This window comes from Zhenpiania hominis (assembly GCF_014333425.1).
GTDB classification, from domain to species: domain Bacteria; phylum Bacillota; class Clostridia; order Peptostreptococcales; family Anaerovoracaceae; genus Hominibacterium; species Hominibacterium hominis.
Window position 1 is genome coordinate 1 of record NZ_JACRYT010000003.1, and the last position, 57,671, is coordinate 57,671.

The following is a 57,671-nucleotide window of genomic DNA, read 5'->3' on the forward strand; positions in this document are numbered from 1 at the left end:
CATCGATATCGGAAATCCCTCCGGAATATGCTTTCTCCAATATTTTGTTGATGAGTTTTTTTGCGATTTGTTGTATAATTGTTTCCATAAGAGACCAGTTCCTTTCGTGAGTTTTTGTGGTGAAAACTATTTTATCATTTTGGAACTGTCTCTTTTTATTTCTCTCTCAAAAATTCCACAATTATTTTACACTATCCTAGAAACTATGCAAAATTTATTGCTCCAAATGAGATGGAAACCGCTCTGGATTTTGAGATAATATATATAAGAGACTGGAACGATGACGATGCTTTTGAAAAAAGCAAAAGAAAAGACATTAGTTAATACAGTTAATTGTGTGGGTGTAATGGGGAAAGGTATCGCAAAAGAGTTCAAAGAACGATATCCAGATATGTTCAAAGAATATGCCGAACTCTGTGAACAAGGCAACCTACAGCCTGGTAAACCTTATTACTATCAGGATTTACTGGGAAATTCTATAATCAATTTCCCAACAAAAAAACACTGGCGCTCACCTTCGAAGCTTTCCTATATTGTCCAGGGATTAAAATGGTTTGTTGATAATTATAAAGAATTAAATATATCATCCGTTGCCTTTCCACCCCTTGGATGTGGTAATGGTGGTTTAAATTGGGAACTTGTTGGCCCAATCATGTATCATTGGCTTAAAGATTTACCGATTGAGGTTGAAATTTATGCTCCGTTTGGTACAAAAACAAACCAACTAACACGCGATTTCCTGGAGTCGAATTTAGTCCATTCACCAAGCGAGGTTTTAGGCACAAAAAGTTTATATTTTAATCCGAAATGGATGCTTATTTTAGAAACTATTAACCGTATAAACCAGCGAAAATATAGTTTCCATGTTGGTAGAGTGATGATGCAGAAAATCTGTTACATCCTGACAGATTGTGGGATTGATACCGGTTTTAAATTTAACAAAGGATTATATGGTCCATATTGCAGAGAAGTAGATAGTGCTATCACAGTTTTTTCAAATGCGAATCTTATTATTGAAAAAAATATCGGTCAAATGGTTGAGATGCAGGTAACGAAAAACTTTAAATTTATTGAAACAGATTTTGATGTTCAAGAAAAGAATGCGGTTGAAAAAACGGTAGACCTTTTTTCTCGTATAAAACGAACAAGTCAGGCAGAAATGGTTTCAACAGTAATTTTTTCTTACAGAGACTTAGTTTCTCATAGTGATGCCGTGTCAGAAAAAGATATCTTTGATTATGTAATAAATTGGAAACCCAGGTGGAAAAATAAAAGAGATATTGAACTTGCAGATTCAATTCGAAACCTCGCTATACTTAAATGGATTTCCCCTATGTATAGTGAGGAACTACCTGTCCCTGATGATATTATATAGTAAAGATACAAATAGGTGAACGGAAACAGATTAACCAAGAGCAAAGAAAGTCGCTAGACAAAATCAGTACAAAGAAAAGGGGAAACAGTGATATAGTAATAGAGTAAGCTGGAAACGGGATAAGAAAGCGACCGGCTATCAGATTACATACGCCCAGAACAAAAAGTTCAAAAAGGCAAAAAGAACATCACCATCAGCAAAAACAAGACGGTGAAACGGACTATCAAAAAGCTGAAAGTGAGAAAAACATACTATGTGAAAGTCCGTGCATACAAGAAAGTCGGTAAGACAAAGATTTACGGTGCTTACAGTAAAGTTAAAAAAGTCAAAGTGAGATAATTAATAGCCACTCAACACTTTTTTATAGGCAGTCTCTTAGGAAGCAAAATGTTTTCTGAGGGGCTGTTCTTTTTTTGGAAAGAGCAGAGAAGCAGGAGAGCAACCTATAAACGAGAAAATCCATGGCATTATAGCGCCGAAAAGTGTGGCATGAATATGAAATTTGCTCAGTATATCATGGGGCACTCGAATATCAGTATTACGATGGATAGATATACACACATTGTAAATGAAGATATGGTTAGAGAAGAAATAGGAAAACTGAAGCAGGTGACATAAGAGCTCACAAATGGCGTAAAAATGGTGTAAAATCAATTTTGTAAAGGAAAAACAGAAACTGGAAACAACAAATTCAGAGTGAAAAAACATTGATTCCGATCGAATTTTATCAGCCAAAAAATAAAAACAGATGGGATTTGTTAAAAATACTACAAAACGGCTCCCAAAAAGCAAATTAGTACAAATAATAGAGAAAGAAAAAACAAGCATGTGTCAATTTTATGTCTTGTCGGTGTTTTTTAGAAGCAGGAATATTCTTGTATACAACAGAAAAGTCTGAAAACGGGAAAAGGGCTAAATAATTTTGAGAAAAGGGCAAAAAACCACTTGCAATAATTGATACAATATGGTCTAATAGGAGTGTATGGTCGTTACTTTTGTAACAAAGTGACTATTAAAACGCGGACAATTTTAATAGACCGACCACGTACCGTTATTAATAATTTAAGGAGGCATTTACATGAACTTTCAACTCACGAAGGAACAAGAATTCGTAAGAAAAATGGTAAGAGAGTTTGCTACGAACGAAGTTGAGCCAATCGCAGCAGACATCGACCAGGAACACAGATTTCCAGTTGAAACCGTAGAAAAAATGGCTAAGTATGGTTTGCTGGGCGTACCGTTCCCAACAGAATATGAAGGCGCCGGCGGAGACTACATCTCCTATGCCATCACAGTAGAAGAACTGTCCAGAGTATGCGCTTCAACAGGCGTTATCTGCTCCGCGCACACTTCCCTGTGCAGCTGGCCGATCTTCAACTGGGGAAATGAAGAACAGAAGAAAAAATATCTTCCGGATCTGCTCTCAGGAAGAAAACTGGGTGCTTTCGGTCTGACAGAGCCGGGCGCTGGTACAGACGCTGCCGGACAGCAGACAAGAGCGGTCCTGGAAGGTGACGAATGGGTTCTGAATGGGTCCAAAGTATTTATTACAAACGGCGGATACGCTGATACCTTTGTAGTAATGGCTATGACAGATAAATCAAAGGGAACTAGAGGCATTTCCTCTTTCATCGTGGAAAAAGGCGATCCTGGATTCTCCATCGGTAAGACAGAGGACAAGATGGGTATCTGCGCTTCCTCCACAACAGAACTGATTTTCCAGAACTGCAGAATCCCGAAAGACAGACTGCTGGGTGAAGAAGGACAGGGCTTCAAAGTAGCGCTTTCCACTCTGGACGGCGGACGTATCGGTATCGCTTCTCAGGCTCTGGGTATTGCGCAGGGCGCGTTCGACGTAACGGTTGAATACATGAAGGCGAGAAAACAGTTCGGAATGAAGCTGTCCCAGATGGAAGCTCTGAGATTTGAAGTTGCGGAAATGGCGACAAGAATTGAAGCTGCAAGACTGCTGGTTTACCAGGCTGCGGATATGAAAGAAAAGCATCTTCCTTATGGAAAGCAGTCCGCTATGGCAAAACTGTTTGCTGCTGAGACTGCGATGTATGTAACAACCAAGTGCGTACAGCTCCACGGCGGATACGGATACACGAAGGATTATCCGGTAGAAAGAATGATGAGAGACGCGAAGATCACTGAGATCTACGAAGGAACTTCTGAAGTTCAGAAGATTGTTATCGCTGCATCCGTGCTTGGAAAATAAGGAAGAAGGAGGAAATAGAAATGGCATTTAAAATTATTGTATGCGCAAAACAGGTTCCAGATACAAACGAAATCAGAATCAATCCGGAAACCGGTACTCTGATCAGAGATGGTGTTCCAAGTATCTTAAACCATGACGACGCAAATGCTTTAGAAGAAGCGCTGAAAATTAAAGATAAATTCGATGATGTTCATGTAACAGTTATTACAATGGGACCTCCGCAGGCGGAAGATCTGCTGATCGAAGCTCTGGCTATGGGAGCTGACGAAGGTATCCTTGTAAGTGACAGAGCAGTAGGCGGATCCGATACATGGGCGACTTCCAATGTACTGGCTGCCGCTGTACATAAAGTTGGCGACTACGATCTGCTGTTCGCAGGACGTCAGGCGATCGACGGAGATACTGCTCAGGTTGGTCCGCAGCTGGCTGAAAAGCTGGATGTGCCGCAGGTTACATACGTACAGAAGTTTGAAATCGCGGACAATCTGAAGGATATCACAGTTGAAAGACAGCTGGAAGACGGATATGAAGTAATCAACATTCAGACTCCGTGCATGCTGACTGCGATTAAAGAATTAAACACTCCGAGATACATGTCCCTGAAGGGAATCTTTGATAAAGAAAAAGATATCAAGGTATGGAACGCGAAGGATATCGAAGTAGACCTGAACACGGTAGGTCTGGACGCTTCTCCGACAAACGTATTCCGTTCCTTCACACCGAAGCCAAAGGGCAAAGGCGTTCTGGTTGAAGGCGACACAGAAAAAGATATTGCTAAGAACCTGCTGATTGGTCTTAAAGGCAAACATGTAATCTAAGAAGGAGGAGGAGAATAATACTATGGCTATTCAAGTTATAAAAGATAAATGTAAAGGCTGCAAATTATGTCTGAAAGCATGTCCGTTCGATGCGATTGACATGGACGGCAAAGTAGCTGTTATCAATGAAAAATGTACAGCTTGTAACCAGTGTATCGCAGCATGTCCGTTCGATGCGATCGAAAAGACTGGTGATGATGCAGCGGTTGATCTGAGCGCGTACAAAGATGTATGGGTATTTGCGGAACAGAGAAACGGCAAACTGATGAATGTTGCTCTGGAACTGATCGGCGAAGGCCGCAGACTGGCGAAAGAAATCAGTGAAGATACAAAAGTTTGTGCTCTGCTGGTTGGTGACGGAATCGATCATCTGGAACAGGAATGCTATGAATACGGTGCGGAAAGAGTTGTCATGATTCAGGATCCGCTCCTTAAGAACTACACAACAGACGGTTATACAAAAGTAATCGTTGACGCGGTAGAAGAATACAAACCGGAACTGGTTATCTACGGTGCGACTCACATCGGAAGAGACCTGGCTCCGAGAGTAGCGGCGAGACTGAACACCGGTCTGACTGCGGACTGCACAAGACTGGACATCAAAGTTTCCAGCTACATTGAATACGCGAAGAACAACACAACTCTGGACACTTCCACTCTGGATCCGAACGATCCGAGCACTGGAATCAAGCAGACTCGTCCGGCATTCGGCGGTAACCTGATGGCGACTATCATCTGCCCGAAGACAAGACCGCAGATGTCCACAGTAAGACCTGGCGTAATGCAGAAGAGAGACAGAGTTGCAGGCGCAACTGGCGAAAGAGTTGACTACAAGCCGCAGATTTCGGAAAGCGACATCAGAATCCAGATCAAAGACATCGTTAAGTCCGCTAAGGAATTAGTTTCCCTGACAGACGCAGACATCATCTGCTCCGGCGGAAGAGGTCTGGGTGATCCGTCCGGATTCGAACTGATTAAAGAATTCGCTGATAAAGTTGGCGGAGTTGTTGGTTCCTCCCGTGCGGCAGTAGACGCTGGCTGGATCGATCATTCTCATCAGGTTGGACAGACTGGTACGACTGTTAAACCGAAAATCTACTTTGCATGCGGTATCTCCGGTGCTATCCAGCATCTGGCAGGTATGCAGACTTCCGATATCATCGTTGCAATCAACAAAGACCCGGATGCTCCGATCTTTGAAGTTGCGGACTTCGGTATCGTAGGCGACCTGTACAAAGTAATTCCGGAAATCATTGCGGAATGGGATAACGCAGAAGAATTATACGATGCTTCCACAAAATAAATAAAGGTACGAATATACAATGCAAAAGGGCGTGGTTCTTAAATGGGCTGCGTCTTTTTGCATATTGGCGCAGATGCGGGCCGGGGATTGGGAATGAGGGTGAGAGTGAGGGTGAGAGTGAGGGGCTGACTAGCTTAGGCGCTCAATATGCAAGGAAATAAAATGTATTTATTTGCTGTATGAACATAAAATGTTAAAACTATCTTGCAGATTTTGTGTTGTCATGATATAATGATTATAAATTGTTAAAGAAAAAACAATCTGTGGATTTAAAAAATGAGTAAAAGGTGGTAAACATGAGAATTTTTGATACAAATGTACAGGAACTGAAATACAAAGTTTTGATGGAGGTTGCTTATCAGACCTGGTTGGGGAACGATTCTTTTGCGGTGTTTAATGAGATCGCCAATGAAATCGTAAAAAAGGGCGAACCGCCTATGAGCTGCTGTATTTATAAAGACAGGGCCATTGTAGCGGAACGGATTCGCATTGCTCTTGGCGGAAATAAAGATAATCCGAATGTAATTCAGGTTATTGATATTGCCTGTGACGAATGTCCGGAGGCGGGGCATACGGTTACGGATCTTTGCCGTGGTTGCGTAGCGCACCGATGCGCTGACGCCTGCAAGCTGGGCGCGATTTATTTCGATGATGAGCAGATGGCGCACATTGATAAGAGCAAATGTGTGGAATGCGGAAAATGCGCGGACGTCTGCCCTTACAGCGCCATCGCGAACTTTAAACGACCATGTGAGCGTGCATGCAAGTTTGACGCTATCAGTATGGCAGAGGAAGGGGAGGCACAGATTGATAATGACAAGTGTGTCGCCTGCGGCGCGTGTGTCTACCAGTGCCCCTTTGGAGCGACCGTGGATGTCTCCAGCATTGTGGATGTCATTCATACGATTAAAGAGAGTGAAGATAATAAAAAATACAAAGTATACGCTATGGTGGCGCCGGCGATCGCCAGTCAGTTTACTTACGCGAAGCTGGAACAGGTGGTTACCGCTATTAAGGAGCTGGGATTCTATATGGTGACGGAGGCCGCTCTGGGCGCCGATATGGTTGCTTATGATGAAGCGCAGGAATTGATTGAAAAGGATTTTCTGACGAGTTCCTGCTGTCCGGCTTTTGTAAGGTACATAAAGACGAGATTCCCGGAACTGACGGATCATATTTCCCACAACCTTTCGCCTATGGCAACTTTGGGGAAATTTATTAAGGAACACGATCCGGACGCGAAAATTGTGTTCATCGGGCCATGCACTGCGAAAAAAGCAGAAATTAAGCAGGATCATGTAAAGGATTATATTGACTATGTTCTGACTTTTGAAGAACTGCAGGCTCTGATTGACAGTAAGGATATTATCGTTGAAGAACTGCCGGAGACATCGCTGGATGAGGCGTCCTATTTCGGACGGATTTTCGCAAGAAGCGGCGGTGTGACAGCAGCTGTGGAGGAAGCAGTCAAAGAACTGAATCCGGAAGGATTTGTCTTCAATCCGATTGTCTGCGACGGCGTGGATAAATGCAAACCGGCTCTCATGCGGGCCAGCAAGGGGCTGATGAAGGATTACAATTTTATTGAAGGGATGATTTGTTCCGGCGGGTGCATCGGCGGCGCCGGCTGTCTGACCCATGGTCCGGCTAACAAGAAAGAAGTGGAGGAATACGGAAAAGAATCTTCTGCAGAGACCATCAAGAGCGCTATTGACAGGGCGGAAGAACAAGGTCTGTAAAAGGAGGGAACATGAGAAAACGGGAGGCGGTAACAAAGCTTCTGGAAGAGCATTTTGACGCGATTTTTAATGCGATTCATGACGACCTTCTGATTTCCGACGGAGAAGGCGTGGTGCTGCGGGTGAGCCCGGCTTTTGAAGAACGGTACGGCGTCGATCAGGAGCGCGTAGTAGGAAAAAGTGTGTATGAACTGGAAGCGGAAGGGATTTTTAAACCTTCGGTGATCGCGAAAGTGTTGGAGAAAAAAGAAAAAATCACCATGCAGCAGAAAAACAGCAGGAAACGAAACATCGTAGTAACCGCAACGCCTGTCTTTGATGAAAAAGGCCGGATTCGGCTAGTAGTGAGTTATTCGCGGGATATAACGGAAATGATGGAACTGCAGGAACAGTATTCTCAGCTGGAAAACAAGATCGGGCAGTATACAGAAGAGATTAACCAGCTTCGTCAGAAAGCAGCCCTGGAAAACGGCGTGATCGGACATTCGAAAGAAATGGAGCATATTTTGGAGACGATCCGGAGAATCGCGGACTTTGACGCGAATATCCTCATTCTGGGACCTTCGGGAGTCGGAAAAACAATGCTGGCGAAAATTGCGCATCAGCAGAGCAAACGGAGAAAGGGCCCGTTTATCGATATTAACTGCGCGGCAATTCCAGAGCACCTTCTGGAATCCGAATTGTTCGGATACGAAAAAGGGTCCTTTACCGGCGCAGGACCGAATGGGAAAGTTGGTTTGATCGAACTGGCCAACGAAGGTACACTGCTGTTAGATGAGATTTCAGAGATGCCGCTCGGTCTGCAGGCAAAGCTGCTGAAAACGATTCAGGATAAAGTGCTTACACGCATCGGAGGTACGAAAGAAATTAAAGTTGATTTTCGGCTGATTACTGCATCGAATCGGAACTTGGAGGAGGCTGCGAAGAAGGGACTGTTTCGTAAAGATTTGTATTACCGGCTGAATGTCATTCAGATCCAAATCCCTTCTCTGCGTGAGAGAAGAGATGACATTCTTCCGCTGATCGATTACTTTACAGAAAAAAATAACGAGAAATACGGACTGCACAAATCCTTTCAGCCGCATGCGCTGGAAGCGCTTGTGAACTACAGCTGGCCGGGAAACGTGCGGGAACTTTCCAATATCGTAGAACGGGCGCTGATGACCAGCGAGGGAGATCAGATCCAAAGGGAGGTCCTGCCGGCCGAGGTGCTGAAGGAAGAAGAAAAACAGACAAGAGACGTAAATGATTTAAACAAGGCGATTGAGGAATTTGAAGGAGAGCTGATCCGAGATGCTTATCGAAAATACGGAAGCAGCATCGGAGTTGGAAAAGCCTTGGGAATCAGCCAGCCAACCGCTTACCGGAAAATACAAAAGTATATTGGCAAATAAAAAAGAGCAAGTTAAAAAATTGCTCTTTTTTATTTGCCAGAAGCCGGGGACCGCATAGAAGGAGAAAATATTCAAAAATGAATGACATATTCGAAATTGAATATGGAGAAAAAGGCTGATTTTACAAAGCGTTTGCGGAACATAATTCGGATGTGAATAATCAGTGGTTTTGCAATGGATAAAAAGGTTGAAATTTTCAGCTTTTTGTTTTGGCATGGGATTTGCGTTAATTATAGGCGGCATGCCGATAATTCATTCTGTTATTTCTTAAAACACTAGGAGGTTGTTTATGGAGAAGCAAAATAGCAAGATAAAAGACAAAGCAATTATTGATAAACCTATTTCCATTGTCTGTATTATTCTTGTTGCCATCTTTGTATTTTTTATGTGCCTGAAACCAGAGGCGACCCTCAATGCAGTAAACGCGGTATTTAATGCAGTTACATCGGTAATGGGAGTACCGATTTTATGGTTTGTATTTATTGGTTTGTTTTTATGTTTGTATCTGGCGCTGAGCAAGCATGGAAATGTTAAACTGGGAGAAGGAGAACCTGAATACTCCCTGTTCAGTTATATTGCAATGATGATGTGCGCGGCTCTGGCTGCGACCGCATCCTACTATTCGTTTGTAGAGTGGTCCTTTTACTATGCGGACCCGGCCTTCGGTATTGAGCCTTATTCGCAGGAAGCGGCGGAGATGTCCCTTTCTTATGCGTTTTTCCATTGGGGGTTCAGTGTGCAGGTTATCTTTGTGCTGACTGCAGTTTCTCTGGCTTATGCGTATCATGTGAAAAAAGTTCCGGTTCTGAGAGTCAGCGCAGTATGCGAAGCGATGCTTGGAAATTTCAAGTATAAGAAACAGCTTGGAAAGCTAATTGACGCCCTCACAATCTTGAGTATTGTAGGAGGAATGGGAGTTTCCCTGGGAGTAGGTGTTCCGCTGATCAGCGCAGGGATTGGAAAGATTTTCGGCATTGAAGTAACCTTTACGACAAATGTAATTGTACTGATTCTGGTAGCCGTCGTATTTTCGATTACTTCCATTGTTGGAATTGAGCGGGGAATGAAAAAACTGAGCGACTGGACACTGTATGCCGCTATTTTCTTAATCGCCTTTATCTTCATTACAGGACCGACACAGTTTATATGGAAAAACTTCACACAAAGTGTCGGCACCATGATTAGCAACTATGTGGATATGAGTTTGTTTACCGATCCGATTCGGGAGTCGGGATTCCCGGAACTGAACACCATTTTCCTGTTTACTCTGGCCCTGAATTACGCGGCTTTAATGGGAATCTTTATTACAAAGATCTCAAAGGGCAGAACGATTCGGGAGATGATTCTGACCTGTCTTGGCGGAATCAGCATCGGAACCTGGATTATGTTTGGAGTAAACGGAAGCTTTGGCATGGAAGCGGAATTGAGCGGAACATATGAGCTTTCAAAGGCAGCCGATACACAGGCAGGTCTCTTTGAACTGTTTGAGCAGCTTCCTGGGGGCACCATGATTATTCCGATTATTTTTACACTGGTGACGCTGGGATTCCTGGCGACATCACTGGATTCCGCATCCTTTACCCTGGCGGCTTCCGCTACAAAGAAACTGGATAAAAACGGGAATCCGAATTCCAAATTCCGTCTTGTATGGTGCGTTGTTCTGGCTTTGGTGCCGCTTTCCATCATGTTTGCCGGAGCGCCGTTTGATACGATTAAAACCATCTGTATTGTGCTGTCCGTGCCATTCCTGTTTGTCATTATCGGCATGTTGATCGGCCTGTTCAAATGGTTTAAAGAAGATAATAATTAAATGAAATGTGAAAAGAGAGGAGAAAAGGAAAATGAAATACGAAGTACAAGAACATCTGCATTACGCTGGAATTCCGAGCTGGAACCACTGCCCGATTACACAGGATGTAGAAGGCGCGGACATTGTTGTTATGGGAGTGCCCTTTGACAGCGGCGTGACCTTCCGGCCGGGAGCGCGCTTTGCCCCGAGAGCGGTCAGAGAACAGAGCCTCATCGCCTGCTGCTTCAAATATCCATGGGAGTACAAACTGGCGGATGAAGCGAAAGTGGTGGACTATGGCGATGTCGGTTACTGGGTTGGAGCGAAAGCAACGGAATTCATGGTGGAAGATTCCTACAAACATGCGAAAAAAATTCTGGATGCCGGATGCAGCCTGATGACCATTGGAGGCGATCATACGATTCCGTACGGACCGGTGAGAGCGGCAAGCGAGAAGTTTGGAAAACTGGCGTTAATCCATTTTGACTCTCATCAGGACAGCACAAAGAGTGAGACAAAGGCAGATGGAACGAGGAATCTGTCCCACGCCAACTTCGCTTATGATCTGCAGGAAGAAGGATGCATCGATCCGGCTCATTCGGCTCAGGTATTCATCCGGACCGAAATGACGGAATGCGGGTACAATGTGATTCATTCCATGGACGCGCTGGACATGAAGCCGGAAGAACTGGCGGAAAAAATCAAGGGGATCGTAGGAGATATGCCGGTTTATCTGACCTTTGACATTGACGCTCTGGATCCGGCGGCGGCTCCGGGAACAGGAACCCCGGTTATCGGCGGACCGAGCTCTGACTTTGTGCGGAAGGTCCTGAGAGGGCTGAGAGGAATCAAAGTCGTTGCTGCGGATATGGTAGAAGTATTGCCGGATAAAGATCCGAGCAACATTACCGCCATTGCGGGAGCCGCGATTACACAGGATATCATGTACCTGATGTATGAAGCCAGAAAATAAACAGGAAAACAGACAGAACGCGCAGCATCAAAAACGGCTGCGCGTTTGCTGTTTAGCGCTGAAAATACTAGAATTTCAATAATTTTGTCGATAAGAACTTTACAAGTGATCGCCATATTGATAGAATAGATGATGTATGCCAATACATCATTTTTTATTTGTTAGGAGGTTTTACTTATGGAATGGGAAGCTGTCAGTGTAGGGCTTCTTTCAGTACTGCCCCCTGTTGTGGCGATTGTACTCGCGCTCATCACAAAGGAGGTCGTATTTTCTCTGGTATTGGGGATCCTGTCCGGAACCGTTATTTATTCTTTCGCGCATGGTGACGGATTTGTAGGAATCTTTGATAACACAGTAAATTTAATGGGAGGCAAGCTGGCGGAAAACACCAGTATGATTTTGTTTTTATGCCTGCTGGGAATTCTGGTCGCGCTTGTCAATAAAGCGGGTGGATCAAAGGCGTATGGAGAATGGGCAGTGAAAAAATTGAAGAGCAAACGCAGCGCGTCTGTCGCGACTTGTGTGCTCGGAGTGCTTATTTTCATTGACGACTATTTTAATTGTCTGACCGTTGGTACAGTTATGCGTCCGGTAACGGATCGGTTTCAGATGTCGAGAGAAAAGCTGTCGTATCTGATCGATGCGACGGCAGCGCCGGTCTGCATTATCGCGCCGATTTCATCCTGGGCCGCGTCGATCATGTCTTACTATCCGGAGTCTGCGGGAATGAACGGAATGACAGCGTTCTTAAAATCGATTCCGATGAATTTATATGCGATTCTGACTCTTGTTATGATTTTCTATATTGCAATCAAAAAGAATGCGGATTACGGTCCGATGTACAAGGCAGAAGCCCTTTCGGCAAAGGGTATCAATGAGGGCAGAGAAGAAATCGAGGATATGGAAGAGGAGTTCCTGAGGCAGATAAAAGGAAGCAAAGGAAAAATCATCGACCTGATTATTCCGATCTGCGCGCTGATCGTTCTTTGCGTTCTGACGATGCTTTATGTAGGCGGATACTGGTCGGGAGAAGGAATGTCTCTCTTTGACGCGTTCGGAAATACAGACGCGGGATCGGCTCTTGCGTTAGGAGCTTTCTGCGCTCTCATTTTCGCCTTTATTTATTTTATGCTTCGGAGAGTATTAACTTTCAAAGAATTTTTCGACTGCATCGGTCCTGGAGTGAAATCTATGGTTCCGGCCTGCATCATTCTGACTCTGGCATGGACCATCAGCGGAGTATGCCGCGATCTTTTGGGAACCGGGCCGTATGTGGCGCATCTTGTAGAAGTTTCCGGCGTACCGGTCTGGATTCTTCCGGCGCTGATCTTCATTGTTGCGTGCCTCTTATCCTTCTCGACAGGTACTGCGTGGGGAACCTTCGGAATCCTGATCCCGATTATTATTTCGATCTGTGAAATCGCTGCGCCAGAACTGCTGATTACGACCCTGTCTGCGACTCTGGCGGGATCTGTATTCGGCGACCACAGTTCTCCGATTTCCGATACGACAATTCTGGCCTCTACCGGCGCGCAGTGCAATCATCTGCAGCATGTAGGAACACAGGTGCCCTATGCGGCGACGGTTGCGGTATGCTGTCTGATCGGTTATATTATCGCAGGCCTTACTGGAAAACTCGGTTTTGGAATCAGCACCGTCATTACGCTGGCTGTGTCACTGGTACTGCTGTTTATCGCACTAAACATCCTGCCAAAAAAATATGGCGAAAGCCGGTATCATATCAATGAAACGGTTAGGGAACAAAACAGCGGCGCCGTATAGCGGATGATGATTTGAGATGACTTTTTGAAGTGAACCCCTATGCGGATGGAGAGTAAGCTGCATAGGGGTTTGTTATAAAGGGGAGGTGCTTTTATTGTCAGAACAGGAACGGATTAGAGCGTGCTTTTGTGCTTTTATTGAGGGAAGCCTGATTACTCACAACATTGATGAAGTCATTCAGCTTTTTACAGAAGATGTGATGGGAATCGGAATGGGAGCGCAGGGAATCGTGCGCTGCAGAGAAGATCTGCGGCCGATTCTGCTGAATACCAGAAACGATGTGGATGATACAAAGACGGTAATTCAGTACAGCAATATGCAGATCCGCTATTATGGGGAGGATTACGCGGGAATCAGCGCGACCGTTTCCATTACAACAATCACGCGGGGCAGACAGCGGAAAAGCCATATCGGACAATGCGCCGGCATGCGGAGAATCAATGGGGAGTGGAAGATCAATATGGTGCAGGCTACGCCACTGTCTGTCGATATTCAGGAAATCGATGCCTATCCTCTTTCTTTTGCAGAGGATGAGATTGAAACCTACCGGAAACAGGAACAGTTCTCCAATATCATGCAGAAGAATATCATTGCGACATATAAAGTAGATCTTGAGAAAGGGGAATTTGAGGACTATCTCTCAACTGATCGATATTCTGTGCCGGTGGAGGCGGGCGAATGCGCGTAAAAAGATTGAACTGGCAATCGAACTTTATTCTATGCCAATGAACGGCGCGTTTTTTATGATCGACCTGGATCGGTTCAAACAGATTAACGAGACCGCGGAAATCTTAAAATTCGTGTTCTGCGAAGACGATATTATTGGACGAATGGGCGGCAATGAATTCTGCGTGTTCTATACTGGAAGGAACCGCGATGAAATTCTGGAAGCAAAAGCCGCGAAGATCTGTGAGGAAGCCCGAAAGATCCTGCCTGTCCGGGAAGGGAAGGCAGGAACCTCCGAGAGCATCGGAATTGCAAAGGGGTATGGAAACGAAGAATTCAGCGAACTCTACCGCCGGGCGGACAGGGCCTTGTATGTGCAGAAATTTCAGTACGGAAAAGACGGATACACGATCTATGAGCAGCTGGATGAGGAGAACGAGTAGAGAAGCGTTGCGGTTCTATTTCTGCTCGGATAATTTCAGATTCATTTTCTCCGGAAGAAACAGAATTCTGTTCATAAGTTTCAGATCCGGGGAAATCGCGGGTCGGAATTCCATTTTCCCCAGAATATCCCGATCCAGATCTGCGCCGGGAGCAATTTCGGTAAGGGTGAGGCCCTGGTCGGTCAGGCGGAAAACCGCGCGCTCTGTTATATAGAACACCTTCTGTACGCCCTTTTCCCGCGAGTAATGACCGGAAAAGGTGATATGCTCCACATCGTTTTTTAATTTGATATACGGACCATCTTTGATAATCCGAAGTTGGCCGTCTTCAATTCGGATATCGCTTTTTCCGGCTGTAAAAGTACCGAGGAAGCAGACGGTTTTCGCTCCCTGGGAAATGTTGATGAAACCGCCAGGTCCTGTCACTTTTCCGGCAAACTTGGAGACATTGACATTTCCATGCCGATCGATTTCCGCCGCGCCGAGTCCTGCGAAGTCGATACCGCCGCCGTCGTAAAAATCAAAGATATCCGGCTGCTTTAAAATCGCTTCCGGATTATAGGCGGCGCCCGTAGCGATACCGGGTGCCGGGACGCCTCCGGTTACGCCGGATTCGATACTGGATGAAATTTGTTCAATAAGCCCTTCTTCATTGAGGACTTCAGAGATGCCCATGGGGATTCCAATCCCCAGATTAATAAAGTCTCCGGCATGAAGCTCGAGAATACCACGGCGGCAGATGACTTTATGAATATCAAAGGGAAGGTTCTCGATATTGTCGAAGGGGATTTTTTCATCGCCGCACCAGGAAGGAACCGGTTTCCTGTTCCCGATGAAGTGCTGGCCTGAGTTTTCCGGATCGCCCAGGATCACATAATCAACAAGAGCGGAAGGAACCGTTACCATCTGGGGATGGAGCTGCCCGTGCTCTACGATTTCATCCACCTGAACCATAACGATGCCGCCTGAATTCTTCGCGGCAGCGGCCATTTCAAATTGTTCAATGTGGAGCGCTTCTTTTTCCACGGAGATATTTCCCTTTGTATCCGCTTTGCTTCCTTTAATAATCGCCACGTCCAGGGGGAAAGCCGGGTAAAAGAGATACTCTTCCCCATTCAGGTTCAGCAGCTGTACAATCTCCTCTTCGGAAGCTTTCGCCGCGTCGTTGATTTTTCCGCCGTCAATGCGGGGATCGACAAAAGTTTTCATTCCAACCTGGCTGATGATGCCGGGGCGGTGGGCGGCGATGGCACGCATCATATGGGAGAGAACCCCCTGGGGCATCATGAAAGTCGGGAACACATTATCCATGATAAGGGGGTACAGCTTTGGCGCCAGACTCAGATTACTGCAGAGAAAACGGCGCATCAGGCCTCTGTGGGCAAAATGGTTGATTCCTCTTTGCTGACCGTCACCGCCAAGCCCGGCGACATTTACGACCGACAAATCCCGCGGATGGTCCTCTCGGATATAGCGCTTTTCAATGGCAGTAAGAATATCATCCGCCAGACAAAAACCGATAAATCCGTCGATAGCGACAGTTGAACGATCTTGAATTAAGTCAGCGGCTTCGGCTGCGTTAATAAATGTAACAGACATGATAGATCCTTTCTTTTTTATTTGTTCCTAAATACGACATTTTTTTCTTTTCGAATAAAAGCGCCCATACCGGTTTTCTGATCCTCCGTTTCAAATAAAACGCGAAACGCTTCCCGCTCAAAAAGGCATCCTTCTTCGATACTTGCGTCCCTTCCGAAGCGGATCGCTTCTTTCGCGCTGCGGACAGCGATGGGCGCGTTCTTTCCGATGGATTCGGCAAGGCGCAAGGCTTCTTCCATCAGAGATTCCGCGGAAACAACGCGGCTTACAAGTCCCAGCCTCAGCGCTTCCTGCGCGTCGATTCTTCTCGCGGTGTAAATCAGCTCCTTGGCGGCGGATTCTCCAATCACCCGGGGAAGACGCTGTGTTCCGCCTGCCCCGCAGATGACACCCAGGCTGGTTTCCGGCAGGCCCATTTTGGCGTTTTCCGAAGCAATGCGAATGTCGCAGGCAAGAGCAAGCTCCAGACCTCCGCCGAGAGCGTAGCCATTGATAGCAGCGATGACTGGAAGTTTCATGGTCTCTATTTTCATATTCAGTTCACTGCCAAGGGCGGACCACGCAAAAATGGAATCCGCGTCTTTGGCATACATCTCTTTGATATCCGCTCCCGCGATGAATGACTTTCCGCATCCGGTAAGAATCAGGGCGCGAAGCTCCGGGTCCTTTTCCGCTTTTTCAAGCGCGTCCCGGATTTCCTTCATGAAACTCTCGCACAGAGCGTTCAGGGAAGATGGGCGATTAAAGGTAAGAATTCCGGTATGGTTTCTTTTTTCATATAAAACATCGGACATTGGAAAGCCTCCTTTTTCAGCCAAAGATAATACACAGCGGCAGGGCTACAAGGAAGGTAGCGGCGATGGGTATTACCAGGCATGTAACAAAATTGTATTTATAGGATAATTTATGAGTCGTATTGCAGATGGCGAACACAGAGACAATCGATCCGTTCCAGGGCAGCGAATCCAGACCTCCGGAACCATCGGCGCAGAGCCTGTGTATAAACTCCAGATTGTAACCCTGCGCTCCGTAATGGAGGAAGGTGTCTCCCAGAGTTTCGTACATAAGGGCGATTCCGCCGGAAGCCGATCCCAGGATACCCGCGGAAACATTGGCGCCGACAGCGGCGACCACATACGGATTCGCGTCGGAATGAAGCAGCATCTGGGTCGCGAACTCATAAAATGCGGTTTCCTTTACGACAGAGCCAAAGCCTACAATGACGGCAGTATTGAGGATAACTGTAATCGAGGACAGGGCTGCCGAGTTGAACATTTCCAGCATCTCCGACTTGGGAAGATAAGGGAAAAACAAAATCAGGGCGAGAACAATGCCCATCAGAAGGCAGATGACGATATCCAGCTTGGTCACGTTAAAGACAATCAGAACAAAGGCGATGGGAATGATGGAAACGATTCCGTTAGGGGCGTTTTCCTCTTCCTCGATCCGTTTCACACTTTCCGGCCATTGGAAATGCTCGCCCCGCAGTTTTGCTTTTTTCCCCTGGTGATTCATGAATAACACGATCGATACGGCCATAACCAGAGCGCCGGAAAGTCCGGGAAGCAGTCCCGCGTAGGAAGGCGTTCCCAAATACTGCATGGAAACAATGTTGGGAATCTGCGGTGTAAACGGTCCGGTCATGGCGAAGGTCCACATACCGCCGCAGACGATTCCGGGCAGCAGATAAGTAGGGTAGTCCGCGTCCTCAAAGAGCTTGAGCGCGATAGGATATACGGAGAAAATGATAACGAAACTGTTAATCCCCCCGTAACTTAGAATCGCGGCGGAAAGCATACATGCCAGCATACAGTTTTTCGCGCCGAATTTTCGGGAAATAATCGATCCGATCTTGGAGGCGGCTCCGGAGTTCTGATACAGGTTTCCAAAGATATTTCCCAGAAGAAAGATAAAGAAATAAGATAGAAAAAAGTCTGTGACACCGGACATGTAAGTCTCGGTTACACCTTTAAATACTGGGATTTGACTGGTGAGGCAAACCAGAATGGCTGCCATAGGGCCAATCAGAATCGGGGAAACCCGCTTGAAGATAAGAATTGCCATGCCCGCCATGGCAGCAAACACTCCCAAGGCGGAAATAAAGGTTGTTGTGTCCATTTTTTTAAGTCCTTTTCTAAAAATTGTTTCTTGAATCATTATACCACTTTTTGGCCGATCTTGGTAGGGGGACATGGAATCTGTAAGGAAGCTGTATCGCTTTAATTGACGAAATTATCAATTGTTGATATAATTATAAAAACAAAAAAGATATTGCAAGGAGAGTATCAGGGGAGATGAAGATGAAGAAAATTACAGCGTTGGCGATTGCCTTTTGTCTGGCAGCGGTTACGATTGTGCCGGGAATGCAGACAGGCGTCGCGTATGCGGGTGAGCAGCAGGAAGCTTCGCTGGAAGGTGATTACGCGAAGGACGAAATTCTTGTAGTTTTTGAGGAGGATGTGAATAAAAAGGAAGCCCAGGAAGTGGTGGATCAGCAGGATGGAAAAGAGCTGACCGTTTTGAACACTCCCCAGGAGGAAGTGACCGGATTGGTGGAACTTCCGAAGAAACAGGATGTGGAAGAGGCGGTGGCCGAGTACCAAAAGGATCCGGACGTGGCCTATGCGCAGCCGAATTATAAGTATAAGCTGGCGGAGAGCTCCGCGAAGACAACTTCCACCACCGCGAGCCTGAATGATTCTTACCGGGGATCCCTCTGGCACCTGAATACAATTCAGGCAAAAGAAGCCTGGGATGTGTTGGAAACAAAACCTGCGAAAAAAGCGAGAGTGGCGGTGTTGGATACCGGCGTGGATCTGGGACATCCGGATCTGCAGGCAAACCTTTTAAAAAATTTATGCAGAGATACATCAGATGGTAATATTCGTTCCCTGACTGGTGATGAAAATGGACACGGAACTCATGTCACAGGAATCATCGGAGCGACTGCCAATAACGGTGCGGGAGTTGCGGGTGTCGCCAGTGGAGCTTCCAATGAATTCGTGGAAATGTTTGTAGTGGATATCTTTCGAGGTGAGTATGCGTATACAACAGATATAATCGCTGGGATCGAGTACGCAGTGGAAAGCGGGGCAAAAGTTATTAATATTAGTGCCGGCTATGCGAGTCCTTACGCGACCATTGATGATGTGTTTTTAGAAAACGCGGTAAACAATGCGGTAAACCAGGGTACGACCGTTGTATGCGCGGCGGGAAATGACAATAATACAGTGACCAACTATCCTGCGGATTTTGATGCGTGCATCAGTGTGATTTCGACAACGTCAGGCAATAGAAGAGCTAATACTTCAAATTATGGATCCGCAAAAGATATTTCCGCTCCGGGAGAAGCGATTTTCAGCACTTATAGAAATGGAAGATATATAGAGGCTTCCGGAACGTCTATGGCATCCCCGGTGGTGGCAGGGACTGCGGCGCTATTGTATGCGGCAGAACCGGGGATTTCCGTCAACAAAGTAAAATATATTCTCTATCATTCAGCTACGGACATTTACGGAAGAGGATGGGATTCCAATTCAGGATATGGAATAGTTAATGCGTACCGGGCCGTTTCTATGCAAGGGGGCGTATATACAGTCGCTTATCGGCTTAACGGAGGGAAAAACAGCTCGCTGAATTCCACCTATTACTATGGCAGACTGACACTGAAGAATCCAACGCGGAGGAATTACACTTTTTCAGGGTGGTACCGGAACAGTAACTTTACATCCAGGGTCTATACATTGGGTGGAGGTAATTGCACTTTATACGCCAAATGGAAGAAGGTGAAGGTCAGCAGAGCCTCCATTAAATCTCTGAAGCGGCGCTCCGCGAGAAAAGCGAAAGTATACTATAAAAAGGTAAGCGGAGCCAAAGGCTATCAGATCGCGTATTCCACAAGCAGGAAATTTAAAAAGAAGCAGACAAAATATAAAACCACCACATCTAGATCGAAAACCCTGACTCGCCTGAAAAAGAACCGGACCTATTATGTAAAGGTGCGGGCCTATAAAAAAGATTCTACGGGGAAAAAGGTTTACGGAAAATACAGCAAAGTAAAAAAGGTAAGACTAAAACGATAATTTGCAGACGATAGGAAATGATAAAAAAGAACTGGACATTAAAAGCGTTCCAGTTCTTTTTCTATGCGGCTCCAGGGAAAGCCGATGACATTTTCATAATCTCCTTCAATATGATCCACATACTGGCCGAATGTACCCTGAATGGCATATCCGCCTGCCTTATCATAGGGTTCTGCTGTTTTCACATAGGAGGACAGCTCGGCCTCGGTGTAGTCGCGGAAATATACTTTCGTCCTTTCATAAAAAAGCCGCCGCAGAGGCTGTCCAGCCTGCAGCAGGCAGACTCCGGTGATGACATAATGCCAGTTGTTTCGGAGGAGGGATAAGGTTTCAAAGGCCTCTTTCTCATCTGCGGGTTTTCCGATGATCCGGTCTTTGTAAACGATGGTATCAGCGGCGATAATGACAGGAGCGGATTCTTTTTGCGCGTCTGTCAGCGCGGACTCTGTCCAAAGAGCCTTTCTGCAGGCCAGATACATAACAGAGGTTTCTCCATTCATGGGAAAGGGAAGCGTTTCCTCGATTTCGGCAGGAAGAATAGCCGGATGATATCCTTTTTGCTTCATCATTTCAATTCTTCGCGGCGAACCGGAAGCCAGAATTAAATTTGCTGTTTTCATAAAAAATCCTCGTTACTTTTCTTTTTTGATATTATGACATATTTTTTTTGAATTGGGAATAATAAAAAGGAAACTGGAGGGAAAGAATTCATGGACGAAAAAGAAAAGAGCAATAAGAAACAAAAGAAAAAAGTGGCCAAAGCCTATGAGCAGTATGCCAGCGAGTTCACGCCGAAGCCGAAATATGTTCAGAACTGTCTGAAGGCGTTTGTTGTAGGAGGCTTGATTTGTGTTGGAGCGCTGCTTTTGGAAAAGTGGTTTATTCGAAATGGATTTGATGAGATTTCCGCGAGTACTTATGTAACGATTCTGCTGGTAATGACCGCTCAGTTGCTTACAGGAATTGGCGTATTCGATACGATTGGAAAGTTTGCAGGAGCAGGGGTTATTGTTCCAATTACAGGATTTGCCAATTCTATGGTAGCGCCCGCGCTGGAATATAAAAAAGAAGGGGTTGTTCTTGGCGTAGGCGCCAAGCTGTTTAGCCTGGCAGGACCAGTTCTGGTCTGCGGCATTTCTGTATCCGCGGTCATTGGTGTTATCTATTGGTTGATAGAAAAATTCTAGGAGGCAGCATGGTTAAAAATAAAAAGGGAAATCAGACACTTGTATTTGCGAACCGACCCAGGATACTCAGCGCGGCCGCGGTTGTGGGAACAAAAGAGGGCGGAGGACCGCTGGGAAGCTGGTTTGATACAATTCTGGAAGATGATACTTTCGGAGAGAAGACGTGGGAGAAATCCGAGAGCAAAATGCTGAAAACCGCCATGATGGAAGCGATGCAGAAAGCAGGAAAGAATAAGGAGGATATCGGGGCGATTCTGAGCGGGGATCTTCTTAATCAGTTGATGTCTTCATCTTTTATGGCAAGAGATCTGCATATTCCATTCCTGGGACTTTATGGCGCGTGTTCTACTATGACAGAATCGCTGATGTTGGGAGCAGTACTGACAGATGGAAAATACAGCGATAACGTTATCATCGGGGCTTCCAGCCATTACTGCACGGCGGAGCGGCAGTTCCGTATGCCTCTGGAACATGGAAATCAGAGGCCCCCGTCTGCTCAATGGACAGCTACAGCGGCGGGGGCGATGGTATTATCCTGCGGCAGTGAAAAGGAGGCTTCTTTGATTGCTGATGAAGAGGGAAACACCCGGCAGGCAAAAGAAGTACAGGTCACTTTTGGAACGATCGGAAAGGTGATCGACGCCGGCATTAAAGACGCGAACCAGATGGGAGCGGCTATGGCTCCCGCGGCAGTGGATACACTTTTGAATCACCTTCAGGATACAGGAAGAAGTCTGCGGGATTATGATCTGATCTTAACAGGGGATCTGGGATATATTGGAAAGGACATTGCAAAGGATCTTTTGCAGGATGCCGGAATCCCCAAAAAGGAAATTGAAGACCGTTACGATGACTGTGGCGCGATGATCTTTGAGAAAGAGCAGGATGTTCATGGCGGAGGCAGCGGCTGCGGTTGTTCAGCCAGCGTGTTTGCCGGATATCTATATAAAAGAATGCAGCAGGGGGAGTTAAATCGTGTTCTGATTATGTCCACGGGAGCTTTGCTATCGACGATCAGCCCCTTTCAGGGAGAATCCATTCCGGGAATTGCCCATGGGATTTCTTTGGAAATCGGGGAGGTGCATCAATAATGGAGTATGTATATACATTTTTAATAGGCGGCGCTATCTGCGTTATAGGCCAGATTCTTATGGATGTGACGAAGCTGACAGCGCCGCGGGTTTTAGTTCTTCTTGTTGTTTCCGGGGCTGTGCTGCAGGGTTTGCAGCTTTATGATCCGCTGGTTCAGCTGGCGCAAAGTGGCGCAAAAGTACCGCTCCCCGGATTTGGATATACGCTCGCGAAAGGAGCGATGGAAGGGGCAAAGCAGGGTCTTTTAGAAGCGATTACCGGCGGTATTAAGGCTGCAGCCGGGGGAATTACCGCGGCTATTGCCTGGGGATATGTGGTGGCGCTGGTGTTTAATCCAAAGTCAATCCGATGAAAATAAAGATAAGAATAAATAAGACGGAACAGAAAAAGGGACAATGCATAGATTCGCATTATCCCTTTTTTTTGTGTTATTAATCCTCTCCGTCACCGCCGCTGTCCGTTGGAGGAGGCGATGTAGTTGGAGCTTGTGTCGTCGGCTGCTGTGTTGTCGGCTGTGTCTGCCGCTCCGTTGTCTGCCGTTCCGTTGTCTGCCGTTCAGTCTGCTGACGGGTAGACGGTCTTTCCACTTCACGTGTAGTCTCTCGTTCTGTAGCTTCCTCATCAGAATCGCTAGAGTCGGAAGAGGATGGCCTTGATACTCCGGAGTAAGTTCCATCGGTGTAATATTCCCCATTGATACGGCTTACATTGTCAGGCTGCTCCGGATATTCTCCGTAATCCATACCTTCACATACCTGACTCATGATGGTTCTCCACAAACGGGCTGCGGAAGCAGAACCCTCCGTCAGCTCGATATTCACGTCATTCCCGATCCAGAGGGCTGCGGAATACTGCGGCGTAAAACCTACAAACCAAGCGTCAAAGTTGTCCGTTGTCGTACCGGTTTTACCTGCTACAGGCTGGCCGCTGAAGGAAGCCGTGCTTCCGAGACCATTTGTAACAACGCTGCGCAGGATATCCGTCATAATAAAGGCAACTCCTTCATTCAGAACTTCCTCCGTGGCAGGCGTTTTGTCGAAGAGCACTTCGTCGTTGCTGTTTGTAATCTTCGTGTAAGCTACCGGTTCTGTATACGTACCTTCATTCGGGAAGATTCCATATGCCGCGGACATTTCCAGAGGAGAAATTCCGTGGGTCATACCGCCCAGCGCCAGTGCCGCGGGGTTCAGGTCGTTGGTATTGCCGTCTTCTACAACAGTGGTAATCCCCATCTTCTTCAGCTGGGAAACCGGGAATTCCGGACCCATCTGCTGGTAGGTCTTTACCGCGCAGGTATTAGCGGACTGCTGTACAGCGGTACGAAGGGTCATGCGTCCGCGGTAACCCGTATACCAGTTTTTCGGCCAAGTCTGACCGTTTACTGTCATCGGCGCATCGTTAATCACGCTGCCTGCGGTAATGTATTCGCCCCAAGAACTTCCATCAGAGGAGGAAAGATTCATGGATTCTCCGCTGGCCTCCGCATTGTAAGAGCTCTGAAGCGCGGAGGAATATACCGCAAGCGGTTTGATAGAGGATCCCGGCTGACGCGGAGATGTGGCTCTGTTGGTAAGCATTCTTCCGGTAACTTCTCTTCCTCCGATCATGGCCTTGATGCCGCCGGTCTTATAGTCGGTAATAACCATCGCGGACTGGGGCTGTACAACCCTTTGCTTTAATGAATAGTTTTGCTCGTCCACGATCAGACGGCCGCCTTTCTTGGTAAAGAAATCCGGATAATCTTCAAAGAACTTCGCGGAGATGATGCAGTTTCCTTTTGCGTCTTTATTCTTATATCCCTGCGGAATAGAGAGAGCGCCGTTTTCAATTGTATAGAATCTGCCATCCTCTTCCTGGTACATACCTTTAAACTCTACGCTTACATCTGCTTTTCCATTTACAGTTGTATCATAAAAGTTAAGGCGCTTTCCTTCGTACAGGGTAACGCTGCCGTCACTGTTCTCCTTGTATTCATTTTTGGAAAGGACAAATTGATTCTTTCCGTTAAAGTAATTATCATAATCATAAAGCAGGATGTTGCCGGTTTCTCTGTTGAGGAGGTTTCCGTCGCTGTCCTTTCTGGTTCCTGTAACACTTGGGAAGTTAGAGCTTTCGTCATATTCTTTTTCTACAATTCTCTGGGCCTTGCGGTTCATAGTAGTGTAGATTTTCAGACCGCCGTTGTAAATCATGTAATCGGCTTCTTCTTCCGACCAGCCGTATTCTTCCATGATATCTTCCCGGATCTGGTCGACCGCGAAATCCATGAAATAAGAAGAGAAGTCATTACCGCTATCTACGCTGATGTCCATCTTCTTCTTCAGATTCTGATCCAGAGCCTTATCCGCTTCAGACTGAGAGATATATCCCTGATCTACCATGTTGGAAAGGGTAAGCTCACGTCTGTCTGCTGATGCCTCACCATTATAAACGTATGTCATGCTGTCGGTGCTGTCAAGAACATCTTTTTTGGATACGTCAGCTGTACCTGCGGAATAGGATTTTACCAGCGCGTACGCATCCGGTGACTGAGGAAGTGAAGCTAAAGCTACACATTCCAGAAGATCCAGATCTTTGACACTTTTGTTAAAATAGGCTTGTGAAGCCGCTTCCACACCATAGCAGTTGTACCCAAGATAAACGGTGTTCAGATAAGCTTCCAGGATCTGCTCTTTGGTAAGATTTTTTTCAATTAGAACCGCGTAGTAAGCTTCCAGAACTTTTCGGCTGATAGAACGCGTACTCTTTTGCTCTGCCAGATAGACATTACGGGCAAGCTGTTGGGTCAGAGTACTGGTACCGCTGATCTGTCCGCCTCCGGTAATGCTGTCTTTGATCGCTCCCATAATACGGACAAAGTTAAAACCGTGGTGATCCCAGAATGTCCGGTCTTCAATGGAAACAATGGCATTTATCAGATCTTCGGGAAGATCCTCATAACTCACATTGGAACGGTTTCCTCCTTCTGAGTAAATACTTTCAACTTCTTTTCCCCGATCATCATAGATGGTGGAGCGCTGGGCAAGCTTTGTATAAATGTTGTCCGCGTCAATATTGTGGGTATCTGCAGTCAGAATCAGAACTCCTACATATACCACAACAGCCAGAATCAGAGCAAGGATTACAAAGCCTATAATTTTTAAAACCTTTTTCTTTTTGCTGACCGGTTTTTTCCGTTTCTTTTTGCCGCGCTTTCCGGCATTCTTCCCCTGGGCTGTGCCAACAGGCGGGCGGGCTCCATTCCCTCTGGACTGCGTTTTCTGCCCGGAACGGGATGAGCGCGAAGGCGCGCTGCCGGAGCTTCGTGAAGAATTCGGGGCAGAAGAAGCTGTTGAATCAATTTTGTCAAATTCGGCGAAAAAATCATTAATATCATCAGAATTTGAATTTTTTTTGAATTTATCTGCCAAAATGTTTTCCTCCTGTAACCTGTAATTCCTTTTCTTATGTTCAGCAGAGGCACTGCATGGTTTCCTCTATCTGAAAGGCGGAATTATTATACCACAGAAAAACAGAAAAGTTAAAGGGTTTCTGGGATTCTTTAAGATTTCCATAAGCTTTTTTAAGAAAAAAGATTGAAAATTCCTGACAAATGTAATAAAATGTAAATAATGTAAAAAAAAGAAAGGAGACCTATGCATATTTCTTTAAGACGCCCTGCGCTTGTGGCTGCCATTTCCTTTGGAGGCGGAATCGGCACAGCCTACATACTGGAAACCACCATACTAATATGGTGCCTTGTACTTACGGTATCTGCGACTTTGCAAATGGTTGCCGCGCTAAAGGGAAAGGGCAGGCAGACTGCGGCTGTATTGTTTACCGCCATGTGCATCTGGTCAGGAGGAGGTATGTATATGCAGTGCTGTATCGAAGCTCCGGATCCGCTTTGCGGTCAGGAAGGGAAGAAGGTCAGGATATCTGGTTATGCGGATAAAATTGAAAAGCGGGAAAGCTCCGTCCGCATCACGATTGAGAATGAGGATAGAAGGATTTTAGCCAATTATTATGGGGGATGGGAGGAAGAGACTTTAGAGGAAGGGCAATGGGCGGATTTTCAGGGGAAAATTTCATTGCCGCAGACGCGGAGGAATCCGGGCTGTTTTGATTACCGGCTGTACCTTCGATCCTGCGGCATTCAGATGATGATGAACATAGAAGAGATACAGCCACAGGAAGGAGAGACAAGTCTTTATAGAACGGTGGTGTCCGATATTAGGAACACGTTTTCGGATAAATTGAAAGCCAGCCTTGAGCCTGAGCTGAGCGGAATCGGAATCGCTATGGTCTTTGGCGATAAATCCACCCTGGATGAAGAGCTTTATGAGGATTTTCAAAGAAACGGAACAGCCCATATCCTGGCGGTCAGCGGTCTGCATGTAGGGATCCTTTACAGCTTCTTTTCCTTCTTGTGGAGAGGGAAAAAAGGGGTGGCGTTTTATTTCAGCGTTTCCGGGGTACTGCTGCTTTATACAGCTTTAGCGGATTTTTCTCCTTCCGTTGTCAGAGCTGCGGTTATGATCGCTTTGCATCTTGGAGCGGGGATTTTACACAGGCGCTACGATCTGCTTTCCGCCGCGGCTGCGACGTTTATTCTGATGCTGGCCAGCAACCCATTTCAGCTTTTTCATGCGGGCTTTCAGCTGTCATTTCTGGCTATCGCCTCTCTTGGTGTGATTCTTCCTTTCGCGAAAACGTTGTATCAGGGAGTATTTTTATCGTCAATCGTGATTCAGGCAGGGATGCTCCCTTATACAGCGTATCTTTTTAACTATATTTCCTTTGGAGCCTTTATCGCCAATGTGCCGGTTATTTTTCTGTCCGGCCTGCTGCTGCCGATGGGGATTGTTCTGATTCCCCTTGCCTACTGTTCCGATAGTTTGTTTTCGGCAGGCGCTGAGCTGCTGGGGGCCGGATGCAGAATTCTGATCGGAGTCAATGGCTTTTTTTATGGTGATGGAATTACTGCGATGGATGTAGTAAGTCCGTCTGTTCCCTTTCTCATAGGTTATTATGGGATTCTGTTTTTTTACGTGTCCGAGAAGGGAAGGATTTTATTTCTGAGGAAGCAGTACAGACAGATTGTCGTTTGTACCGCTCTTGTGGGGTTACTGGCTTTCACTCTGGCGCCCCTGACGAATACGGGATTCGAGAAATCGGACATTGTATTTGTTGATGTAGGGCAAGGGGACTGTATCCATGTGCGAACACCAGACGGAAAAAACTATCTTCTGGACGGTGGCGGGAGCGCCAAATATAATGTAGGAAAAAATACGCTGAAACCGTATCTTCTAAAAAATGGGGTGAGAAAGGTAGAAGCCGCTTTTGTGACACATTTGCATGAGGACCATTATGGAGGAATCCGAGAGTTGGCAAAGGAGGGGATGGTAAAGCAGATCGGAGTTTATGAAGCGAACAAAGTTCTGGAACCAGAGCTTTGCCGGGAAACAGGGGGAAAGACGGAACTGATTTATTTATACGGGGGACAGAGCGTAAAGTTGGGGGATAAAGTATTCTTGGACATTCTAGCGCCTGAACGCAGGACAGTGGAAGAATATCAGGAGCTGATAAAAAAACAGGAAGAGGAAAATGAGTCCAGTATGATTATGCGACTGCGGTATAAGGGAGTTTCGGTTTTGATTACAGGTGATATCGATCAGGAGGGAGAAACCCGTCTGGCAGCGGATCCGGCCTTAAAGGAACAGATTTCTTGTGATATTCTGAAAGTCGCCCATCACGGCAGCAAATACAGTACATCCGATGCTTTTTTAGATGCGGTTTCACCGGAACTAGCGGTTTTTCAGGTGGGAAAAAATAATTTTGGACATCCTTCGGAGACAGTTATTGAAAAATGCCGGCAAAGAGGTATAATGATATACAGAAACGATAGATCCGGCGCTGTGGGAATTTTTGTGGAAAAAGATGGTCGAGGGATTCGTATCTATAAATTGATTGAATAGAGGAGTATATGGCGGCTTATCAGAGTGGAAAAAAGAAGGAACATGCATTTCAGACGATCGGGAAGGATTTGAAGGTGAAAGCCATTCCAAACGTGGTGATGCTTTGTGGAGAAGAACAGTACTTAGTGGAATGGGCCGCAAAACAGCTAATTGATACCTTTATCAATAAGGCCTGCGAGAGTTTGGACTTTACAAAGCTGGACAGCGCGGGATTAACGGTGGATAAAATTAAAGAAAGCTGTGAGACGCTCAGTATGCTTTCGGAGCGGAGGGTTGTACTGCTGCCGGAGTTCCCGCCGGCGCTTGGACAGAAGCTGAAAGGATTTTCCGAAAACGACGAGAAGGAGTTCTTAGATTATATTTCTCAGCTGCCCGAAACCTGCCTTTTGATTATCACGGCGCAGGCGCCGGATGGGAAGAATAAAAAGAGGAGTAAAATACAGACTGCTGTAGGAAAATACGGGAAGGTTTATGACTTTGGGCCTTTAAGCGGCGCGCAGCTTCGGTCATTTATCGCGAAACGGTTTAAAGGGGCGGGGAAGCTTTGCCGGAATTCCGTTATTGATTTGCTGATTCAGGACAGCGGTTATGGAAATAAAGATATTGAATATAATTTATATAATCTGGAAAATGATATAAAAAAAATTATCGCGCACAGCAATGGGGATGAGATTTTATCTTCAGACGTAGCTCTTACGATTTCTACAAATCTTGAGACAAATGTATTCGCCATGTTGGACGCGGTCAGCAGAAATAGGAAAGATGAGGCGTATCGCCTGTTGCATAATCTTATGGTAAGCGGAGAGGGAGTATTTCGGTTGCTGGCCTTGATTTCTTCTCAGTTGGAGCTGATTTTGGAAGTGAAAGAAATGAGAGAGGCGGGTATGGGACTTTCCCAGATGCAAAAGCAGCTTGGTATTCATGAGTTTCGGATAAAAAAGGCTATGAGTGTTACAGAAAAATACTCGACTGATCGGCTTAAACATGTTTTATCTGGAGCCTATGCGATTGATGGAAATATTAAATCCGGGCTCTTGGAGCCGGGTCTTGCGTTGGAACTTTTTATCGCGGAAATCTGACGCCAGAACGGAAAAAACTTAATCTCGGAGTGTATGAATGACAAAACAAGTAAAAGCGGATATTATGCTGGTTCTGGTAACTCTCTGCTGGGGTGTCTCCTATTATCTGACGGATCTCAGCCTTACATCTCTGGAACCATTTACATTAAACGCGATTCGGTTTTTAGGGGCATTTTTGGTTGCCTGTTTATTCACATTTCCAAAGCTTAAAACCGTAAATCGGACTACGCTAAAATATAGTTTTCTTGTGGGGATCGCTTTGACGTTTGTTTATATAGGATCTACTTTCGGAGTCATGTACACCAGTCTTTCCAATTCCGGATTTTTATGCGCTTTGACAGTCGTGTTTACCCCGATCCTCGCGTTCCTTTTTAAAAAGCAGATTCCGGACAAAAAACTTGCAATTGTACTTTTTTTATGCCTTGTGGGGATCGGTCTGTTGACTCTGAACGAACAGCTTAAGCCAGCTTTAGGAGATCTTTTCTGTATTTTATGTGCTCTGGCCTATGCGGTAGATTTATTGATAACAGAGAGCGCGGTTCAAAAAGAGCAGGTAAACGCCTTTCAAATGGGTGTTTTTCAATTGGGGTTTACGGGCTTATTCAATCTGGCTATGGCCTTTGTGTGTGAAACGCCGCGGTTACCGGGAAGCGGGCCTATCTGGGGAGCGGTGGCGTTTCTTGCAGTTTTCTGTACCGGACTTGCTTTTATTGTGCAGACACTGGCACAGCAGTATACCAGCGCGTCTCATGTAGGTGTTATTTTTACGCTTGAGCCCGTTTTCGCGGGAATTGTGGCATTTCTTTTCGCGGGAGAAGTGTTGACTCCTAGAGCCTATGTAGGGGCGGCGCTTCTGATATCATCTCTTTTTGTGATGGAAATCGATTTAAAGAAATGGAAAGGCAATAGGAAAGTGGGTGTGTGTGAAGATGAAGGAGGAAAGGCCGGGCGCGAGCAGCTATGAAAAATTTTTGTACTGGGAAAAGGTTCTTTGAAGCGTGGAAATTGTTTTACAAAGAAATCAAAAAAAATCACTGGACAAAGGTCGATTTTCCGGCAAAATGGGCGATATGGGCGGTAGCCTCCATTCTGCTTACCATATGGATCGCTGCGGGGAGTGGGCTTGGAATAATTGGAATTCTCTATATCTACGGGACAATTGTAGTCTTTGATTTGTATCTTGTTTGCCGGGACGATCGCAACTCATTTTCTGTATTTTGCAAAACCTTTTCAAAAAGGATACAGGTAAAGTATGTTTACGCGATCCTGATCAGTTATATCTTGATTCTGGCGGGGATTACTTCTTTTGTACTTTTAGTGGTTCAGTTTAATAGGGCGGAAAGAGGATGGTTCTTGATTTTTTCCAGCCTCTATGTTTTTATGATGATTATCATGATGCTTTTTTCTTTTGTGCCCTTGATTTTTATACGTTCGAAGAGAACGTGGAAGCTATGGTGCGGGGGCAGTCTGGGGATTTGCGCAGGGATTCATCTGGCAGTATGGCAGAAGATAAAGGCTCCGGATTCCTGGATGTTTCGTGGGAACTTTACGACGGAAGAAAACAGTGTTCTATGGCTTTTGATCCCCGCCGCAGCTCTGATTTTATCTCTTCTGCTCAGTTATCGGCAGGCATGCCTTTTTTATGAAAAACAAGTCTGAATGATCATAAAAACCGTTCTCTGGTATCTAAAAAATTCATATATATCGAAAAAATTCAACAATTTTGTATATTTTGAGGTTTCGATTGACCTTTTGTCTCAACTTTGATACAATACAAATGATTCGTGCTTTATAAAGGCGGCTGAATAAGTGCGGATCTTCGTAGATGAAACGGGCAGAAATCTGCATTACCTGTTTCGTTTTCATCAACATGAAACATTTTTAGGAGGATTTACAACATGAGTGAAAAAGGTTGTTGCTGTGGTCACGGGCATATAGATCAACAGTTTACAGAATTGGCTCCGGTACTGGACAAGTATGCGAAGGTTCCCGGAAGTCTGATCACAATTCTTCAGAAAGCCCAGGATATTTACGGGTATCTTTCCATGGATGCTATTCATTACATATCTCAGGCTACAGGTATCAAGCCGGCTAAAATTTATGGCGTTGCCACTTTCTATTCACAATTCAGATTAAAACCGATTGGAAAATATCTGATTATGTTATGCAAGGGTACAGCCTGTCACGTAAACGGCGCGGATACCATTGAAGAGTCTATTTGCGAATATCTGGATATCCAGGATGGAGAGACGACAGAAGATGGTCTCTTTACGCTGAACAATGTAGCCTGTCTTGGTTGCTGCTCCCTGGCTCCGGTTATGATGATAAAGAGCGCCGAGGGTGATGAAACGTATGGAAATCTGACAAAAGACTCTGTCAAGGATGTACTGGCAGAGATCCGGAAGAGAGCGTAGGAAGGGGAGAAAAGCATGAAGGTAATAATAGGAGAAGGAAGCTGCGGTATTGCCACCGGCGCGAAGAAAACAGCGGCGGAATTTGAAAAGCAGATTGCGGAAAAAAATCTGGATGTAGCTGTCGATATCACAGGCTGTGTCGGAACCTGTTATTTGGAACCGATCGTTGATATATATGAGGACAATGGGGAAATGACCCGGTATGTCCAAATCCAACCTGAACGTGTAGCGGAAATCGTGGAAAACCATCTGGAAAAGGGCCAGGCGGTAGAAAGCCTCGCGATTTCCAAAGAAGATCAGCAGTTTATTGAAAAGCAGCAGCGCGTTGTACTGCGCAACTGCGGATTGATTAATCCGGAAAAAATAGAGGAATATATTGCGGCGGACGGATATAAGGCCATTGAAAAAGTGGTGACATCCATGACGCCGGAAGAAGTCATTGAGGAAATTAAAATTTCAGGCCTCAGAGGAAGAGGCGGAGCGGGATTCCCGACTTGGTTCAAGTGGGACGCGGCGAAAAAAAGCCCTGGAAATGAGAAATACCTGGTCTGCAACGCGGACGAAGGAGATCCGGGCGCTTTCATGGACCGTTCCGTGCTGGAGGGAGACCCTCACTCTCTGCTGGAAGGCATGATCATCGCGGGTTATGCCATGGGTGCCAACGAAGGTATTATTTATTGCCGGGCCGAGTATCCTCTGGCGATCCACAGACTGGAGATCGCGATGGATCAGGCGAGAGAAAAGGGCTTCCTGGGAAAGAACCTGTTTGGAAGCAGATTTGACTTTGACATCCGTATCAAGGCAGGAGCCGGCGCCTTCGTGTGCGGGGAAGAAACTGCTCTGATCGCTTCCCTGGAGGGAGAACGGGGAATGCCGAGGTTAAAGCCTCCGTTCCCGGCGGCCAAAGGCTACTGGCAGAAGCCGACGGATATTAATAATGTAGAAACCCTGGCCAATGTACCGTGGATTTTATATAACGGCGGCGCGGCATTCGGCGCCATGGGTACCGAAAAATCCAAGGGAACGAAAGTATTCGCCCTGGCGGGAAAGATTAAAAAAGGCGGTCTGGTAGAGGTTCCTATGGGACTCCCTCTGCGGGATGTTATCTATGGCATCGGCGGCGGAATTAAAAACGATAAGGAATTTAAGGCGGTTCAGATGGGTGGCCCTTCCGGCGGCTGTATTCCGGCAAGCCTTATTGATACGCCGGTTGACTATGAAAATATTACGAAGACCGGCGCGATCGTAGGCTCCGGCGGTATGATCGTCATGGACGAGACAACCTGTATGGTAGACATGGCCAGATACTTCCTGGACTTCACCCGTAAGGAATCCTGCGGTAAGTGCAATTACTGCCGGATCGGGACCAAGCGGATGCTGGAAATACTGGAACGGATTACAGAAGGAAAAGGCCGTGACGGTGATATTGAACTGCTGGAAGAGCTGGCGGTTAAAATTAAAGACGGCTCTCTTTGCGGACTGGGACAGACTGCGCCGAATCCGGTGCTGACGACCCTCAAATATTTTAGAAACGAATACGAAGATCATATTTACAAGAAAAAGTGTACTGCAAAATCCTGTAAGGCTCTGATTACTTATGAGATTACAGACGCCTGCAAGGGATGTACTCTCTGCTCGAAAAAATGTCCGGTCGGTGCGATCTCCGGCGAAGTCAAGGGACAGCACGTTATTGACCAGGATAAGTGCGTGAAATGCGGCAGATGTCTGGAAAGCTGCAAGTTTGACGCCATTACAGTAGAGTAAGAGGGGAGGAGTTTTAGGCTATGAATAAATTTAGATTAAATATTGATGGAAAAGAGGTCCTGGGCCTTCCGGGTCAGACGATTTTAGAAGTCGCCAGAGAAAATGATATCTTTATCCCAACTCTCTGTTTTGACGAGCGCACGAAGATTTACGGCTCCTGCGGGCTGTGTATGTGCGAAGCGGAAGGAAACCCAAAGCTTCTGAAAGCGTGCGCTACGGAGATAGCGCCGAATATGGTGATCCGCACGAATACAAAGAGGGTAATCGAATCCAGAAAGACGAATCTGGAATTGCTGCTTTCCAATCATGTGGGAGATTGTCGTCCTCCTTGCGTGCTGGCGTGTCCGGCTCAGACCGACTGCCAGGGATACGTGGGGCTGATCGCAAACGGCGAATACGGAGCGGCCCTGGAACTTGTTAAGGATAAGATTCCGCTTCCGGCTTCTCTGGGAAGGGTCTGCCCGCATCCTTGTGAGGATGAGTGCCGCAGAGGCCTGATCGATGAGCCGATTTCCATTCAGATGCTCAAACGCTTTGCCGCGGATCAGGATCTGATGGAGGATGAGGTGTTCCTGCCGGAATGTGAACCGGACACCGGAAAGAACGTGGCGGTTATCGGCGGCGGCCCAATGGGACTTTCCGCGGCTTATTTCTTAAGACAGATGGGTCATGGAGTTACGATTTTCGAGGCCATGCCGAAAGCGGGGGGCATGCTCCGCTACGGGATTCCGGAGTACCGTCTGCCAAAAGAGGTTCTGGATATGGAAATCGCCACCATTGAAAAAATGGGCGTAGAGATTATCGCCAATACAAAAGTCGGCGTGGATATCCCGTTTGATACTATTCGCGGTGATTTTGACGCAGTACTTCTGGGAATCGGAGCATGGGTGTCCACCGGCGTGGGCTGCAAGGGCGAAGATTCCGAAGGCGTAATCGGAGGAATTGACTTCCTGAGAAAAGTAGTAAGAAATGAAGAAATTGAGCTTGGCGAAAAGGTTGCTATCGTCGGCGGCGGAAACACGGCTATGGACGCCTGCCGCACCGCGGTAAGACTGGGAGCCAAAGAAGTCTATAATATTTACCGACGTACCAAGGATGAGATGCCTGCGGATATGCTGGAAATCGAAGAGGCGGAGGAAGAAGGCGTAATCTTCAAAAATCTGACGAACCCGCTGGAAGTGATTGCCGATGAAAACGGCCATGTAAAACAGGTTGTGCTGCAGATCATGGAGCTGGGCGAGCCGGACGCTTCCGGAAGAAGAAGACCGATTCCGGTAGAAGGAAAGACAGAAACCATAGACATCGACACTATGATCCTCGCTATCGGCCAGGCGGTAGACGCCAGCATGTTTGACGTGGATAAAACAAGAAAGAACGCTATTGCTTATGATCCGGATACGTTTATGACCAGTATGCCGGGCGTGTTCGCGGGCGGTGACTGCGGAAATGATAAAATTTCCATCGCCGTGGAAGCCATCGCGGACGCGAAGAAAGCTTCCGGCGTAATCGACGCTTATCTCAACGGGGAAGCTGTTAAGTACGAAAAACCGTATGTGGTAACCAGAGATGATATTACGGAAAAAACCTTCGAGGATAGAGAACGCCAGTGCCGTCCGAAGTATGACATTCTTTCTCCGGAAGAGAGAAAAGACAACTTTACAGAGGTCGTAATCACAGGATTTAACGAGGAGCAGGCGGAAGAAGAGGCAAACCGCTGTCTGGAATGCGGATGCCACGATTATTTTGAGTGTAAACTGATCGACCTTGCCAACCAGTACGATGTAAAACCGGATCGTCTGGCAGGGGATAAAAATACCATCGAATTTGAAGACGATCACCCGTTCATCGTCCGTGATCCGAATAAATGTATTCTTTGCGGGCTGTGTGTAAGAGTCTGCGATGAAGTGATGGGTATCGGCGCGCTGGGCCTTGTAAACAGAGGATTTGATACGGTTGTGAAACCATCTCTTGAAAAGCCGCTGGTAGAGTCCGGATGCGTGTCCTGCGGACAGTGCGTCAGCGTCTGCCCGACCGGCGCTCTGCAGGAGAGAACTACGATGGTCAAAGAAGTTCCGTTGGAAAACGACGTGACGGAAACCACCTGTTCCTATTGTTCGGTAGGCTGCAGCCTGCTGCTGGAAAGCTACGGCGACATGCTGATTAAAGCCAATCCGGATAAGGAAGGCCCGGTTAATAAAGGGCTTGCCTGCGGAAAAGGAAAGTGGGGCTTCGACTGTGCCCTGCTGGAAGATAAACTGGTAGACCCGCTGATTAAAGACGCGGACGGATTCCGCGAGACGGACTATCACGAAGCCTTTGTGCTGATCGCGAAGAAATGCCAGTCCATCGCGGCAAAATACGGAAAAGACGCGGTAGCGGTGGCGATTTCCGATCGCTATACCAATGAAGAAGCTTACGCCATGAAGAAGATGGCGAATGTTATGGGCGCGAAGACCCTTTGCTTTAACAACCGGGCCAGCGGCCTTGCGCCAGTACTGGGATTTGACGCTTCTCCGAATACCATTGACGAGCTGCTTTCTACGGATGTGATTTTAGCGGCCGGATTTGACACGGTTTCCAATCCGGTGATGCAGCTCAAGCTGAGACAGGCGGCCGCAAACGGCGCCAAGGTAATCCTGGTAAATCCGGAAGGCTACGAACAGCATTTTGAATTCGCGGAAAGAGTGATTTACACGAAAAATGAACTGACCTTCTTCCGCGGTGTTGCCAAAGCGCTTTTGGAGGCAGGAAAGACTTCGGATGTCGCAGGATTTGAAGCCTTTAAGGAAAGTCTTGCGGACGCCTCGACCTGTGATGACTGCAGAGGCGTGGCGGAACTTTACGGAAACGCGAAGAAAGCGATGATCGTGTTCACGCAGAACTTTGTTACGACAGAGGCGGCTTCTCTCCTTGCGGATATTGCCCTTCTGTCCGGACATATTGGTTCCCCGCGTGACGGTATCGTTCAGGTGAAGGCCAAGAACAATTCTCAGGGTATTGTGGATCTGGGAATTCACGCGGGCGCGGAAGCGCTGGAAGGAGTCAAGGCTCTGCTGATTTTCGGTGAGGAACCGAACGTGGATCTTTCCGGTCTTGAGTTCCTGATGGTTTCCGATACGCATATGACGCAGACGGCAGCGAAAGCGGATGTAGTTCTTCCTGCTACCGGCTTTTCCAATACAGACGGTACTTATACGAATACCGAGCGGAGACTGCAGCCGGTACAGCGCGCGATTGTCGAGGAAGTGGATTTCAATAACTGGGAAATCGCCGCGGAAATCGCTCATGTTTATGAGGTGGACTTTGGCTGGGAAGATGAAATTGATATTTCCGAGGAAATGGATGATCTTCTGCCGAGATACAAGTACGCGGAAGTCGGCGAAGTGCTGGGAGGCGTTTTAGCGCCAACAGAAGACGCGGCCTTTGTTGTAGCATGCGACAGCAAATTCGTAGATCCGCTGCCTTGCACGGACAGCCTGATGAACGTTATCGCGGAACGGATTCCGAAGATGGCAGAATAAAGATTTTGCGGTAATCCGGCAGTTGAAAGCCGCCCCGGTTGGGGCGGCTTTTGTAGTGGGGCGGCGGCCGGGGCGTGGAGCGGCCTGGTGCACACGGCGGTGTGTTTTTGGCGAATTGCGTATACAGACGGTGCCCACAGGGAGAAGAAATTTTGAAATTGCGTATAAAATCAGTGGAAAAAGGTTCGAAAAGCGGGGGATCTGGCGAGAAAATCCGTGGAAATGGGAGATTTTTATACGCAATTTGAAGAAAATCATCAACGGTGTGCACCGGCGTTTAACTTCTTTGTGCAGCAGGAATTTTTTTACAAATATGTTTACATATTATTACATATAGTGTAAAATAAGGATGATAAACTCGCGGTGTCGGGGTGAGCAGAGCTGGGGTGCACACGGCGGTGTATTTTTGACGAATTGCGTATACAAACGGTGCCCACGGGGAGAAGAAATTTAGAAATTGCGTATAAAACCAGAGGAAAAAGACCTAAAAAACGGGGAATCTGGCGAGAAAATCTGCGGAAATGGGAGCTTTTTATACGCAATTTGAAGAAAAGCATTAACGGTGTGCACCACCAGCTTCAGACAGGGTATGGGATTTGAGAAAGATAAAATGAGGACAGGAGGAGCATCATGTATGATATAGTATCGCAGGTAAAGGCAGATTGCGATTTTCAGAGAAAGCTGCTGGGCAGATACCAGCGCGAATGCGAGGAACTGCCGAAAGGTGTGCTTTGCGTGAAAGAAAAGAAGGGGAAGCATTACTTTTACAAGCAGACCTTTCATGACGGAGCGCGGTGCCAGATGTATATTCCAAAGAAGAACGAGGAATATGTGCAAGCCTTGAAAATCAGACGGTTTCTGGAAGAGAGCATGAAGATCTTCCAGAAAAATATTCAGGCAGAAGAGAAGTTCCTGCGGCGGTATCAGAGCTACGATCCAAATCTGATTCAGGCAAGCCTGCCCGGAGCGTACCGGCCTCTGCCGAACCGCTGCTTCTGGGAGGCAGGGAATCAAAACCAGATACAGTGGCTTAAAAATACGCGGCGCGACAAGCAGCGAAACCCGGAGAAAAAGATTCATATCACACCGGGAGGATTACGTGTCCAGTCAAAAGGTGAATTGATTATCGCGGCTTCCCTGGAGGCAAACGGAATTCCGTTTCGCTATGACCAGGAGCTGAGACTGGGGGGACACGTCATTCATCCGGATTTTGAACTGCTGGACCCTTATCGGAATATCCCGGTTTACTGGGAACACTTCGGGATGCTGGAGGATGAGGACTACTTTGAATCAGCTGTCTGGAAGCTGAAGCTGTATCAGAAAAACGGTATTTTTCTTTTTGACAGGCTGCTGGTTACAGCAAACGCGCCGGATGGATCCTTTAATGGAAAGATGGTCGATCGGATTATAAAAGTATTCCTTTGCGGCTGAACGGGCTTTCGGCAGAAAAAGAGCAAATCCAACTGCGTCTTGCAAAATGCGGGTGCTGCCTTGTATAATAAAAGAGGAGCAGAAATCTTAAAACAGAGCCGGAAAATCAGAAGAACGCAATGGAAGATGGAAGCGGAAAGGGTTTTATGTTTGGAAATTGTCTGGAACAACTGAGTAACATATACGACAGTGTGGATTCGATTATGATTACAAACCGGGAAGGGATTATCGAATACACGGCTGTGATTGACGCGGGAAAGTGTTCGATTGGAAATGAAGGATATACCGGAAGGCACCTTTTGGAGGTATATCCGGATTTGACGGAAGCGGAAAGCACGATGTTCCGCGTGATGAAAACCGGGCAGCCGATTGTAGACGAAATACAAACCGTGACAGACTGGAATGGAATGACCATGACGATTTCCTGCAGCACATATCCTATTGAACTGGGAAACAAGATCATCGGCGCGGTGGAAGGGGTCATCCTTTTAGATCCCGAAGGAAGTCCCCGCAGCAAGGATATCCAAAAGCGGCAAAACGCGAAACTGCAGGAAGACCGGCTTTACTGCCTGGATGATCTGATTACCGAAGATCCTTATATGAAAAAGGTGAAGCAGCAGATCCGACGGGCGGCGGAAGGCGGCTCTCCGGTGATGCTCATCGGGGATACCGGGACCGGAAAGGAACTGGCGGCTCAGTCTATTCACAGCCACAGCCGGAGGGCGGACGGTCCCTTTGTTTCGCAGAACTGTTCGGCGATTCCCATGGGCCTTTTGGAAAGCACACTGTTTGGAACCGCGCGGGGCAGCTATACGGGAGCGGAGGACAGAAGGGGGCTCTTTGAACTGGCCGACCGGGGCACTTTGTTTCTGGACGAGCTGAACTCTATGGAGATTAGCCTGCAGGGAAAACTCCTGAAAGCTGTGGAGGAACAGAAAATTCGCAGGATCGGAGAAGAGCGGGAACGGAAGATCGATGTCCGCATCGTTTCCGCGGTCAACCGCGATACCAGAGATATTCTGAGCGCGGGAGAGTTGAGAAGAGACTTGTATTATCGGCTGGGCGTCGTCGAAATACGACTGCCGCAGCTGCAGGAGCGAAAACAGGATATTCCGGTTTTGATCCGGCATTATATTGAAATTTACAACCGGCAGAGAGGTATGCACATCCGCGGATACAGCGAACTGGCGCAGAAAATGCTGCTAAACTATTCATGGCCGGGGAATATCCGGGAGTTGCGAAATGTGGTTGAATACGGATTCAACATGGCGCAGGGGGAGGAACTGACCATGAGGGAACTTCCGGACACCCTGCTGTATGAGAAGAAACAGGTCAGCGAAGCGGTGAAACCGGAGCTTTCCGCAAGTATCCCGGAACCGGACGGAGAACATTCTCTGACGGAAATGGTGGAAAGCTTTGAAAAAGAACTGATCCGGCAGGCGTGCAAAACTGCGCCCAGCATGACGGCCGCAGCGGAAAAACTGCGGATCAGCAGGCAGGCTCTGAGCTACAAACTGAGCAAATACGGATTAAAGAAATAGGGCGAAAGAAATTTTGCGCAAGATGCAAAATTTCTTTCGATTTCGAGGTCGAGAAAAAAATTTTGCGTATTATACAGAAAGTGAATAAGATTCTGAAAACATCTGATTGCAAGGGAAACCAGCTGGAAAACGAGGGAAAAGCACGTTGGCATGAATTTTGCTTACTATAATTATTACACTATGAAACAGAACGGCTGCCGGAAGGCGGCAGGAATCAGGAGGAAAACTTATGGATTATGGATGTCAGTCAATGGTGAAAAAAATTGAATCAATTTTAATCAAACGGCCGCAGCAGGCCTTTATCAGCCAGGAAAATCTGGACAAAACCTGGGAGGAATTCAAATACTTCGGCTGCCCGGATTATGAGACCGTTTTAAAAGAATATGAAGTATTTGAAAAGTACATTACCGACAATGTAGAAAACGTTTACTATCTTCCCCAGGATGACCGGACTGGCCTGGATTCCATTTACACCCACGACCCGCTGAAAATCACCAAAAAGGGAGCGATTTACTTCCCTATGGGCAAGGTGCTTCGCGGCAGAGAGTGGGAAGCGACAAAAGAGTTTCTGGAGGGAATCGGGATCCCCACTCTGGGACGGATTGAGCCGCCGGGAAAAATGGAAGGCGGAGATGTGCTGTGGATTGACGAAAGGACGGTTGCCATCGGAAGAGGATACCGGACCAATGACGAAGGAATCCGCCAGTTCAAAGAATTGACAAAGGACTTCATCGATGAATATATCATTGTGCCAATGCCCCATGGCGAAGGAGAAGACGCGTGCCTGCATCTGATGAGCATTATCAGCTTTGTAGATACGGACAAGGCGGTGGTTTATTCCAAATTCATGCCGGTATTTTTCCGCGAATATCTGATTGACCGGGGAATCACGCTGATCGAAGCAGACGACGATGAGTACGACTATCTGGGAACAAATTTGCTGGCTTTGGAGCCGGGAAAAGTAATCCTGATCAAGGGATGCCCGAAAGTAGAGGCGAAATTAAAAGAGCTAGGTGTGGAAGTGATGACTTACGAAGGAAAAGAGATGTCTTACAGGGGGACCGGAGGGCCGACCTGCCTGACCTGCCCGCTGTGCAGAAAATAAGGGAAGGCAGAGAACAAAACAAGATGAGTGAAAGACATACAATTTTACAGGGGATTGAAAAGGATATACAGAACATTTTATACCGCTACATGAAGACCCAGAGCTTCACCTATACGGAGAGGGAAAAAGAAGCGGAACAGTTCCTGGTGGATCATTTGTCTAAAATTCCGTATTTCAGGGAGCATCCGGAGCATTTTGGAACCTGGTCCATCCCGGGAGACCCTTTTGACCGGGCGGTTTGCTACGGAATGGTGAAAGGCGAGGGAGACGATACGATTGTGTTCGTCCACCACAATGATGTGGTGGAAATTGAGGATTTTAAACTGCTGAAATCCTATGCCTTTTCTCCGGACGAACTGGCGGAGGAACTGATGAAAATCAGAGATTCTCTTCCGAAAGACGCAAAAAAAGATCTGGAAGAGGGAACCTTCCTTTTCGGACGGGGCGGAGCGGATATGAAGGGCGGCGGCTCGATTCAGCTGGCTCTTCTGGAGCGTTATAGCAGAATGGAACACTTCAGGGGAAATGTGATTGTCATCGCGGTTCCGGATGAAGAAAACCTCTCCGCGGGAATGCGGGCAGGCGTAGAACTTCTGGCAGAGCTGAAAGATCGGTACAAGCTGAACTACAAGATTATGATTAACTCGGAACCTCATCAGAGAAAGGATTTTTCCCAGGGAATTTTTTCCGAAGGATCGGTGGGAAAGATCATGCCGTTTATTTATGTGAGAGGGTATCTTTCTCATATCGGAAAGGTATTTGAAGGCTTTAACCCGCTGAACCTGATGAGTGAAATTGTGCGGAGCACAGAGCTGAATATGGACTTTTCCGATGTAGTAGGCAATGAGAGCGCTCCGCCGCCGACCTGGCTATATCTGAAGGACAGCAAAAAGCAGTATGATGTTTCCATGCCGCTGTCCGCGTCCGGATGTTTCAGTATTTTGACACTGGATCAGAGCCCGGCGGAGGTAATGGAAAAGGTGAAAGGGATCTGCGTCCGATCTTTTGATAAAATTATCGGCGAGATGAACGAAAGCTACAACCGCTTTTCCGAAGTGGCCGAGCCGGTGGCAAAGGGGCTTCCATGGAAAACAAAGGTTATGGATTTCGCCCGGTTGTACGAAGAAGCTTGTTCCGCTCATGGTCAGCGCTTTAAAGCGGAATATGAGAGAAAATTAGAATACCTGTCTCAACAGATGAAAGACGGGAGCATCAACATTATTGAAAGCAACTTCGCGCTGGTTGAGTTTGTCTTCGACTATATCGGCGATCTGGCGCCGAGGGTGGTTTACGGATTGATCCCGCCGTATTATCCGAATGTCTCAAATCTGTATTTTACCGATCTGGCGCCGGAAGTGGCGTCTTTATCGGAACAGCTGGACGCGTATACGACCCGGCAGTACGGACAGCATTATACGCGTGAATATTTTTATACGGGGATTTCCGATCTCAGTTATACCAGCATTAAAGACGGAGCGAAGACATTGGACTCCCTGAAGAATTCTATGCCGTTGTTCGGGGACTTTTACAGGATTCCTGTAGAAGCTATCGAAAAGATCGCGATGCCCTGTATGAATATCGGGCCATGGGGAAAGGACTTTCACAAGCTTACAGAACGGGTATGCAAAGAAGACCTGTATGAGAGGACGCCCCGCATCATAAACAAGGCGGTTTCTCTGCTTCTTGAGAATCCGTTGCTGACAGAGTAATGAGCTGCCAGTCGAAAGGAGAACATTAAAAAATGAGTGAAAGAAAAGATGAGAGTGGGCTTCAGAGGAAACTCTCGCCCAGACAGATGAATATGATCGCCATCGGCGGCGCCATCGGAACCGGACTTTTTGTAGCGACCGGTTCCTCCATCAGTACCGCCGGACCAGGCGGCTCTATGGTTGCCTATGGGCTGATTGGAATCGCGATTTACTTTATTATGACGGCTCTGGGAGAAATGGCCACATATCGGCCGGTTCCGGGAGCCTTTGAAACCTACTCCACTGATTATGTCGATCCGGCTTTCGGTTTTGCCATGGGATGGAATTACTGGTACTGCAGCGCTATGACGCTGGCAACGGAACTGGTAGCGTCCGCCATTGTTATGAAATTCTGGTTCCCTGACAGTTCGTCGGTAATGTGGAGCGCAATATCGATTATCCTGCTGCTTGTTTTAAATCTGTTTTCAGCGGGAATCTTTGGTGAAGCGGAATTCTGGTTCGCCGGAATTAAGGTTGTAACGATTATTATTTTCCTGGTCATCGGTGTCTTGATGATCTTCGGGATTTTTAACTCCGATACAGTAGGATTTGAAAACTGGACGGTCGGAGAAGCGCCTTTTGTCGGCGGAGGTTTTGCCATTTTTAGTATCTTTATGGTCGCCGGTTTTTCCTTTGTTGGCGTGGAAGCCACAGCCATCGCGGCGGGGGAATGCGTTAACCCGGAAAAGACGGTTCCCAAAGCCATCAACAGTGTGTTCTGGAGAATACTGCTGTTCTATATCGGCGCGATTTTTATTGTCGCGACCTTGATTCCATATACGGACCCGAATCTTCTGAACGCGGATGTAGATAATGTAGCGGTCAGCCCGTTTACGATTATCTTTGAGAAAGTCGGTCTTGCGGCGGCGGCTTCTTTTATGAACGCGGTCATCCTGACTTCCATTCTTTCCTGCGGAAATTCGACCCTCTACTCTGCCAGCAGACTTCTGTACTCCATGGCAGAATCCGGAAAAGCGCCGAAGGCGCTGGGGAAGGTCAGCAAAAAAGGGGTGCCCCTTTATGCGGTGCTGTTTACCGCGGCAACGGCCTGCCTGTGCTTCCTGACTTCCCTGGACAGCGACAGTGTCGTTTATACCTGGCTGTATAACGCTACCGGACTTACTGGTTTTCTGACCTGGTTTGGCATTTGTATCTGCCATATCCGGTTCCGGAAAGGGTTTAAAGCTCAGGGAAGGGATATTAACGAGCTGAAGTATAAGAGCAAATTCTATCCATTTGGAACCTGGTATTCGCTGATTATCTGCACAGCGGTCATTTTGGGACAGGGATATTATGCCTTTACATCCTCCGGTATCGACTGGTATGGAATTTTAGTTGCCTACATCGGACTTCCGATTTTTGTTGCTTTGTACATAATACGCAAAGTTGTGAAAAAGACAAAAATTGTACATGTCGCGGAAATGGATTTGTCAAAAACTCCTATGCGGCAGCAATAAAATAATGAAAGCAAGAATACCGTACGGAGCGAACCGTGCGGTATTTTTACGGCCCCGGTAAAGATTTTCCTTGAGCCTGTCGGAAACTCAGGGTATAATAAAAACATCGGTCAGACAGAAAACTCTGACTTTTGAAAAAGCATAAAAAGGAGAATTGTGTATGTTTAACTCATTAGTGGAAGCAAAACGCTTTATGGAAGAAAAACATATTCAGATGGTGGACTTCATGATGATCGATCTGAACGGAAGATGGCGTCATCTGACGATTCCGGCGGATCGCTTCACCGAAGACACCTTTAAAAGCGGAATCGGCTTTGATGGAAGCAACTATGGATTTGCTCCGGTAGAAAAGAGCGATATGGTATTCATTCCGGATCTGTCGACCGCTTATGTGGATCCGTTCATGGAAATTCCCACCCTGGCGATGATCGGAGACGTCTATGTCATCGATGTACCAAATAACCGTCCTTTTGATCAGGATCCGCGAAACGTTGCCAAGCACGCGGAGGAATACCTGAAAAAGACGGGGATCGCCGATGAAATGAGAGTGGGGCCTGAATATGAGTTCCACGTATTTGATCATGTGAGCTATTCCACAGCGCCCAATGAATCCAGCTTTTACATTGATACGGAGCAGGCGGAATGGAACAAAGAGGATCGAGATTTCAACCTGGGATATAAGATGCCCCACAAGGGAGGATACCATATGGCGCCGCCTCAGGACGTGCTCTATGATTTCCGAAGCAGAGTCTGCATGCTGATGGAGGATCAGGGGATCCGCGTCAAATACCATCACCATGAAGTCGGCGGTCCGGGACAGCTGGAAGTCGAAGTGGAATTCGGTACTGTAACGGAAATGGCGGACAAGACCATGATGACCAAATATCTGATTAAGAATGAAGCCATTGCCGAAGGAAAGACGGCAACCTTCATGCCGAAACCGATTTTCGATGAGGCGGGAAACGGCATGCATGTCCATATGCAGCTTTTCAAAGACGGAAAGCCGCTGTTTTACGATGAAAACGGCTATTCCCAGCTTTCGCAGACCGCCCTGCACTTTATGGGAGGAATTTTAAAACATATCCGCGCGCTCTGTGCTTTTACCAATCCGAGCACCAATTCCTTCAAGCGGCTGGTGCCGGGCTATGAGGCTCCGGTTACCATCGGCTTTGCCACCGCTAACCGCAGTTCGGTAATCCGGATTCCGGCTTACGCGAAGGATCCGGATAAAAAACGGTTTGAAATCCGCAATCCGGACGGAACTTGCAATCCTTACTACGCGCTGTCCGCGATCCTGATGGCGGGATGCGACGGAATCAAAAATAAGATCGATCCGATGGCGGAGGGATACGGACCTTACGATTTTAACCTCTATAATCTTTCCGATGAGGAAAAGAAGCAGATCAAGAGTCTTCCGAGAACGCTGGATGAAGCTTTGGATGCGCTGGAAGAGGATCATGACTTCCTGACAGAAGGCGGAGTTTTCCCGGAAAAGCTGATTGAAATCTGGCTGATTAACAAGAGAGCGGAAACGAAGAAGCAGAGCATGATGCCGACTCCGATGGAATTCGACATGTACTATGACCTGTAAAGCGATCTGACAAAGAAAGACGAACCGCGGCGCGGGCTGCCTGAAGAAGGCGGGCGCCGTGGTTTTTTGTGACTGTTTTTTGAGTAATTCGAGGAAAACAGGATGAACGCATGAAGTTTTTTCCATGAAAAAACCAGAGACCGCTCCGGGATTCTTCCGGCCGCGCTGACAATCCCATAGTACCCTTGAGACGAGACTTTAAACTATAACTGAAGGAGGGTACGATAGATGATAGAGGTGAAAAAACTGGTAAAAAAATACGGGAACCATGTAGCCGTAGACGGTCTGACCTTTTCCATTGATAAGGGCAGAGTCTACGGCTTTTTAGGTCCCAATGGCGCGGGAAAAACCACGACCATGAATATCATTACCGGATATCTGGCGGCGACAAAAGGAAGTGTGACGGTCAACGGATATGATATTCTGAAAAACCCGGAAGAATTTAAAAAATCCGTCGGCTACCTGCCGGAGCTTCCTCCGGTTTATATGGACATGACGGTGAGGGAATATCTTCTTTTTACCGCCGAACTGAAAGGCGTTCCCAAAAAAGAACGCCAAATCCAGACGGAGGTTATTATGAGCAGAGTAAAGCTGTCCCATATGGCGGATCGGCTGATTGCCAATCTTTCCAAGGGGTATCGGCAGCGTGTGGGGTTGGCGCAGGCAATTTTAGGTTTTCCGGAAACCATTATCCTGGACGAACCCATGGTGGGGCTCGATCCCCAGCAGATTATCGAAATCCGTCAGCTGATTCGGAGCCTGGCAAAGAACCATACAGTGATTCTCAGCTCCCATATCCTGGCGGAAGTACGGGAATTGTGCGATTATATTCTGATCATCGCCAAAGGAAGACTGGTGGCCCAGGATACGCCGGAAAACCTGGAGCGCCTCTTCAGCGGCAGAGATACGCTGTGCCTGGAGGTAAAGGGAACCTTGGATCAGATCAAACAGATTCTGGCAGACGTCCGCGGTATCGAGGATTCCGAGTTCAGCAGAAAAGCAGAGGATCACTACGAAGTAAAGCTTACACCAAAAGAAGGAGCCGATATTCGGGAATCGCTGTTTTTTGCCTTCGCCGAGCGCAGGTGCCCGCTGCTTTCGCTGTATGAAGATAACGGCTCCCTGGAGGATGTTTATCTGAAACTGATTCAGGAAGGAGGAAAACGTCATGAGAGCCGTTTACAAAAAAGAGCTTAGCTCCTTTTTCCGATCCATGACCGGATATGTTCTCATTGCGTTTCTGGTCACATTTACCGGAGTCTATTTTATGATTTATAATCTGAGTCAGGGATATCCGTATTTTTCCTATACGCTGTCTTCGATTATGCTGGTTCTGCTGGTACTCGTTCCTGTGTTGACCATGCGCAGCTTCGCGGAGGAGAGAAAGAGCAAAACGGATCAGCTGCTGTTTACTTCTCCGGTAAAAATCAGCAGTATTGTAATAGGAAAGTACCTGGCGATGGTAACGGTATATCTGCTGCCGAATCTCCTGTTCTGTCTTTTTCCTCTGATTATCAAAATGCAGGGGAACGCGTACCTGCAGTCTGACTACGCGTCTATTTTTCAGTTCTTTCTGATGGGATGCGTGTTTATCGCGGTGGGAATGTTCTTTTCCAGTCTGACAGAAAGCCCGATCATCGCGGCAGTCAGTACCTTCGCGGCGACGCTGGTTCTGTATATATGGGAATATCTTGTCAATTATCTTCCTTCGGGAGCCGTATCCAATTTCATCGCACTTTTCTGATCGGAGCCGGTATACGCGGCTACTACTGCTGGTTTTCTTCCCCAAAGCTTGCCATATAATCCAGTATCACGGAAAGATTATCCTCGGCGTCCTCAATATCCGTGTTCCATACAACCAGATTCAAGTCTTCTTTCTTGTCAAGAAAGACCGAAGCTGCCTTGTTTTCCAATGTTCCGGTGGGCTCTGTGTTCATTCCCCGGCTCAACGCTTCGATTAGAGGAGTCTCCGGTGAGACGTACCACAGCCCGGTTGTGGACAGCTCACTGTAATTGACGTCGCAAAGCCCGCAGGTTGTCTCAAAGACCGTATGCATTTCATCCATTATGGTATTTTCAAGGCTTTTGGCGTTAATCTGCATCCGGAAAGAGCGGTTTTTCGTGGAAATTTTTCCGATATTGGAAAAGGCGGTTACCTCATCATCATCGGAGCGGTAATAGGTGCCGTTTATAATGGTGTACATCAGGCTGACAATATTAGCAGTATCGTCATCCGCGATGACCCGGTCCGGCAGATCGATTTCCGTCATGGTATATTCAAACGATTCATCAAGATCTTCATAATATTCCGCTACATTTTCATAAGAATTCTCAAATCGGCTGGTAAAACTTGTCACATCATTCTCCTGCAAAACGATCGCCGCTTCCGCCCGCCGCGGATACAGATCCACATCTGTCCCGCCGTTAAAGGACGCCAGTTCAAAAAGAACTCCGGAACTCTGGCAGGAGGCCAAAAGATCCCCGATGGTCTTTATGGCGTTGGGATACTCGCCGCGGTGTTCATAAGGGCTTTTATAAGGGGTCCCGTCTAAAACGATCCGGTACGCCTTTGTGTACCGGGGTGAAACCATGTCCAATTCTTTGGAGGCCATTATATTGGAAGACGCCGCGATGCTGTTAATGAGCTCTGTGGAATTGCCGTCGTTCACACTGATGAAATTATCCGTGTTTAGATACTCCTTGCCCAAAGCGCTGGCGCCAATGGGTCTTCCTTCCTTTTCAAAGGTGATGATCCCGGTCAGTTCCCCATGCTGCCGCGCGCCGTTTAAGGCCGTCATGACGGCAGATACACTCTGCAGATCTTCGCTTTTCTCCTCCGGCGTATCCAGTGACACGCTGGCGTGGAACGTAAAATCTTCCGCGTCTTCATAACCGGAAGACGCGGCTTTTGACAAAACGATATACTGTTCTCCGGATGATTTGACGGTCAGATTATTTTCCTTTGCCCAGGAGGAAAGTGAATCCGCAATCACCTGGAAGGTTTCGGCGTTTTCCGACGCCTGTGTAATCTGCTCATAATTCTGATCCATCCGGTCTTTTATGGAAACTTCGTTTTCTTCTCCCTGGCTGCCGCAGCCTGTAAAAAGAAGAAAAACGGCAGTAAATGCCGAAATCAGTAAGATGGGAAAAAATCGCTTCATAATTTGAATTTCTCCTTGTTTATTATTGAAAATCCTATATAATAATAGCATATAGTGTTTTACAAAGGTAGAGCTTTTTACGAGATTTCACGAAATCTTAACAATTTCCTTTGAGGGGGAAACAGGCAATATGGAGACAAAAAATTTGATCATCAGAGAGACCGTTTTCGAAGACTGCGAATTTTTCGCCAGGTGGGAAACCGATCCGGAGGTGACCAGGTTTCTCAGCTATGAGGATGACCGTTCCTATCCGGAGATCGTAGAGGAGTGGATTTTAGATAAACAAGACCCGGCGAAACTGCAGTTCACCGTAGTGAAAAAGGAGATACAGCAGCCTATCGGAAGAATCTGTATCAGCAGGATGGACCCGAAGAGTGACTCCCTTGATATTACAAAACTTTATATCGCGGGGGAGGCAAACCGGAAAGTCGGATTCGGAAAAGAGCTTATGAGAGAGCTTCTGGAGTATTGCTTTGTGTTCCTGCATATGGAGCGGGTAACGCTGGACTATTATACCGGAAATAAAGCTGCCGCGGCTCTTTATGAAAAAATGGGATTTCAGAGTGAAGGCACCGCGAGAAACGCCGCCAAGAAAAACGGAAAGTATTATGACCTTCATTTAATGTCTATGCTGCGCTCTGAGTTCTTCGAGAGGGTTCACGACAGATAACAGAAAAGAAAGCAAGATAGGATCAGAAACCTGCCGCGTTTGAGGAATCAAGCCCGGCAGTCTTTTTTTGTTATTTGCGGATGAAGAATAGGAAAAAAGATTGCTTCTCTGTCTTGACTTCCGATCTAAACCATGTATAATTTTTATGTACCACTTCCAGAGACCACTAGATATAGTGTGGGCGCGAAGTGTTGAAATCAGACGATAGCGGCGTTTTTTAGGTCGCTTTGTAAAGGGGATACAGTATGGATTCAATTAAAAAGATTATTAAACGAGACGGCAGGACGGTTGACTTTGACGTCAACAAAATCGCGGACGCGATTTATAAAGCGGCGAAAGTATTAGGCGGAAAAGATAAGGATATGGCCATGTATCTGGCCAGGCAGGTAGAGCTTTACCTGGCGGAAATCCGTCACAACGATACGCCTACGGTAGAGCAGATTCAGGACGCGGTGGAAAAGGTCCTGATTGAAAACGGACACGCGCGTACGGCGAAGGAGTTTATTCTGTACCGGGCGGAGCGGACCAGAGTGCGGGATATGAATACCCGTCTGATGAAAATTTATGAAGATCTGACCTTCAAGGAAGCGGCGGAAAACGACATCAAAAGAGAAAATGCCAATATTGACGGGGATACCGCCATGGGAACCATGCTCAAATACGGTTCCGAGGGAGCAAAGCAGTTTTATGAGATGTTTGTATTAAAGCCGGAGCACGCGAAAGCCCACAGGGAAGGAGATATTCACATCCACGATCTGGATTTCCTGACTCTGACCACAACCTGCTGCCAGATTGATATTGAAAAGCTGTTTAAAGGCGGGTTTTCCACAGGCCACGGCTTTTTAAGAGAACCTAATGATATTCAGAGCTACGCGGCTCTGGCCTGCATCGCGATTCAGTCCAACCAGAACGATCAGCATGGAGGACAGAGTATTCCGGATTTCGATTACGGCATGGCAAACGGCGTGAAAAAAACCTTTAAAAAACTGTACTGGAAAAATGTAGGAAAGATGCTGGACATTCTTTACGATATTGACAACGGCGTGGACAAAGCCATGGAGATCGGAAAAAGCATCGAAGAGGAAGAGGGGATCTGTCCGATTCTTGCCGATGACAACGGATATAAGGAAAAAGAGCGGGAATATCTGAAAGAATTCTGCGAGGAAGAGGAGATCGGACGTCTCCAGGAACGGGCGACCAAATACGCCAACAAGGAGATCCGGCGGGCCACCTATCAGGCTATGGAAGCCTTTGTTCATAACCTGAATACCATGCATTCCCGGGCGGGCGCGCAGATTCCGTTTTCCTCAATCAATTACGGTACGGACACGTCTCCTGAGGGGCGGATGGTAACGGAGAACATTATGCTGGCCACAGAAGCGGGACTGGGCAACGGGGAGACGGCGATTTTCCCGATTCATATTTTCAAAATAAAGGAAGGCGTCAACTACAATCCGGAAGATCCCAACTACGACCTCTTCAAGCTGGCCTGCAGAGTATCGGCAAAGAGACTGTTTCCGAACTTCTCCTTCATTGACGCGCCTTTTAACCTGCAGTTCTATAAAGAAGGCGATCACAATACAGAAGCCGCCTACATGGGATGCCGTACAAGAGTTATGGCCAACGCTTACGATCCGGAGCGGCAGGTGGTGGGAGGCAGAGGAAATCTGAGCTTCACCTCGATCAATCTGCCGAGAATCGCCATCAAGGCCCACGGCGACATTGATCTGTTCTTCGAAGATCTGGACCGCAAGCTGAGCCTGTGTGTGGATCAGCTGATGGAACGCTACAAGATTCAGGCGTCCAAGAAGGCGAAAAACTATCCGTTCCTTATGGGTCAGGGCATCTGGCTGGATTCGGACAAGCTGAAGCCCAATGATTCGGTGGCGGAGGTCTTAAAGCACGGAACCCTGACGGTGGGATTCATCGGACTCGCGGAGACTCTGAAAGCGCTCATCGGCGCGCATCACGGCGAGAGCAGAGAGGCGCAGAGCCTTGGCCTGGAAATCATCGGGTACATGAGAAAGCGTATGGACGAGGCCACAGCAAGAACCGGATTCAATTATTCGCTGATCGCGACGCCGGCGGAGGGACTGTCCGGCCGCTTTGTGCGGATTGACCGGAAAAGGTTCGGCGTGATTGAGGGTGTGACGGATCGGGAATATTATACCAACTCCTTCCACATCCCGGTATATTACAACATTTCCGCTTTCGACAAAATCCGGCTGGAAGCACCGTATCACGCTCTGACAAACGGCGGGCACATTACCTATGTGGAACTGGACGGAGATCCGTGCAAAAATCTGGACGCCTTTGAGCGCATTGTCCGCTGCATGAAGGAAAGCGGAGTCGGATACGGTTCCATCAATCACCCGGTAGACCGGGATCCGGTCTGCGGATATACCGGTATTATTGATAACGAATGTCCGCACTGCCACCGAACAGAAGATGACGGGGACGAAGGATTCGAACGTATCCGCAGAATCACCGGATATCTGGTAGGTACGGTGGACCGCTTTAATAACGCCAAAGCGGCAGAGGAAAAGGACCGCGTCAAACACGACGTGGCGGAAGGGTATGAGGTGATATGAGTCAGGCAGGCACGATCCGGCTGGCGGGAATCGTCCGGGAATCCATCGTAGACGGACCGGGATTCCGCTTTACGGTATTCTGCCAGGGATGTCCCCACCACTGTCCGGGCTGCCACAACCAGCAGACCCATGATTTCGCGGGAGGAAAGGACGTGGCTCTTTCGCGGATACTGGAAGAAATCGATAAAAATCCTCTTCTTTCCGGCGTAACCTTTTCCGGGGGAGAACCTTTCTGCCAGGCCGGAGCCTTTGCGGATCTGGCGGAGGAGGTGGAAAAAAGAGGTCTGGATATTGTAACCTTTTCCGGATATACATACGAACAGCTGCGGGAAAAAGCCGAAACCGACGAGGATACAGCCCGGCTCCTGGCACATACATGGCTGCTAATCGACGGGCCCTTTAAAAAAGAGGAAAAGGATCTGACGTTAGCGTTCCGGGGCAGCCGAAACCAGCGGATTATCGATCTGAACGCCACCAGAAAGGAAGGAAGGCTGGTTCTGTGGGAGAAAAAAGAAGAAAAAAGCGGAAGTTAGGCGAAAAAAGAACTTGTACAGAGGATTTCTGTATGATATAATGTCATTTGTTCGAGTGCTCTCGAATCAATTTGTAATCATGCGAAAGCTTAAGATACTTAAAGGAGGTGCGGTAGATGTCAAGAAAATGTGAAATTTGTGGCAAAGGCCAGGTTTCCGGAAATAATGTGTCTCATTCCAACAGACACACAAGAAGAAAATGGAACGCGAACATTCAGACGATCCGGATTGAAGAAAACGGAACAGTAAGAAAAGCCAAAGTTTGTACCAGATGCATCCGGTCAAACAAAGTAAACCGTGCCATTTAATGAAAAAAGCAAGACCTGCCGCAAGCGGCGGGTCTTTTCATTTACAGTAAAGGCGGATTCCACAGAACAGCAGCAGACATCCCAGCAGCAGAATCCACGCTTTTACCGGGAGGAAAAAGGCGCAGATTGTGACAACTCCGAACACAAGCAGCACGAATCCCATATCTTTGACATCGTGCCGGCACGGAGGCCGTTTATGTTTACGTTTCTTACATTTATTCCGATTCATAGCATCACCTTTTACAGATTATGATTTTCTTTCGGAGATTGTGCAGAGACGTTTAATTATGTTAAAATAGATAAAACTATCAGGAGGAGCGAATTTTGATTACAGTAGAAACGGAATTCGGAACGATTACGATTACAAAATCCGTGATTGGAAAAATCATTACAGACGTCATTGACGAATTTGAAGGAAAAGTGATCATTTCCAACCATAAAGGCAAAGTGCCGGGCCTTGTTTCCAAAATCGGAGGAATGGACGAAATCAGCAATATGGAGATCAACCTTACGGAACAGGGACTGGATATCCGTATTTTTGTCGTTCTGCGGTTTGGAACCAGTATCACCCGCGTGACCAACCAGCTGGTGGATGAAATTCACAGGCGGGTACGGGAAATGACCGCTATGGAGCCAAACAGCGTGGCAGTTGTTGTGACAGGGATGATTTCCAAGCATATTGCTCCAAGACATATCGAGGTGACGAGATAGATGCAGTTAAAGGATCCGGTAAGCGTATTAAAAGGGGTTGGCCCGAAAAAGCAGGCCGCGCTAAAGCGTCTGGGGATTGAGACCATAGGCGACTTTCTGATGTTTTTCCCCAGAGAGTATCAGGATCGGCGGAGCATCTGCCCGATTTCCCAGCTGAAACAGGAGCAGCCGGTCCGGGTGCGGGCGGAAGTGGAACTGGTGGTAAAGGATCCCTACCGCAGAGGAAGGCGGCAGAATCTGAGACTTCTTGTAAAGGATCCCACCGGAAAGCTGGAGATCGTTTTTTTTCAGGCAGGGTATCTTGCCGATTCCTTTAAAATCGGGACAGTCTATGATTTTTACGGAAAACCGACGGTGAACCGGGGTCGGATGCAGATGCTCCATCCGGACTTTTCGAAACAGGAGCAGGGAGAGTCTTCGGGGATTCTTCCGGTGTATCCTCTTGCCGCGGGACTGACGCAGAAGGAGATGCGCGGCTGGCAGAAAACAGCCCTCAGCGCGGCAGGAGAAATCGGAGAATATCTTCCCGCGGATCTTGTCAGCCGCAACCGGCTCTGCAGTCTGGAATACGCCATTGCCAACGTTCACTTCCCCGAAGATCGAAAACCGCTGCTGCAGGGAAAATACAGGCTTATTTTCGATGAACTTCTGGCCCTGCAGACCGGCCTCTTAGCGGCCAAAAACGCTTCTTCCTCCGGCAAAAAAGGAATTGTGTTCAGCCCCGGCGAAAAGGCAGAGGCGTATATCATGGGCCTCGGATACCAGCTGACATCGGCCCAGAAGCGGGTAACCGAAGAAATTCTTTCGGATCTTTCTTCCGGAAATGTGATGAACCGGCTTGTGCAGGGCGATGTAGGATCCGGAAAGACGGTGGTAGCGGAAATTGCCCTGTACAAAGCAGTAAAAAGCGGATTTCAGGGCGTTATGATGGCGCCTACGGAAATTCTGGCAAAGCAGCATTACAGCGGCCTTTCCAAAAGCTTCGCTTCCCACGGGATTAAAGTCGGCCTTCTGACCGGGAGCATGGGCTCGAAAGAAAAAAGGGAAACGCTGCGGGAACTTGCGGAGGGAAGGATTCAGATTTTAGTCGGGACCCACGCGATTATTCAGCCGGATGTGGTCTTTCACAAACTGGGACTTGTCGTTACCGACGAGCAGCACCGGTTTGGCGTCAACCAGAGGACCGCTCTTTCCGAAAAAGGGGAAAACCCTCATGTGCTGGTTATGACCGCGACGCCGATTCCAAGGACCCTGGCGGTGATCCTGTATGGAGATCTGGATATTTCCATCATTGACGAGCTTCCGCCGGGAAGGCAGAAAATTACAACCCGCGCCATTGATCAGAGTCAGCGAAACGCCTGTTATGATTTTGTGGAAAAGGAACTTCAGAAAGGAAGGCAGGCCTATGTGGTAGCGCCGCTCATCGACGAATCGGAAACGCTGGATGTGAAATCGGCGGAAGAGCTGTATCAGGAACTGAGCGGACGGTTCAAAGGCGTTCAGACCGCGCTGCTGCACGGGGCCATGAAACAGCAGGAAAAAGACGGGATTATGGAACGTTTTTATAACAATGAGATCCAGGTGCTGGTTTCCACGGTTGTCATCGAAGTGGGCATCAATGTTCCCAACGCCACGGTTATGGTGATTGAAAACGCGGAACGTTTCGGACTCGCCCAGCTCCACCAGCTGCGGGGGCGGGTAGGACGAGGGTCGCACCGTTCCTACTGTGTTCTGATCTCCCACAATCCTTCGGAGATCGCCCAGCAGAGGGCGCAGATCATGGCCGAGTCCCAGGACGGTTTTTACATAGCCGAACAGGATTTAAAGCTGCGGGGACCGGGAGAGATTTTCGGCACCAGGCAGCACGGCGTTCCGGATCTGCTGCTGGCGGATCTGGCAAAGCATATTAAAATTTTAAATGACGTAAAACAGGAAGCCCAGCGGATTACAGAAGAAGATCCGCTGCTGGAAAGTGAAACCTACAGCGGTCTCAGAAGGCGTGTAATCAAGCTTTTCGGCGAAGACTTTTCCCTCAGGCTGTAGCTTGCCAAAAGCAGGAAGGTAAAGCAATTATTACATGACATACTTTCTTTCTCCCAGGTTAAATTAATAGCGTACAGGAGGTGAGATAACATGTCATTACAGGATAAAATGAATACAAACGCGAAACCCGCGTTGAAGAACCTGAAAACAGAAGTTGCCAATGAACTTGGACTGTCCAACTATGATCAGACAGACAAGGGCAACCTGACTGCGAGACAGAACGGCTATGTCGGCGGCTATATGACAAAGAAGCTGGTCGAGATGGCAGAACAGCAGATGTCTGGAAAATAACACCACGGGAGGTAAGAGAGCATGTCATTACAGGATAAGATGAATACAAACGCGAAACCCGCGTTAAAGAACCTGAAGACGGAAGTCGCAAACGAGCTGGGACTGTCCGACTATGAGCAGACCGATAAGGGCAACCTGACCGCAAGACAGAACGGCTATGTCGGCGGCTATATGACAAAGAAGCTGGTTGAGATGGCAGAACAGCAGATGGCCGGAAAATAACCATGTGCTGTCAATAAGTTAATTCTGAGATGTATTGAAGGGTATCCACTGGAACACTTTCCTTGGTGGATGCCTTTCTTTTTGTGGAAAGGCTTTACAGAATATGATAAAATAATTCCCTAAGAGGTGACAGAACAATGAGAATTATAGCAGGAGATTATAAAGGGCGGCGGCTTCATACCCCTGTGGATGAGCGAATCCGGCCCACAACCGATAAAGTAAAGGAAGCGGTGTTCAGCATGCTGGACAGCCAGATAGGACTCTTTGGAATCCGCGCGCTGGATTTGTTTTCCGGAACCGGAAATCTGGGGCTTGAGGCTCTGAGCAGAGGCGCCAGGCATTGCTGGTTCGGGGACAGCTCCCGGGACAGCTTAAAGCTGATAAAGGAAAACATCGCTTACTGCAGGGCGCAGGACAAATCCACCGTGCTGGCGGGAGATTTCCGGAAGACTCTGGGAAGGCTGGGGACGCGGATGGATGTGATTTTTCTGGATCCGCCCTATGAGATGGGGTTGCTGCCCGAATGTTTTTCGCTGATTCGGGAATACGGGTGCCTGGCAGAGGACGGATTGATTGTAGCGGAACACAGAAGGGAAGAGCAGCTTCCGGAGGAACTGGAAGGCTTTGAGAAAATCAAAGAAAAAAAGTACGGAACCGTTGTAATATCAATCTATGGTTGATATCGGCGGGGGTCTTGTGATACAATACGATATAGAACAGGCTCAGACAGGCGGAGGATAGAAGACATGAAGCAAAAAGCCATTTACACAGGCTCGTTTGACCCACTGACAAACGGACATATGGATATTATTACAAGAGCGTCAAAGCTGTACGACAAACTGGTGATCGGAGTGATCTTCAATCCTTCCAAGAAATCCATGTTTACACTGGAGGAACGGGAAGAGATGATCCGTGAGGCGACGAAGGATCTTCCCAATGTGGAAGTGGATCATTTCTCCGGGCTTTTAGCGGATTATGTAAATGAAAACAAGTTTGACGTAGTAGTCAGAGGCCTTCGTGCTACTACGGATTTTGAATATGAGATCCAGATGGCGCAGATGAACGCGAGA

48 protein-coding genes (1 of these 48 running past the window's edge) are annotated in these 57,671 nt (G+C 47.3%); 41 read left to right on the forward strand and 7 right to left on the reverse strand.

Features of this window, described 5'->3' with window-relative positions:
- Positions 1-280 precede the first annotated feature (280 nt).
- The 12 genes from darG (at position 281) to H9L42_RS04405 (ending at position 14,503) form a co-directional block, all read left to right on the forward strand.
- Positions 281-1,375 (forward strand): type II toxin-antitoxin system antitoxin DNA ADP-ribosyl glycohydrolase DarG, encoded by a 1,095-nt coding sequence (gene darG, locus H9L42_RS04355; RefSeq protein WP_187302164.1) that lies wholly within the window; start codon positions 281-283, stop codon positions 1,373-1,375.
- Between the two features lie 489 nt (positions 1,376-1,864).
- On the forward strand, positions 1,865-1,993 hold the full coding sequence (locus tag H9L42_RS17150; RefSeq protein WP_283243211.1) for a hypothetical protein: 129 nt from the start codon (positions 1,865-1,867) through the stop codon (positions 1,991-1,993).
- 460 nt (positions 1,994-2,453) lie between these two features.
- Positions 2,454-3,596 carry an acyl-CoA dehydrogenase gene (locus H9L42_RS04360; protein ID WP_187302165.1) on the forward strand — a complete coding sequence of 381 codons (1,143 nt, stop codon included), beginning with the start codon at positions 2,454-2,456 and terminating at the stop codon, positions 3,594-3,596.
- Between the two features lie 20 nt (positions 3,597-3,616).
- Positions 3,617-4,414, forward strand: coding sequence for an electron transfer flavoprotein subunit beta (gene etfB / locus H9L42_RS04365; RefSeq protein WP_187302166.1), 798 nt, complete (start codon positions 3,617-3,619; stop codon positions 4,412-4,414).
- Positions 4,415-4,436: 22 nt separating this feature from the next.
- Complete coding sequence (locus tag H9L42_RS04370; RefSeq protein ID WP_187302167.1) at positions 4,437-5,717, forward strand: electron transfer flavoprotein subunit alpha; 1,281 nt, start codon at positions 4,437-4,439, stop codon at positions 5,715-5,717.
- Positions 5,718-6,013: 296 nt separating this feature from the next.
- On the forward strand, positions 6,014-7,456 hold the full coding sequence (locus H9L42_RS04375) for a 4Fe-4S dicluster domain-containing protein (RefSeq protein WP_187302168.1): 1,443 nt from the start codon (positions 6,014-6,016) through the stop codon (positions 7,454-7,456).
- Positions 7,457-7,467: 11 nt separating this feature from the next.
- Entirely contained in the window at positions 7,468-8,850 is a 1,383-nt protein-coding gene (locus H9L42_RS04380) for a sigma-54 interaction domain-containing protein (RefSeq protein WP_187302169.1), read from the forward strand.
- Between the two features lie 289 nt (positions 8,851-9,139).
- A complete protein-coding gene (locus tag H9L42_RS04385) occupies positions 9,140-10,660 on the forward strand; it encodes a BCCT family transporter (RefSeq protein ID WP_187302170.1) in 1,521 nt (506 codons plus the stop codon).
- 31 nt (positions 10,661-10,691) lie between these two features.
- Positions 10,692-11,612: an agmatinase gene (gene speB / locus H9L42_RS04390; protein WP_187302171.1), complete on the forward strand. Its 921-nt coding sequence runs from the start codon at positions 10,692-10,694 to the stop codon at positions 11,610-11,612.
- Positions 11,613-11,789: 177 nt separating this feature from the next.
- Positions 11,790-13,394: a Na+/H+ antiporter NhaC family protein gene (locus tag H9L42_RS04395; protein ID WP_187302172.1), complete on the forward strand. Its 1,605-nt coding sequence runs from the start codon at positions 11,790-11,792 to the stop codon at positions 13,392-13,394.
- 94 nt (positions 13,395-13,488) lie between these two features.
- Positions 13,489-14,082, forward strand: coding sequence for a nuclear transport factor 2 family protein (locus H9L42_RS04400; protein ID WP_187302173.1), 594 nt, complete (start codon positions 13,489-13,491; stop codon positions 14,080-14,082).
- A 31-nt stretch (positions 14,083-14,113) separates the two neighbouring features.
- A complete protein-coding gene (locus tag H9L42_RS04405; protein WP_187302174.1) occupies positions 14,114-14,503 on the forward strand; it encodes a GGDEF domain-containing protein in 390 nt (129 codons plus the stop codon).
- A gap of 15 nt (positions 14,504-14,518) precedes the next feature.
- On the opposite strand, the gene H9L42_RS04410 is transcribed toward H9L42_RS04405, so the two are convergent.
- The 3 genes from H9L42_RS04410 to H9L42_RS04420 are packed head-to-tail and all read right to left on the reverse strand — an operon-like array spanning position 14,519 to position 18,220.
- Positions 14,519-16,102, reverse strand: coding sequence for an acyl CoA:acetate/3-ketoacid CoA transferase (locus H9L42_RS04410; RefSeq protein WP_187302175.1), 1,584 nt, complete (start codon positions 16,100-16,102; stop codon positions 14,519-14,521).
- 17 nt (positions 16,103-16,119) lie between these two features.
- A complete protein-coding gene (locus tag H9L42_RS04415) occupies positions 16,120-16,896 on the reverse strand; it encodes an enoyl-CoA hydratase/isomerase family protein (RefSeq protein WP_187302176.1) in 777 nt (258 codons plus the stop codon).
- 16 nt (positions 16,897-16,912) lie between these two features.
- A complete protein-coding gene (locus tag H9L42_RS04420; RefSeq protein ID WP_187302177.1) occupies positions 16,913-18,220 on the reverse strand; it encodes a GntP family permease in 1,308 nt (435 codons plus the stop codon).
- 176 nt (positions 18,221-18,396) lie between these two features.
- Between H9L42_RS04420 and H9L42_RS04425 the strand changes: the two genes are divergently transcribed.
- On the forward strand, positions 18,397-20,184 hold the full coding sequence (locus H9L42_RS04425) for a S8 family peptidase (RefSeq protein WP_187302178.1): 1,788 nt from the start codon (positions 18,397-18,399) through the stop codon (positions 20,182-20,184).
- 38 nt (positions 20,185-20,222) lie between these two features.
- Here H9L42_RS04425 and H9L42_RS04430 read toward each other — a convergent pair whose 3' ends face one another.
- Positions 20,223-20,804 (reverse strand): Maf family protein, encoded by a 582-nt coding sequence (locus tag H9L42_RS04430; protein ID WP_187302179.1) that lies wholly within the window; start codon positions 20,802-20,804, stop codon positions 20,223-20,225.
- A gap of 90 nt (positions 20,805-20,894) precedes the next feature.
- Here H9L42_RS04430 and spoVAC point away from each other — a divergent pair, with 90 nt between their 5' ends.
- The 3 genes from spoVAC to spoVAE are packed head-to-tail and all read left to right on the forward strand — an operon-like array spanning position 20,895 to position 22,815.
- Entirely contained in the window at positions 20,895-21,371 is a 477-nt protein-coding gene (gene spoVAC, locus H9L42_RS04435) for a stage V sporulation protein AC (protein ID WP_187302180.1), read from the forward strand.
- Between the two features lie 8 nt (positions 21,372-21,379).
- On the forward strand, positions 21,380-22,462 hold the full coding sequence (spoVAD, locus tag H9L42_RS04440; RefSeq protein ID WP_187302181.1) for a stage V sporulation protein AD: 1,083 nt from the start codon (positions 21,380-21,382) through the stop codon (positions 22,460-22,462).
- Entirely contained in the window at positions 22,462-22,815 is a 354-nt protein-coding gene (spoVAE, locus tag H9L42_RS04445; protein WP_187302182.1) for a stage V sporulation protein AE, read from the forward strand. Before spoVAD ends, spoVAE begins: the two co-directional genes overlap by 1 nt.
- Before the next feature lie 79 nt (positions 22,816-22,894).
- Here the strand turns inward: spoVAE and H9L42_RS04450 are convergent, their stop codons facing one another.
- The gene (locus tag H9L42_RS04450) at positions 22,895-25,873 is read right to left on the reverse strand and encodes a transglycosylase domain-containing protein (protein ID WP_187302183.1); all 2,979 of its coding nucleotides are present in this window, start codon (positions 25,871-25,873) and stop codon (positions 22,895-22,897) included.
- A gap of 225 nt (positions 25,874-26,098) precedes the next feature.
- On the opposite strand from H9L42_RS04450, the gene H9L42_RS04455 reads away from it, so the two are divergent.
- From H9L42_RS04455 to H9L42_RS04525, 15 genes are all read left to right on the forward strand, one after another.
- The gene (locus tag H9L42_RS04455) at positions 26,099-28,420 is read left to right on the forward strand and encodes a DNA internalization-related competence protein ComEC/Rec2 (protein ID WP_187302184.1); all 2,322 of its coding nucleotides are present in this window, start codon (positions 26,099-26,101) and stop codon (positions 28,418-28,420) included.
- An 8-nt stretch (positions 28,421-28,428) separates the two neighbouring features.
- A complete protein-coding gene (holA, locus tag H9L42_RS04460; RefSeq protein WP_187302185.1) occupies positions 28,429-29,499 on the forward strand; it encodes a DNA polymerase III subunit delta in 1,071 nt (356 codons plus the stop codon).
- 37 nt (positions 29,500-29,536) lie between these two features.
- A complete protein-coding gene (locus H9L42_RS04465) occupies positions 29,537-30,463 on the forward strand; it encodes a DMT family transporter (protein ID WP_187302186.1) in 927 nt (308 codons plus the stop codon).
- Complete coding sequence (locus H9L42_RS04470; RefSeq protein ID WP_187302187.1) at positions 30,460-31,158, forward strand: hypothetical protein; 699 nt, start codon at positions 30,460-30,462, stop codon at positions 31,156-31,158. The genes H9L42_RS04465 and H9L42_RS04470 overlap by 4 nt, the downstream gene beginning before the upstream one ends.
- A 239-nt stretch (positions 31,159-31,397) precedes the next feature.
- Positions 31,398-31,913, forward strand: a complete 516-nt coding sequence (gene nuoE / locus H9L42_RS04475; RefSeq protein ID WP_187302188.1) for an NADH-quinone oxidoreductase subunit NuoE — start codon at positions 31,398-31,400, stop codon at positions 31,911-31,913.
- A 15-nt stretch (positions 31,914-31,928) separates the two neighbouring features.
- Positions 31,929-33,677 (forward strand): NADH-quinone oxidoreductase subunit NuoF, encoded by a 1,749-nt coding sequence (locus tag H9L42_RS04480; RefSeq protein ID WP_187302189.1) that lies wholly within the window; start codon positions 31,929-31,931, stop codon positions 33,675-33,677.
- Between the two features lie 20 nt (positions 33,678-33,697).
- Entirely contained in the window at positions 33,698-37,198 is a 3,501-nt protein-coding gene (locus H9L42_RS04485) for a molybdopterin-dependent oxidoreductase (protein WP_187302190.1), read from the forward strand.
- A gap of 630 nt (positions 37,199-37,828) precedes the next feature.
- Entirely contained in the window at positions 37,829-38,629 is an 801-nt protein-coding gene (locus H9L42_RS04490) for a hypothetical protein (RefSeq protein WP_187302191.1), read from the forward strand.
- A gap of 119 nt (positions 38,630-38,748) precedes the next feature.
- Complete coding sequence (locus tag H9L42_RS04495) at positions 38,749-40,170, forward strand: sigma-54 interaction domain-containing protein (RefSeq protein WP_187302192.1); 1,422 nt, start codon at positions 38,749-38,751, stop codon at positions 40,168-40,170.
- Between the two features lie 229 nt (positions 40,171-40,399).
- Positions 40,400-41,275 carry a dimethylarginine dimethylaminohydrolase family protein gene (locus tag H9L42_RS04500; RefSeq protein WP_187302193.1) on the forward strand — a complete coding sequence of 292 codons (876 nt, stop codon included), beginning with the start codon at positions 40,400-40,402 and terminating at the stop codon, positions 41,273-41,275.
- A gap of 23 nt (positions 41,276-41,298) precedes the next feature.
- On the forward strand, positions 41,299-42,984 hold the full coding sequence (locus tag H9L42_RS04505; protein WP_187302194.1) for a M20/M25/M40 family metallo-hydrolase: 1,686 nt from the start codon (positions 41,299-41,301) through the stop codon (positions 42,982-42,984).
- Positions 42,985-43,016: 32 nt separating this feature from the next.
- Positions 43,017-44,480 carry an amino acid permease gene (locus H9L42_RS04510; protein ID WP_187302195.1) on the forward strand — a complete coding sequence of 488 codons (1,464 nt, stop codon included), beginning with the start codon at positions 43,017-43,019 and terminating at the stop codon, positions 44,478-44,480.
- Between the two features lie 160 nt (positions 44,481-44,640).
- On the forward strand, positions 44,641-46,071 hold the full coding sequence (gene glnA, locus H9L42_RS04515; protein WP_187302196.1) for a type I glutamate--ammonia ligase: 1,431 nt from the start codon (positions 44,641-44,643) through the stop codon (positions 46,069-46,071).
- Positions 46,072-46,299: 228 nt separating this feature from the next.
- Positions 46,300-47,268: an ABC transporter ATP-binding protein gene (locus H9L42_RS04520; protein WP_187302197.1), complete on the forward strand. Its 969-nt coding sequence runs from the start codon at positions 46,300-46,302 to the stop codon at positions 47,266-47,268.
- On the forward strand, positions 47,240-47,815 hold the full coding sequence (locus H9L42_RS04525; protein WP_187302198.1) for an ABC transporter permease: 576 nt from the start codon (positions 47,240-47,242) through the stop codon (positions 47,813-47,815). Before H9L42_RS04520 ends, H9L42_RS04525 begins: the two co-directional genes overlap by 29 nt.
- Positions 47,816-47,837: 22 nt before the next feature.
- Here the strand turns inward: H9L42_RS04525 and H9L42_RS04530 are convergent, their stop codons facing one another.
- On the reverse strand, positions 47,838-49,232 hold the full coding sequence (locus H9L42_RS04530) for a zinc-binding metallopeptidase family protein (RefSeq protein WP_187302199.1): 1,395 nt from the start codon (positions 49,230-49,232) through the stop codon (positions 47,838-47,840).
- A 130-nt stretch (positions 49,233-49,362) separates the two neighbouring features.
- On the opposite strand from H9L42_RS04530, the gene H9L42_RS04535 reads away from it, so the two are divergent.
- The 4 genes from H9L42_RS04535 to rpmB all read left to right on the forward strand — a co-directional run bounded on the left by H9L42_RS04535 (position 49,363) and on the right by rpmB (position 53,334).
- Entirely contained in the window at positions 49,363-49,902 is a 540-nt protein-coding gene (locus tag H9L42_RS04535) for a GNAT family N-acetyltransferase (protein ID WP_187302200.1), read from the forward strand.
- 245 nt (positions 49,903-50,147) lie between these two features.
- Positions 50,148-52,493, forward strand: coding sequence for an anaerobic ribonucleoside triphosphate reductase (locus H9L42_RS04540; RefSeq protein ID WP_187302201.1), 2,346 nt, complete (start codon positions 50,148-50,150; stop codon positions 52,491-52,493).
- Positions 52,490-53,026, forward strand: coding sequence for an anaerobic ribonucleoside-triphosphate reductase activating protein (nrdG, locus tag H9L42_RS04545; protein ID WP_187302202.1), 537 nt, complete (start codon positions 52,490-52,492; stop codon positions 53,024-53,026). The genes H9L42_RS04540 and nrdG overlap by 4 nt, the downstream gene beginning before the upstream one ends.
- Before the next feature lie 116 nt (positions 53,027-53,142).
- Positions 53,143-53,334, forward strand: coding sequence for a 50S ribosomal protein L28 (rpmB, locus tag H9L42_RS04550; RefSeq protein WP_187302203.1), 192 nt, complete (start codon positions 53,143-53,145; stop codon positions 53,332-53,334).
- A 37-nt stretch (positions 53,335-53,371) separates the two neighbouring features.
- On the opposite strand, the gene H9L42_RS04555 is transcribed toward rpmB, so the two are convergent.
- Complete coding sequence (locus H9L42_RS04555; RefSeq protein ID WP_187302204.1) at positions 53,372-53,563, reverse strand: hypothetical protein; 192 nt, start codon at positions 53,561-53,563, stop codon at positions 53,372-53,374.
- Positions 53,564-53,658: 95 nt separating this feature from the next.
- Between H9L42_RS04555 and H9L42_RS04560 the strand changes: the two genes are divergently transcribed.
- The 6 genes from H9L42_RS04560 to coaD all read left to right on the forward strand — a co-directional run.
- A complete protein-coding gene (locus tag H9L42_RS04560; protein ID WP_187302205.1) occupies positions 53,659-54,045 on the forward strand; it encodes an Asp23/Gls24 family envelope stress response protein in 387 nt (128 codons plus the stop codon).
- On the forward strand, positions 54,046-56,088 hold the full coding sequence (gene recG, locus H9L42_RS04565) for an ATP-dependent DNA helicase RecG (protein WP_187302206.1): 2,043 nt from the start codon (positions 54,046-54,048) through the stop codon (positions 56,086-56,088). It abuts the gene before it with no gap.
- Positions 56,089-56,178: 90 nt separating this feature from the next.
- Positions 56,179-56,379, forward strand: coding sequence for an alpha/beta-type small acid-soluble spore protein (locus H9L42_RS04570; RefSeq protein WP_187302207.1), 201 nt, complete (start codon positions 56,179-56,181; stop codon positions 56,377-56,379).
- A 21-nt stretch (positions 56,380-56,400) separates the two neighbouring features.
- Complete coding sequence (locus H9L42_RS04575) at positions 56,401-56,601, forward strand: alpha/beta-type small acid-soluble spore protein (RefSeq protein WP_187302208.1); 201 nt, start codon at positions 56,401-56,403, stop codon at positions 56,599-56,601.
- A gap of 137 nt (positions 56,602-56,738) precedes the next feature.
- A complete protein-coding gene (rsmD, locus tag H9L42_RS04580; protein WP_187302209.1) occupies positions 56,739-57,281 on the forward strand; it encodes a 16S rRNA (guanine(966)-N(2))-methyltransferase RsmD in 543 nt (180 codons plus the stop codon).
- A gap of 66 nt (positions 57,282-57,347) precedes the next feature.
- Positions 57,348-57,671, forward strand: the 5' portion of a protein-coding gene (coaD, locus tag H9L42_RS04585) for a pantetheine-phosphate adenylyltransferase (protein WP_187302210.1). It continues 162 nt past the right edge of the window; only the first 324 of its 486 coding nucleotides appear in the window; the start codon lies at positions 57,348-57,350; the stop codon falls past the right edge of the window.

Coding starts and splice junctions, on each gene's coding strand:
- H9L42_RS04535 (WP_187302200.1), top strand. CDS start 49,363: ATGGAGACAAAAAATTTGATCATCAGAGAGACCGTTTTCGAAGACTGC.
- H9L42_RS04480 (WP_187302189.1), top strand. CDS start 31,929: ATGAAGGTAATAATAGGAGAAGGAAGCTGCGGTATTGCCACCGGCGCG.
- speB (WP_187302171.1), top strand. CDS start 10,692: ATGAAATACGAAGTACAAGAACATCTGCATTACGCTGGAATTCCGAGC.
- H9L42_RS04370 (WP_187302167.1), top strand. CDS start 4,437: ATGGCTATTCAAGTTATAAAAGATAAATGTAAAGGCTGCAAATTATGT.
- rpmB (WP_187302203.1), top strand. CDS start 53,143: ATGTCAAGAAAATGTGAAATTTGTGGCAAAGGCCAGGTTTCCGGAAAT.
- spoVAE (WP_187302182.1), top strand. CDS start 22,462: ATGGAGTATGTATATACATTTTTAATAGGCGGCGCTATCTGCGTTATA.
- H9L42_RS04405 (WP_187302174.1), top strand. CDS start 14,114: ATGCCAATGAACGGCGCGTTTTTTATGATCGACCTGGATCGGTTCAAA.
- recG (WP_187302206.1), top strand. CDS start 54,046: ATGCAGTTAAAGGATCCGGTAAGCGTATTAAAAGGGGTTGGCCCGAAA.
- H9L42_RS04385 (WP_187302170.1), top strand. CDS start 9,140: ATGGAGAAGCAAAATAGCAAGATAAAAGACAAAGCAATTATTGATAAA.
- H9L42_RS04360 (WP_187302165.1), top strand. CDS start 2,454: ATGAACTTTCAACTCACGAAGGAACAAGAATTCGTAAGAAAAATGGTA.
- etfB (WP_187302166.1), top strand. CDS start 3,617: ATGGCATTTAAAATTATTGTATGCGCAAAACAGGTTCCAGATACAAAC.
- H9L42_RS17150 (WP_283243211.1), top strand. CDS start 1,865: ATGAATATGAAATTTGCTCAGTATATCATGGGGCACTCGAATATCAGT.
- glnA (WP_187302196.1), top strand. CDS start 44,641: ATGTTTAACTCATTAGTGGAAGCAAAACGCTTTATGGAAGAAAAACAT.
- spoVAC (WP_187302180.1), top strand. CDS start 20,895: ATGGACGAAAAAGAAAAGAGCAATAAGAAACAAAAGAAAAAAGTGGCC.
- H9L42_RS04490 (WP_187302191.1), top strand. CDS start 37,829: ATGTATGATATAGTATCGCAGGTAAAGGCAGATTGCGATTTTCAGAGA.
- H9L42_RS04530 (WP_187302199.1), bottom strand. CDS start 49,232: ATGAAGCGATTTTTTCCCATCTTACTGATTTCGGCATTTACTGCCGTT.
- nrdG (WP_187302202.1), top strand. CDS start 52,490: ATGAGTCAGGCAGGCACGATCCGGCTGGCGGGAATCGTCCGGGAATCC.
- darG (WP_187302164.1), top strand. CDS start 281: ATGACGATGCTTTTGAAAAAAGCAAAAGAAAAGACATTAGTTAATACA.
- H9L42_RS04420 (WP_187302177.1), bottom strand. CDS start 18,220: ATGGACACAACAACCTTTATTTCCGCCTTGGGAGTGTTTGCTGCCATG.
- H9L42_RS04575 (WP_187302208.1), top strand. CDS start 56,401: ATGTCATTACAGGATAAGATGAATACAAACGCGAAACCCGCGTTAAAG.
- H9L42_RS04395 (WP_187302172.1), top strand. CDS start 11,790: ATGGAATGGGAAGCTGTCAGTGTAGGGCTTCTTTCAGTACTGCCCCCT.
- H9L42_RS04570 (WP_187302207.1), top strand. CDS start 56,179: ATGTCATTACAGGATAAAATGAATACAAACGCGAAACCCGCGTTGAAG.
- H9L42_RS04500 (WP_187302193.1), top strand. CDS start 40,400: ATGGATTATGGATGTCAGTCAATGGTGAAAAAAATTGAATCAATTTTA.
- H9L42_RS04415 (WP_187302176.1), bottom strand. CDS start 16,896: ATGTCCGATGTTTTATATGAAAAAAGAAACCATACCGGAATTCTTACC.
- H9L42_RS04495 (WP_187302192.1), top strand. CDS start 38,749: ATGGAAGATGGAAGCGGAAAGGGTTTTATGTTTGGAAATTGTCTGGAA.
- H9L42_RS04525 (WP_187302198.1), top strand. CDS start 47,240: ATGAGAGCCGTTTACAAAAAAGAGCTTAGCTCCTTTTTCCGATCCATG.
- H9L42_RS04430 (WP_187302179.1), bottom strand. CDS start 20,804: ATGAAAACAGCAAATTTAATTCTGGCTTCCGGTTCGCCGCGAAGAATT.
- H9L42_RS04470 (WP_187302187.1), top strand. CDS start 30,460: ATGAAAAATTTTTGTACTGGGAAAAGGTTCTTTGAAGCGTGGAAATTG.
- H9L42_RS04380 (WP_187302169.1), top strand. CDS start 7,468: ATGAGAAAACGGGAGGCGGTAACAAAGCTTCTGGAAGAGCATTTTGAC.
- nuoE (WP_187302188.1), top strand. CDS start 31,398: ATGAGTGAAAAAGGTTGTTGCTGTGGTCACGGGCATATAGATCAACAG.
- H9L42_RS04520 (WP_187302197.1), top strand. CDS start 46,300: ATGATAGAGGTGAAAAAACTGGTAAAAAAATACGGGAACCATGTAGCC.
- H9L42_RS04485 (WP_187302190.1), top strand. CDS start 33,698: ATGAATAAATTTAGATTAAATATTGATGGAAAAGAGGTCCTGGGCCTT.
- H9L42_RS04510 (WP_187302195.1), top strand. CDS start 43,017: ATGAGTGAAAGAAAAGATGAGAGTGGGCTTCAGAGGAAACTCTCGCCC.
- H9L42_RS04375 (WP_187302168.1), top strand. CDS start 6,014: ATGAGAATTTTTGATACAAATGTACAGGAACTGAAATACAAAGTTTTG.
- H9L42_RS04505 (WP_187302194.1), top strand. CDS start 41,299: ATGAGTGAAAGACATACAATTTTACAGGGGATTGAAAAGGATATACAG.
- rsmD (WP_187302209.1), top strand. CDS start 56,739: ATGAGAATTATAGCAGGAGATTATAAAGGGCGGCGGCTTCATACCCCT.
- H9L42_RS04455 (WP_187302184.1), top strand. CDS start 26,099: ATGCATATTTCTTTAAGACGCCCTGCGCTTGTGGCTGCCATTTCCTTT.
- H9L42_RS04410 (WP_187302175.1), bottom strand. CDS start 16,102: ATGTCTGTTACATTTATTAACGCAGCCGAAGCCGCTGACTTAATTCAA.
- H9L42_RS04555 (WP_187302204.1), bottom strand. CDS start 53,563: ATGAATCGGAATAAATGTAAGAAACGTAAACATAAACGGCCTCCGTGC.
- H9L42_RS04425 (WP_187302178.1), top strand. CDS start 18,397: ATGAAGATGAAGAAAATTACAGCGTTGGCGATTGCCTTTTGTCTGGCA.
- holA (WP_187302185.1), top strand. CDS start 28,429: ATGGCGGCTTATCAGAGTGGAAAAAAGAAGGAACATGCATTTCAGACG.
- H9L42_RS04540 (WP_187302201.1), top strand. CDS start 50,148: ATGGATTCAATTAAAAAGATTATTAAACGAGACGGCAGGACGGTTGAC.
- spoVAD (WP_187302181.1), top strand. CDS start 21,380: ATGGTTAAAAATAAAAAGGGAAATCAGACACTTGTATTTGCGAACCGA.
- H9L42_RS04465 (WP_187302186.1), top strand. CDS start 29,537: ATGACAAAACAAGTAAAAGCGGATATTATGCTGGTTCTGGTAACTCTC.